The sequence below is a fragment of the Pseudomonas sp. CFII68 genome (assembly GCF_000416195.1).
Taxonomy (GTDB): Bacteria; Pseudomonadota; Gammaproteobacteria; order Pseudomonadales; family Pseudomonadaceae; genus Aquipseudomonas; species Aquipseudomonas kilonensis.
On the sequence record NZ_ATLN01000069.1, the window covers coordinates 1 to 43,058 of the forward strand.

The 43,058-nt window shown below is 61.9% G+C and carries 38 protein-coding genes; 25 read left to right on the forward strand and 13 right to left on the reverse strand.

Features of this window, described 5'->3' with window-relative positions; all coding sequences use genetic code 11:
* Nucleotides 1-33: 33 nt before the first annotated feature.
* The gene (metR, locus tag CFII68_RS16805; protein ID WP_003205167.1) at nt 34-951 is read right to left on the reverse strand and encodes a transcriptional regulator MetR; all 918 of its coding nucleotides are present in this window, start codon (nt 949-951) and stop codon (nt 34-36) included.
* Nucleotides 952-1,060: 109 nt separating this feature from the next.
* Here metR and metE point away from each other — a divergent pair, with 109 nt between their 5' ends.
* Nucleotides 1,061-3,373: a 5-methyltetrahydropteroyltriglutamate--homocysteine S-methyltransferase gene (gene metE / locus CFII68_RS16800; protein WP_018605592.1), complete on the forward strand. Its 2,313-nt coding sequence runs from the start codon at nt 1,061-1,063 to the stop codon at nt 3,371-3,373.
* Nucleotides 3,374-3,628: 255 nt separating this feature from the next.
* Nucleotides 3,629-4,648 carry an alpha/beta fold hydrolase gene (locus CFII68_RS16795; RefSeq protein ID WP_018605594.1) on the forward strand — a complete coding sequence of 340 codons (1,020 nt, stop codon included), beginning with the start codon at nt 3,629-3,631 and terminating at the stop codon, nt 4,646-4,648.
* A gap of 107 nt (nt 4,649-4,755) precedes the next feature.
* Here the strand turns inward: CFII68_RS16795 and CFII68_RS16790 are convergent, their stop codons facing one another.
* Nucleotides 4,756-5,664 (reverse strand): LysR substrate-binding domain-containing protein, encoded by a 909-nt coding sequence (locus CFII68_RS16790; RefSeq protein ID WP_018605596.1) that lies wholly within the window; start codon nt 5,662-5,664, stop codon nt 4,756-4,758.
* A 166-nt stretch (nt 5,665-5,830) separates the two neighbouring features.
* Between CFII68_RS16790 and CFII68_RS16785 the strand changes: the two genes are divergently transcribed.
* The 6 genes from CFII68_RS16785 (at nt 5,831) to CFII68_RS16760 (ending at nt 13,340) form a co-directional block, all read left to right on the forward strand.
* On the forward strand, nt 5,831-7,468 hold the full coding sequence (locus CFII68_RS16785; protein WP_018605598.1) for a 5-guanidino-2-oxopentanoate decarboxylase: 1,638 nt from the start codon (nt 5,831-5,833) through the stop codon (nt 7,466-7,468).
* Nucleotides 7,465-8,913: an aldehyde dehydrogenase family protein gene (locus CFII68_RS16780; protein WP_018605600.1), complete on the forward strand. Its 1,449-nt coding sequence runs from the start codon at nt 7,465-7,467 to the stop codon at nt 8,911-8,913. Before CFII68_RS16785 ends, CFII68_RS16780 begins: the two co-directional genes overlap by 4 nt.
* A gap of 216 nt (nt 8,914-9,129) precedes the next feature.
* Complete coding sequence (locus CFII68_RS16775) at nt 9,130-10,233, forward strand: ABC transporter substrate-binding protein (RefSeq protein ID WP_018605602.1); 1,104 nt, start codon at nt 9,130-9,132, stop codon at nt 10,231-10,233.
* Between the two features lie 282 nt (nt 10,234-10,515).
* Nucleotides 10,516-11,424, forward strand: a complete 909-nt coding sequence (locus CFII68_RS16770) for an ABC transporter permease (protein ID WP_003205151.1) — start codon at nt 10,516-10,518, stop codon at nt 11,422-11,424.
* Complete coding sequence (locus CFII68_RS16765; RefSeq protein WP_018605605.1) at nt 11,421-12,269, forward strand: ABC transporter permease; 849 nt, start codon at nt 11,421-11,423, stop codon at nt 12,267-12,269. Before CFII68_RS16770 ends, CFII68_RS16765 begins: the two co-directional genes overlap by 4 nt.
* A 15-nt stretch (nt 12,270-12,284) precedes the next feature.
* On the forward strand, nt 12,285-13,340 hold the full coding sequence (locus CFII68_RS16760) for an ABC transporter ATP-binding protein (protein WP_018605606.1): 1,056 nt from the start codon (nt 12,285-12,287) through the stop codon (nt 13,338-13,340).
* A gap of 162 nt (nt 13,341-13,502) precedes the next feature.
* On the opposite strand, the gene CFII68_RS16755 is transcribed toward CFII68_RS16760, so the two are convergent.
* Complete coding sequence (locus tag CFII68_RS16755) at nt 13,503-14,432, reverse strand: AraC family transcriptional regulator (RefSeq protein ID WP_018605609.1); 930 nt, start codon at nt 14,430-14,432, stop codon at nt 13,503-13,505.
* A gap of 328 nt (nt 14,433-14,760) precedes the next feature.
* Between CFII68_RS16755 and CFII68_RS16750 the strand changes: the two genes are divergently transcribed.
* Nucleotides 14,761-15,114: a putative quinol monooxygenase gene (locus CFII68_RS16750; RefSeq protein ID WP_018605611.1), complete on the forward strand. Its 354-nt coding sequence runs from the start codon at nt 14,761-14,763 to the stop codon at nt 15,112-15,114.
* Nucleotides 15,115-15,157: 43 nt separating this feature from the next.
* Nucleotides 15,158-15,397, forward strand: a complete 240-nt coding sequence (locus tag CFII68_RS16745; protein ID WP_018605612.1) for a hypothetical protein — start codon at nt 15,158-15,160, stop codon at nt 15,395-15,397.
* Between the two features lie 135 nt (nt 15,398-15,532).
* Here the strand turns inward: CFII68_RS16745 and CFII68_RS16740 are convergent, their stop codons facing one another.
* From CFII68_RS16740 to CFII68_RS16715, 6 genes are all read right to left on the reverse strand, one after another.
* Nucleotides 15,533-16,153 (reverse strand): flavin reductase family protein, encoded by a 621-nt coding sequence (locus tag CFII68_RS16740; RefSeq protein ID WP_018605614.1) that lies wholly within the window; start codon nt 16,151-16,153, stop codon nt 15,533-15,535.
* Nucleotides 16,154-16,431: 278 nt separating this feature from the next.
* Entirely contained in the window at nt 16,432-16,686 is a 255-nt protein-coding gene (locus CFII68_RS16735) for a hypothetical protein (RefSeq protein WP_018605616.1), read from the reverse strand.
* Nucleotides 16,687-16,987: 301 nt separating this feature from the next.
* Nucleotides 16,988-18,307, reverse strand: coding sequence for an MFS transporter (locus tag CFII68_RS16730; RefSeq protein ID WP_018605618.1), 1,320 nt, complete (start codon nt 18,305-18,307; stop codon nt 16,988-16,990).
* 305 nt (nt 18,308-18,612) lie between these two features.
* A complete protein-coding gene (locus CFII68_RS16725; protein ID WP_018605620.1) occupies nt 18,613-19,938 on the reverse strand; it encodes a sigma-54 dependent transcriptional regulator in 1,326 nt (441 codons plus the stop codon).
* Nucleotides 19,931-21,697 (reverse strand): ATP-binding protein, encoded by a 1,767-nt coding sequence (locus CFII68_RS16720; RefSeq protein WP_033062592.1) that lies wholly within the window; start codon nt 21,695-21,697, stop codon nt 19,931-19,933. Before CFII68_RS16720 ends, CFII68_RS16725 begins: the two co-directional genes overlap by 8 nt.
* Before the next feature lie 447 nt (nt 21,698-22,144).
* Nucleotides 22,145-23,668, reverse strand: coding sequence for a fumarate hydratase (locus CFII68_RS16715; RefSeq protein ID WP_018605625.1), 1,524 nt, complete (start codon nt 23,666-23,668; stop codon nt 22,145-22,147).
* Nucleotides 23,669-24,187: 519 nt separating this feature from the next.
* Between CFII68_RS16715 and CFII68_RS16710 the strand changes: the two genes are divergently transcribed.
* The gene (locus CFII68_RS16710; RefSeq protein ID WP_018605627.1) at nt 24,188-25,294 is read left to right on the forward strand and encodes a diguanylate cyclase; all 1,107 of its coding nucleotides are present in this window, start codon (nt 24,188-24,190) and stop codon (nt 25,292-25,294) included.
* On the forward strand, nt 25,287-26,222 hold the full coding sequence (locus CFII68_RS16705; protein ID WP_018605629.1) for an iron-sulfur-binding ferredoxin reductase: 936 nt from the start codon (nt 25,287-25,289) through the stop codon (nt 26,220-26,222). Before CFII68_RS16710 ends, CFII68_RS16705 begins: the two co-directional genes overlap by 8 nt.
* Before the next feature lie 418 nt (nt 26,223-26,640).
* Here CFII68_RS16705 and pyk read toward each other — a convergent pair whose 3' ends face one another.
* Nucleotides 26,641-28,092 (reverse strand): pyruvate kinase, encoded by a 1,452-nt coding sequence (gene pyk, locus CFII68_RS16700; protein WP_018605630.1) that lies wholly within the window; start codon nt 28,090-28,092, stop codon nt 26,641-26,643.
* A gap of 55 nt (nt 28,093-28,147) precedes the next feature.
* Nucleotides 28,148-28,375: a hypothetical protein gene (locus CFII68_RS27445; protein WP_139213011.1), complete on the reverse strand. Its 228-nt coding sequence runs from the start codon at nt 28,373-28,375 to the stop codon at nt 28,148-28,150.
* A 142-nt stretch (nt 28,376-28,517) separates the two neighbouring features.
* Here CFII68_RS27445 and CFII68_RS16695 point away from each other — a divergent pair, with 142 nt between their 5' ends.
* The 4 genes from CFII68_RS16695 to CFII68_RS16680 all read left to right on the forward strand — a co-directional run bounded on the left by CFII68_RS16695 (nt 28,518) and on the right by CFII68_RS16680 (nt 31,566).
* Complete coding sequence (locus tag CFII68_RS16695) at nt 28,518-28,892, forward strand: tol-pal system YbgF family protein (RefSeq protein WP_018605632.1); 375 nt, start codon at nt 28,518-28,520, stop codon at nt 28,890-28,892.
* 291 nt (nt 28,893-29,183) lie between these two features.
* A complete protein-coding gene (locus tag CFII68_RS16690; protein ID WP_018605633.1) occupies nt 29,184-29,543 on the forward strand; it encodes a PilZ domain-containing protein in 360 nt (119 codons plus the stop codon).
* A 298-nt stretch (nt 29,544-29,841) separates the two neighbouring features.
* On the forward strand, nt 29,842-31,254 hold the full coding sequence (locus CFII68_RS16685) for an aspartate aminotransferase family protein (RefSeq protein WP_018605635.1): 1,413 nt from the start codon (nt 29,842-29,844) through the stop codon (nt 31,252-31,254).
* A gap of 84 nt (nt 31,255-31,338) precedes the next feature.
* Nucleotides 31,339-31,566 (forward strand): MbtH family protein, encoded by a 228-nt coding sequence (locus tag CFII68_RS16680; protein WP_018605637.1) that lies wholly within the window; start codon nt 31,339-31,341, stop codon nt 31,564-31,566.
* A gap of 121 nt (nt 31,567-31,687) precedes the next feature.
* On the opposite strand, the gene CFII68_RS16675 is transcribed toward CFII68_RS16680, so the two are convergent.
* Complete coding sequence (locus CFII68_RS16675; RefSeq protein ID WP_018605638.1) at nt 31,688-32,587, reverse strand: LysR family transcriptional regulator; 900 nt, start codon at nt 32,585-32,587, stop codon at nt 31,688-31,690.
* A 102-nt stretch (nt 32,588-32,689) separates the two neighbouring features.
* Between CFII68_RS16675 and CFII68_RS16670 the strand changes: the two genes are divergently transcribed.
* Complete coding sequence (locus CFII68_RS16670; protein WP_018605640.1) at nt 32,690-33,535, forward strand: type 1 glutamine amidotransferase domain-containing protein; 846 nt, start codon at nt 32,690-32,692, stop codon at nt 33,533-33,535.
* Between the two features lie 133 nt (nt 33,536-33,668).
* Here CFII68_RS16670 and CFII68_RS16665 read toward each other — a convergent pair whose 3' ends face one another.
* The gene (locus CFII68_RS16665; protein ID WP_014337326.1) at nt 33,669-34,487 is read right to left on the reverse strand and encodes a pyruvate, water dikinase regulatory protein; all 819 of its coding nucleotides are present in this window, start codon (nt 34,485-34,487) and stop codon (nt 33,669-33,671) included.
* Between the two features lie 184 nt (nt 34,488-34,671).
* On the opposite strand from CFII68_RS16665, the gene ppsA reads away from it, so the two are divergent.
* The 8 genes from ppsA (at nt 34,672) to CFII68_RS16620 (ending at nt 42,872) form a co-directional block, all read left to right on the forward strand.
* The gene (ppsA, locus tag CFII68_RS16655; protein ID WP_018605647.1) at nt 34,672-37,047 is read left to right on the forward strand and encodes a phosphoenolpyruvate synthase; all 2,376 of its coding nucleotides are present in this window, start codon (nt 34,672-34,674) and stop codon (nt 37,045-37,047) included.
* A 236-nt stretch (nt 37,048-37,283) separates the two neighbouring features.
* Nucleotides 37,284-38,273, forward strand: coding sequence for an alpha/beta fold hydrolase (locus tag CFII68_RS16650; RefSeq protein ID WP_033062593.1), 990 nt, complete (start codon nt 37,284-37,286; stop codon nt 38,271-38,273).
* Between the two features lie 126 nt (nt 38,274-38,399).
* Nucleotides 38,400-38,891, forward strand: a complete 492-nt coding sequence (gene rraA, locus CFII68_RS16645; protein ID WP_003199517.1) for a ribonuclease E activity regulator RraA — start codon at nt 38,400-38,402, stop codon at nt 38,889-38,891.
* Between the two features lie 25 nt (nt 38,892-38,916).
* Nucleotides 38,917-39,912 (forward strand): zinc transporter ZntB, encoded by a 996-nt coding sequence (locus CFII68_RS16640; RefSeq protein ID WP_018605650.1) that lies wholly within the window; start codon nt 38,917-38,919, stop codon nt 39,910-39,912.
* 63 nt (nt 39,913-39,975) lie between these two features.
* Nucleotides 39,976-40,221 carry a hypothetical protein gene (locus CFII68_RS16635; RefSeq protein WP_014337331.1) on the forward strand — a complete coding sequence of 82 codons (246 nt, stop codon included), beginning with the start codon at nt 39,976-39,978 and terminating at the stop codon, nt 40,219-40,221.
* Nucleotides 40,222-40,223: 2 nt separating this feature from the next.
* Nucleotides 40,224-41,048: a mechanosensitive ion channel domain-containing protein gene (locus CFII68_RS16630; protein ID WP_003199523.1), complete on the forward strand. Its 825-nt coding sequence runs from the start codon at nt 40,224-40,226 to the stop codon at nt 41,046-41,048.
* 91 nt (nt 41,049-41,139) lie between these two features.
* Nucleotides 41,140-41,730: an RNA polymerase sigma factor SigX gene (sigX, locus tag CFII68_RS16625; protein WP_018605654.1), complete on the forward strand. Its 591-nt coding sequence runs from the start codon at nt 41,140-41,142 to the stop codon at nt 41,728-41,730.
* Nucleotides 41,731-41,837: 107 nt separating this feature from the next.
* Entirely contained in the window at nt 41,838-42,872 is a 1,035-nt protein-coding gene (locus CFII68_RS16620) for an OmpA family protein (protein ID WP_018605656.1), read from the forward strand.
* Nucleotides 42,873-43,058 lie beyond the last annotated feature (186 nt).

The following is a 43,058-nucleotide window of genomic DNA, read 5'->3' on the forward strand; positions in this document are numbered from 1 at the left end:
CATCGCGGGCAAGCCTTGCTCCCACAGAAGCTATCAGCGCACGGCACTGACGCCATCGAGTGTGGAAAACGACGTGTCCTTGGCCGTCAGCAAAAAATCGCGCATGTACGGCGCGTCGAGCATGTCGGTGCGCACCGCCGCGTACAGCGTGGCAAACAAGCCTTTCTCTCCCAGCCGCTTGGCCTTCACGTAGCCCCGCGAGCTGTATTCATGCAGGGCCCAGTGCGGCATGCCGCAGACGCCGCGGCCGCTGGCCACCAGTTGCATCATCATCACCGTCAGTTCAGAGGTACGCACCTGGGCCGGTTCAATGTCGGCCGGTTCCAGGAAACGGGTGAAGATATCCAGTCGGTCGCGCTCCACCGGGTAGGTGATCAGGGTTTCGCTGATCAGGTCCTCGGGGACGATGTACGCCTTGCCCGCCAGTCGATGCTGGTTGGCCACGGCGAGCATCGCCTCGTAGGTGAACAATGGCACGTAGGTGATGCCGGCCAGCTCCAGCGGGTCGGAGGTCACCACCAGGTCGAGGTCGCCCCGGGCCAAGGCTGGCAACGGCGCGAAGGCGAAGCCCGAGGCCAGGTCCAGTTCGACTTCCGGCCAGGCATCGCGGAACTGGTCGATGGTCGGCATCAACCATTGGAAGCAGCTATGGCACTCGATGGCCATGTGCAGCCGTCCGGCGGTGCCGCCAGCCAGGCGGGCGATGTCCCGTTCGGCACCGCGCAGCAAGGGCAGGGCGGCATCGGCCAGTTGCAACAGGCGCAGGCCGGCACTGGTGAACCGTACCGGCTTGGTCTTGCGCACGAACAACTGCATGCCCAGGCGCTCTTCCAGTTCCTTGAACTGGTGGGAGAGGGCGGACTGGGTCAGGTGCAGGCGTTCGGCGGCTTCGACCAGGCTGTCGGCTTCGCGCAGGGCGTGCAGGGTCTTGAGGTGACGGAGTTCAAGCACCGGAGTTGCTCCATGAGTAAAACTTGTGATCAACACGAAAAGGTTGAGTTTGTCTCATGTAGGGTCAACTGTCGACAATGGCGCCATCTTTTATAGGAGGACGCACACCATGGCCCTGGCCCACACCCTCGGTTTTCCCCGCATCGGCGCCGACCGCGAACTGAAGAAAGCCCTCGAAGCCTACTGGAAGGGCGACCTGGCCCCGGCCGCGCTGCAAGCGGTGGGGCGCGAACTGCGGGCCCGGCACTGGCAACTGCAGAAAGACGCCGGCATCGACCTGCTGCCCGTCGGCGACTTTGCCTGGTACGACCAGGTGCTCAGTCACTCCTTGACCCTGGGCGCCGTTCCTCAGCGTTTCCACAGCACCTTGAATGCCCAGGGCCGGCCCACCCTCGACACCCTGTTCGCCATGGCCCGTGGCGCCACGACCAGTTGCTGCGGTGCCGACCACGGCCAGGCGCAATACGCCCAGGAGCTGACCAAGTGGTTCGACACCAACTACCACTACCTGGTCCCGGAGTTTTCCGCCGACCAGACCTTCGCCCTGAGCTGGGAACAGTTGTTCGACGAAGTGGACGAAGCCCATGCCTTGGGCCACCAGATCAAGCCGGTGATCATCGGTCCGTTGACCTACTTGTGGCTGGGCAAGGCCAAGGGCGCGGCGTTCGACAAGCTCGACCTGTTGGAGCGCCTGCTGCCGGTCTACGGGGAAATCCTCAACCGCCTCAAGGCCCAGGGCGTGGAATGGGTGCAGATCGACGAACCGATCCTCACACTCGACTTGCCTCAAGCCTGGAGGAACGCTTTCGAGCGGGCTTATCACATTCTCCAGTACTCGCCGTTGAAAAAACTCGTGGCCACCTATTTCAGTGGCCTGCAAGACAACCTCGGCCTGGCGGTGAGCCTGCCGGTGGACGGCTTGCACATCGACGCGGTACGTGACCCGGAACAACTGGGCCAGGTGCTGGACCGCCTGCCGACCTACAAGATTCTCTCGGTGGGCCTGGTCAACGGTCGCAACGTCTGGCGCTGCGAACTGGAACAGGCGCTGGCGCAATTGCAACCGGCCCAGGAGCGCTTTGGCGACAACCTCTGGGTCAGCACCTCGTGCTCGCTGCTGCACAGCCCGGTGGACCTGGAGCGCGAAGACCGCCTCGATCCGGAACTCAAAAGCTGGCTCGCCTTTGCCGTGCAGAAGTGTGGTGAAGTCGCGGTGCTGCGCGATGCCCTGAACGATCCACAGGCCCCTGCTGTGCAACAGGCCTTGGCCGCCAGCCGCGAGGTGCAGGCCAGTCGCGCGAGCTCGGCGCGCATTCACAAACCCGCGGTCCAGGCGCGCCTGGCGGCAATCGGGCCACAGGACAGCCAGCGGCGTTCGCCGTTTGCCAAACGCATCGAACGCCAGCGCGCCCGTCTGAAACTGCCGGCCTTTCCCACCACCACCATCGGCTCCTTCCCACAGACCCCGGCCATTCGCCTGGCCCGTCAGGCCTACAAACAGGGCAAATTGTCGGCCAACGACTATCAGGATGCCATGCACACCGAGATCCGCCATGCCGTGCAGATCCAGGAGCGCCTGGGCCTGGATGTGCTGGTGCACGGTGAAGCCGAACGCAACGACATGGTCGAATACTTCGCCGAGCAACTGGACGGCTATGTCTTCACCCGTTTCGGTTGGGTGCAGAGCTACGGTTCGCGCTGCGTGAAACCGGCGATTATCTATGGCGACATCAGTCGGCCGAACGCCATGACCGTCGACTGGATCCGCTACGCGCAAAGCCTGACCGACAAAGTCATGAAAGGCATGCTCACCGGCCCCGTGACCATGCTGATGTGGTCGTTCCCCCGCGAAGACGTGTCGCGCCAGGTCCAGGCGCAACAACTGGCCCTGGCCCTGCGCGACGAAGTGCTGGACCTGGAAAAAGCCGGGATCAAGATTGTGCAGATCGACGAGGCGGCGTTCCGCGAAGGGTTGCCGTTGCGTCGCGGACAATGGCAGGCCTACCTGGACTGGGCCGTGGACGCTTTCCGCTTGTGCGCGTCGGGGGTGGCGGATGAAACCCAGATCCATACCCACATGTGCTACAGCGAATTCAATGACGTGATCAAGGCCATTGCCGACATGGACGCCGATGTCATCACCATCGAGACTTCGCGTTCGGACATGGAGTTGCTGGAGGCTTTCGAGGCGTTCGACTACCCGAACGACATCGGCCCGGGCGTCTACGACATCCACTCGCCACGGGTGCCGGACACCGCCGAGATGGTTGCGCTGATGAGCAAGGCGGTAAAACGGATCGCCGCCGAGCGGCTGTGGATCAACCCCGACTGCGGGCTGAAAACCCGAGGCTGGCCGGAAACGGAAGCGGCACTGGTGAACATGGTGGCGGCGGCGCGGCAGTTGCGTAGCCAACTGGCCTGAAGCTGACGCCTTGAGCGGGGATCTGTGGGAGCAAAGCTTGCTCGCGATGAAGCCAACGCGATTTCTCTGGAATCGAGGTGCCTGTATCGCGAGCAAGCTTTGCTCCCACAGATACATCCTTTCCCACAGATACATCCTTCGCGCAGGAGACCACTCGGCAATCTTCATCAAACTGTCACGCAACTGTGGCAGCGCGCTTGAACAAACTTCATCAGACTCGCGCTCTACTGGGGTTCTGCGTTTCGGTGTTTCTTCATGCGTGTATTCATTTTCCTGGCCGCGTTGTTTTTCGGCCTGCCGTCGATGGCGGCTTCTCGGTGTGACATCAATGTTGCGACCCAGCGGGTCGATCTGGATCAGGTGAGCCTGGCCTACCAGAGCGTTGGCCGTGCCTCGGATCCGGCGCTGTTGCTGGTGATGGGCCTGGGTGGGCAGTTGATCCATTGGCCGGACGAAGTGGTGGTCGCCCTGTGCGAGCAGGGTTTCCGGGTGATCCGCTACGACAACCGCGACGTCGGCCTGTCCACGTGGCGCCAGGCCCCCGGCAGCGCCAACCTGACCTTCGAAGCCCTGCGCTATAAACTCGGCTTGCCCGTGGTTGCGCCGTATACCTTGACCGACATGGCCGACGACGGGTTGGGGTTGATGGATGCCTTGCAGGTGCACAGCTTTCACGTATTGGGCGTGAGCATGGGCGGGATGATCGCCCAGCACATGGCCGCCATGGCGCCGCAGCGGGTCGAAAGCCTGACCCTGATCATGAGCAGTTCCGGTGCCGAAGGCTTGCCCGCACCCAGCGCCGCACTGGTGCAGTTGCTGTCGCGGCGCAGTGCACCGAATCGCGAAGCGGCCTTGCAGCAACAGGCCGATCTGCTGGCTGCGTTGGGCAGCCCGATGGTGGCGGATGATCGCCAGGTATTGCTGCATCAGGCCGCCGTGGCCTACGACCGGGCCTTCAACCCTGAAGGCGTGAAGCGCCAGATCATGGCGATCATGGCCGAGCCGAGTCGGGTGGCACTGCTCAATCAACTGCGGGTGCCGACCCTGGTGGTCCACGGCACCGCCGACCCTTTGCTGCCGGTGATGCACGGCGTGCATCTGGCGGCGCACATCCAAGGCAGCCAGTTGAAGCTGATCCCGGGCCTGGCCCATCGTTTCCAGGAGGCGTTCAAGGCGCCGTTGCTGGGGGCCGTGTTGCCGTATCTGCAGCAGCACCGCGAGGACACGTCGCACTGGGCGCAGATCGAACCGGTGCAGGCGCCTAATCTGCTCTGATAATCCTGATGGCTTGAGGCCTGCCCGGCTTTTGTGGCGAGGGGATTTGTGGGAGCAAAGCATGCTCGCGAAACAGCCACCTCGATCTCTGAGAGACCGCGTCGCCTTCATCGCGGGCAAGCCTTGCTCCCACAGGACCGCGCCCGTGCCTGCTCCACCAACCACCCCATCAATTCCTGCAACGGCCCTGACACCTGGGGTTTGTGCGGGTGCACCAGGTGATAACCCAGCCCGGTCTTGACCTTCAGTTCGAACGGCATCACCAGCCGGCCGGCGCTCAAGTCGTCGCCGATCAGCGACCAGTCGCCAATCGCCACGCCCGTGCCTTGGGAAGCCATGGACATCGCCAGGTCCAGGGTTTCGAAATGCTGGCCTTTGCTGACATTGCTCAAGTGCACATCGGCTGCCTTCAGCCAGGTGTTCCAGTCGCGCTCGTCAAGGGCCGGGTGCAACAGCAGGTGGTGTTGCAGGTCGGCGGGTTCACGCAGTGGCACGGGACCTTCCAGGACCGGGCGGGAGCAGACGGGCGTCAGTTGTTCATCGAACAGAGGCAGGCACGCCAGCGAGGCGTCGGGTGGTGGGCCATAGACCACCGCAGCGTCGAAGGCTTCGCGCTGGAAATCCACACCGTGCCTGACCGTGGTGGTCAACTCCACCGGCACGTCCGGTCGCTCCTTCTGCCACTGCAACAGGCGCGGCAGCAGCCAGCGCATCACACAGGTCGGGGCCTTGAGTTGCAGGGTCTGGCGTTTTTCGCCGACCTGCTCGACCGCGTCCCCGATCAGGCTGAACACCTGCTGCACCCGTGGCAGCCACGCCTGGCCTTCGGCAGTCAGGCTCAGGCCGCGTGCCTGGCGCTGGAACAGCGCATAACCCAGATGATCTTCCAGCCCGGCGATCTGCCGGCTCACCGCGCCCTGGGTGATGTGCAGTTGTTCGGCGGCCCGGGTGAAGTTGCAGCATTGGGCCGTGATCAGAAACGTGTGCAGCGCCGGCAGCGGAGGAAGTCGTTTCATTTCGGATCCAAGCCATGACGTGAGGACATGGCGAGTATGACTTTTTATCCATTGTTGCCGCTATGGTCGGACCGTTCCAATAACGCCATTCCCAAGACAAAAAAGGGTCCCGCCGCAGGCTGTGCGAGGCCCTTTACACGACAAGAAAAAGGCAATGGCAATGGCAATGGCGACGTGCGGCGAAGTATTGGTCAAGTTACTCCAAGCGTATGGCGTGGAGCAGGTGTTCGGCATTCCTGGCGTGCACACCGTCGAGTTGTACCGCGGGCTGGCCCGTTCCAGCATCCGCCATGTGACCCCGCGTCATGAACAAGGCGCAGGTTTCATGGCCGACGGTTATGCCCGGGTCAGCGGCAAACCCGGCGTGTGTTTCATCATCACCGGCCCCGGCATGACCAACATCACCACCGCCATGGGCCAGGCCTACGCCGATTCGATCCCGATGCTGGTGATCTCCAGCGTGCAGTCGCGCAGCCAGTTGGGTGGCGGACGCGGCAAGCTGCATGAACTGCCGAACCAGAGCGCGCTGGTGGGTGGGGTGGCGGCGTTTTCCCACACGCTGATGTCCGCCGCTGAATTGCCCGGCGTGCTGGCCCGGGCGTTTGCCGTGTTCCAGGCCGGGCGCCCGCGGCCGGTGCACATTGAAATTCCGCTGGACGTTCTGGTCGAAGACGCCGATGCCTTGCTCGCCAGCATGCCGGTGAACATCAACCGCGCCGGTGCCGCGCCGGGTGCGGTCAAACAAATGGCCGGCTTGCTGGCGACGGCTCGGCGGCCTTTGATCCTGGCCGGTGGCGGGGCCATCGACGCAGCGGTTGAATTGACCGAACTGGCCGAACGTCTCGGCGCGCCCGTGGCGTTGACCATCAATGCCAAAGGCCTGTTGCCGTCCCAGCATCCGTTGCTGATCGGTTCCACCCAGAGCCTGGTCGCCACCCGCGCCTTGGTGGCCGAGGCGGATGTGGTGCTGGCCATCGGCACCGAACTGGCCGAGACCGATTACGACATTACTTTCGCTGGCGGCTTCGAGATTCCCGGCACGTTGTTGCGCATCGACATCGACCCGGACCAGACCGTGCGCAACTACCCGCCGCACCTGGCGCTGGTGGCCGACGCCCGTGTCGCCGCCCAGGCCGTGCTCGACGCCTTGAGCCAGCACCCCTTGGCCGAGCGCCGTGACGATTGGGGCACGACGCGTGCCGCCCGGTTGCGCGCGGATCTTCAAGGCAGTTGGGATGCCGCGACCCGCGCCCAGACTCTGTTTCTCGACACCGTCTTGCAAGCGCTGCCAGAGGCGGTGTTCGTTGGCGATTCCACCCAACCGGTGTACACCGGCAACCTGACCTTCAACCTGGAGCAACCGCGCCGCTGGTTCAATTCATCCACCGGCTACGGCACCCTCGGCTACGCCCTGCCGGCGGCCATCGGTGCCTGGCTCGGCGGCAAGGACCAGGGCCATGGTCGCCCGGCGGTGGTGTGTTTGATTGGCGACGGCGGGTTGCAGTTCACCCTGCCGGAACTGGCCAGCGCCGTGGAAGCGCGCACGCCGGTGATCGTGCTGCTGTGGAATAACCAGGGCTACGAAGAGATCAAGAAATACATGGTCAACCGCGCCATCGAACCGGTGGGCGTGGACATCTACACCCCGGATTTCATCGGTGTTGCCAAGGCCTTGGGCTGCGCTGCCGAAGCCATCGACGGCGTGGCGCAACTGCACGATGCGTTGCTCGCCGCTTGCGACCGGCAGGGCCCGACGCTGATCGAAATCGACCAGGCAACCTGGATGGCGCAGGTGTCGAAATGAATTTCCCTACGACGCAAGACGGGCTGTACATCAATGGTGAGTGGTTGGCCGGTGACCAACCGCTGCGGGTGATCAACCCGGCGACCGAAGCGCTGTTGACCACCGTTTATGGCGGCGATGAACGCGCCGTCGATCAGGCGTTGAACGCCGCGACCCAGGCTTTCACGCACTGGTCGAGCACCAGCGGCGCCGAGCGTGGCGCGATCCTGCGCCGGATTGCCACCGGGGTGCAGGCCGGCCGCGAGCGGTTGATGCAATTGCAATCGAGCAACAACGGCAAACCGTTGTTCGAAGCGACCATCGATGTCGACGATGTGGTCGCCACCTTCGAGTATTACGCCGAGTTGGCCGAAGGCCTGGACGCCCGGCAAGACAGTCCGTTGGCATTGCCCAGCGCTGATTTCAGCGCACGCCTGCGTCGCGAACCCTGCGGCGTGGTCGGCTTGATCGTGCCGTGGAATTTCCCGATGGTCACCACGGCCTGGAAACTCGCCCCGGCATTGGCTGCCGGCTGCTGCGTGGTGCTCAAACCCTCGGAGGTCACGCCGTTGCCGGAGCTGGAACTGGCCTCGATCATCGCCGGATGCGGTTTGCCCCACGGGGTATTCAACCTGGTCTGCGGCACGGGCCTGGCCGTTGGGGCGCCATTGGCGGCGGACCCGCGCGTGGCAAAGATTTCTTTCACCGGCAGCAATGCGGTGGGCGTGCAAGTGATGCAGCGGGCGGCGGAAACGGTGAAGGGCGTGAGCCTGGAACTGGGCGGCAAATCGTCTTTGCTGGTGCTGGCCGATGCCGACCTGGACCTGGCAGTGGAGCTGGCCTGTGGCGGCGGTTTCTTCAATGCCGGGCAGATGTGTTCGGCCACCAGTCGTGTGCTGGTCGCCGATGAACTGGCCGATGAGTTCCTGCAACGGCTCAAGACTCGCGCCGAGGCGATCCGCGTGGCCGACCCGTTTGACCCGGATGTGGAGATGGGCGCGCTGGTCAACCAGGCGCAATACCAGCGGGTACTGGGGCACATCGACCAAGGCTTGAGCGCCGGAGCGACGCTGGTGTGCGGTGGGCAGCGGCCCGCGCATCTGCCGCGCGGCTTTTTTTTACAGCCGACAATCTTCACCGACGTGCCCCTGGACAGTGCGTTGTGGTGCGAAGAGATCTTCGGGCCGGTGCTGTGTGTACGCCGTTTCAGCTCCCAGGCGCAGGCGATCGCCTTGGCTAACGACAGTCGTTTCGGCCTGGTGGCCAGCGTGGTCAGCCGTGATACGACGGCTGCCGAAGAGGTGGCCAACGCTTTGCAGGCAGGGCTGGTGTGGATCAACGCGCCCCAGGTGATTTTTCCCCAGGCGGCGTGGGGAGGTTACAAGCAGAGCAGTCTGGGTCGCGAATTGGGGCCTTGGGGACTGGCCGCGTTTCAGGAAATCAAGCATGTGATCCGGGCGGTCTGACGGCACGTTATCAGGTCACGCATGCCTCGAAAAAAGGCATGCGCCAGGAACATGGCTCCAATGAGTTTTTTTCGATAGTCAGGGATTTTGCACAACCTCAGGATGGCCGCAGGCGGCGGTCAAGCCCTTGTGGTACGGGGCTTTGCTCGACGTCGAACGGTGCGGGCGCAACGGTTTTTACCCACCTCATACTTAAAAGAATAAAGGGAGTCCTCCATGGGCGAGCATGATCTGAACAGACGTCAATTCATCAAGACTGCAAGTGTGGTTTCGGTAGCGGCGGCCGCCATGAGCGTGCCCTTCATCAGCGCCCGGGCCAGCGATACGCGGTTCGTCGGCAAGACCCTGCGCCTGCTCACCTGGTCCGATGACACCGGGCTGGCGGCGTTGCGCAACATCGCGGCCACCTTCGAGGCCAAGACCGGGGCCAAGGTCATTGCCGACCGCACCGGCAGTACCTCGGAGATGGTGGCCAAGCTCAAGGCCGGTGGTGACCGGCCGCAGTACGACATCATCACCCTGGCCGGCGTCGGCGCCGAGGGCCTGGCCGCCGCCGGGCTGTTGGAAAAACCCGACCTCAACCGCATTCCCAACCTGGCCGACGTGCCGGCGCAATACCGCACCGGCGCCGGCGGCCATGGCATCGGTTACCTGCTGTGGTGCAACAGCCTGGTCTACAGCACCCGGACCTTGAATCAGGCGCCGGACAGTTACGCCGCGCTTTGGGATGCGGAGCTGGCGCCGAACATCTTCCTGCCGCCGCCGAACTGGACCGAGGCCATGGACCTGATCATCATCGCCGCCAAGCTGGCCGGTGGTGATGAACACAACATCGAGCCCGGCTTCAAGAAACTCGCCGAGCTCAAGGACCGGGTGATAACCCTGGGGGAGAACCCGAACCAGATCGCCGAGTTGTTTCGCACCGGCTCCCTGGACATGGGCGGCTTGTACGCACCGGCGTTTTTCCCCAAGCAGATCCGCGACCCGGCCTACAGCCTGGGGGCGACGTTCGGCATGAAGGAAGGTTTCTACACCGACCTGATGCTCTCGGTCATGCCGAAAAACCGCCCGGGCGACACCGACCTGGCCTACGCCTTCATCGACCACTCTCTTGACCCGCTGGTGCAGGGCAAGATGGCCGAAGACATCTTCAACGGCCCGGTCAACGCCAAGGCCATCATCTCCAGCGAGGCGCGCAAGAGCCCCTACATCCTCACCCCGGAGCAAATCGCCGACAAAGCGATCATGCACGACAACGCCTTCCTGGCGACGGTGCATGACCAATGGATTCGCCGGTACACGGAAATCTTCTCTTCCTGAAACAACTGCTGGACACCGCCTGCCCGGCATAAGGAATTGAGGGGTACGCGGCCTCTGTGACCACCCGAGACCCAGTGTGGGAGCGAGCTTGCTCGCGGGGTGTGCATGGGTCTTTCGGCCCACCCGAGACCCAGTGTGGGAGCGAGCTTGCTCGCGATAGCGGTGGTTCAGTTGCTGGAGATGCTGACTGTGCCGCCTTCGCGAGCAGGCTCGCTCCCACAGGGAATTGGGTTGTTTTGAGATTGTGTTTGTTCTGTCGTTTTCCACTGACGAGATCTTGCCATGGAACACCTACCGTTAACCCATCACCAGAGTGTCGCGCCTATGCGTCCACCCCGGGAGATTTCCCCTACCCGCCGAGCCTGGCTGTTCCTGTCGCCATCGATGTTGTTTCTCGGTGTGCTGATCGCTGCCAGCCTGTTGGTGCTGCGCATGAGCGTCGGCACCAAGGGTGCGGAGTGGAGTGGGTTCAGCCTCGCCAGCTACGGGCAGTTGCTGGAGCCTTATTACCTCAAGTCCCTGCTGCTGACCTTGCGCCTTGCATTGATCAGCGCGGTGATCGCCGTGCTGCTGGCGATCCCCGTGGCCTACACCATGTCGCGCCTGGCCTCGCCGTTGTTGCGGCGGGTGTTCCTGGCGGCGGTGCTGTTGCCGCTGTTGGTCAACCTGCTGTTGCAAAGCTATGGCTGGCTGGTGATCCTCGGCCCTGCCGGAATGCTCAATCAGGCACTCATGGGCCTGGGTCTGATCAAGCGGCCGATCATGCTGCTGTACAACCAGAATGGTGTGTTGATGGGCCTGGTCCAGACGGCCTTCCCGCTGGCCGTGCTGCCTATCGCCAGCGCCATGCGTGGCGTGGCTCGCAGTTATGAAGAGGCCGCCGCCACCCTCGGCGCCAGCCGCTTCCAGGTGTTTCGCCAAGTGGTGCTGCCCATGAGCCTGCCGGGCATTATCACTGGCGCGACGCTGGTGTTTGCCTACAACGCCAGCAGCTTTGTCGTGCCGCTGCTGTTGGGCGGTCGGCGGGTGCCGATGCTGGCGGTGATGGTCCACGACCAGATTGCCCCGTTGATGAACTGGCCCGCCGCGTCCGCCGCCGGGGTGGTGCTGATTGTCACCACGCTGATGATCATGACCCTGTCCGAATATTTCACTGGCCGTCGTCGGCGGATGCTGGAGGCTTCTCAATGAGTGCGTTGAGCAAAAAACGCCAGGCGCTGTTGCCCGGTGAAACCGGACGCACAGTGGGGCTGCTGTCGGGCTTCATCCTGTTGCTGGCGGTGCTGCCGATCCTGACCATGATCGTCATGTCCTTCAGCGGCGCGGCGAACCTGGACTTTCCGCCGAGCAGTTACAGCCTGCAATGGTATCGGGCGGCCTGGCACACCTTCGTATCGCCGGATGCCAGCGACGTGCTGAGCCTGGGCCAGGCCATGGGCACCAGTTTGTGGGTGGCGTGCCTGACGATGATATTCGCCACGCTGATCGCGGTGCCGGCGGCCTACGCGCTGACCCGTTGCGAGTTCCGTGGCAAGGCCGTCGCGTTGCAACTGATGTCGCTGCCGCTGGTGTTTCCCATGGTGGTGTTGGGGTTGGCGCTGCTGCTGGTGTTCGACAGCCTGCCGTTCCAGATAACCACCTCGCGGCTGGTCATTGCCCACGTGATCCTCGCCTTGCCGTTCGTGGTGAAGAACTGCACCGCCGCCATGCTCGGCATCGGTAGCGAAGTCGAAGAAGCCGCGCGAATGCTCGGGGCGACACCACGGCGGGCCATCGTCGATGTGGTCGTGCCGTTGATGAAGTCGGGGATCCTTGCCGGGATGCTGCTGGCGTTCATTGTCTCGTTCAACGAATTCACCGTGACCTATTTCCTCTACACCATCGATGTCATGACCGTGCCGATCTGGATGTACAGCCGCACCGTGTCATCGCTGGACCCCACTGTTTTTTCGTTTGCCGTGCTCATCGTGCTGATCGACTTCGTGCTGATCTGGGCGTTGGAGAAACTGGTGGGCGAGGGCGGCGTTTCCTTTTGATTTCGAGGTGAAGACATGACTGGACTGATATTGGAAAACGTCGAGAAACATTACGGCTCGGCCTGCGCGGTCACGGACGTGAACCTGCATTTGCCCGAGGGCAAACTGGTGTGTTTTCTCGGGCCTTCGGGCTGTGGCAAGACCACCTTGCTGCGCATGATCGCCGGCCTGGAAAGCCTCAGCGGCGGCGAAATCCGCCTGGATGGCCAAGACATCGGCCACACCCCGGCGCACCTGCGCAACTTCGGCATGGTGTTTCAATCGTTGGCCTTGTTTCCCCACATGACCGTCGGCGAGAACATCGCCTATCCGCTGAAGCTGCGGGGCGTGGGCAAGGCCGAGCAACAGGCGCGGGTGGTGGAGTTGCTGGAACTGATCCAGCTCCAGGCGATGATCGACCGGCCCGTGGCGAAACTGTCCGGCGGCCAGCGCCAGCGCGTGGCGATTGCCCGTGCCATTGCCGCCCGACCGAAGATCCTCTTGCTGGACGAACCGCTGTCGGCCCTGGACGCCAAGTTGCGCGAGTCGATGCAAGTGGAAATCCGCCAACTGCAACAGCGGTTGAACATCACCACCATTTTGGTGACCCATGATCAGCGCGAAGCCATGACCATGGCCGACATCGTCGTGGTGCTGGGGGAACATCGGGTGCAACAGGTCGGTACGCCGATCGAGATCTACCGGCACCCAGCCAATGAATTCGTCGCCGACTTCATCGGCTCAGGCAACATTTTTCCGGCGACCACCCTGGGCAACGGACGGGTCGGGCTGCCGGGCGGGGACACGCTGGACGTGCCGGCCAGCCATAGCGTCATCGCTGGCGAGAAGATCAAGTTGCTGGTGCGCCCCGAAGACCTGCAACTGTCCTCGCCCCAGGCCACGGCGGGTAACCGGTTGCAGGGTAAGGTGACGTTCGTGCGGGACATCGGCGCGACCGTCGAGACCACGGTGGAATGTTCTGGGATCTCGTTCACGGCGCTGAGCACGCCTTGCCAGGGCATGGACCTGGGGATTGGGCATACGGTGTCGGTGACCATACCGGCGCAGGCGTGTCGGTTGCTCGGTGCCTGAGTTCATCATCTTGAGAGATAAGTTGTCTTGACTGGCGCTTTCGCGAGCAAGCCCGCTCCCACAGGGGATCTTCAGTGAACACAGATTCTTTGTTCACAACCGATCAAATGTGGGAGCGGGCTTGCTCGCGAAGAGGCCGGAAAAAGCTACACACACTTCAGGTCAAACGGTCATCCGCAACCGCGCCAGATCCCGCAACGGCGGTGCGCCGAACAACCGGCTGTACTCGCGGCTGAACTGCGAAGGGCTTTCATAACCCACCCGATACCCCGCCGCCGAGGCCTCCAGCCCTTCGGCGAGCATCAGCCGGCGGGCTTCCTGCAGGCGCAGTTGTTTCTGGTATTGCAGCGGGCTCATGGCGGTCATGGCCTTGAAGCGGTGATGCAGGGTCGAGACGCTGAGGTTCACTTCCCGGGCCAGGTCATCGATGCGCAGTGGCTGTTCGAAATGGCCGTTGAGCCATTTGATCGCCTGGCTGATGCGATGGCTCTGGCTGTTGGCGATGGCGATTTCGTACAGCCGATAGCCCTGGGGACTGCGCAACAGGCGATAGAGGATTTCCCGGCGCACCAGCGGGGCGAGCATGGCGATGTCTTTCGGCGTATCGAGCAGCCGCGCCAGGCGCAGTACGGCGTCGAGCATCGGCGTGTCCAGGCGTTCGACGTACAGCCCGCGCCCAGCGGGGCGGGTCGGCACGCCCAAGGGGCCGGCATCGGCGATCAACGCGGTGATTTCCGCCGGGTCGATGTCCAGGCGCAGGGCCAGGATCGGCTGCTCGGGCGAAACGTCGGCAATGCAACCACTCAACGGCATCGACACCGAGACCACCAGGTAATGGAGCGGGTCATAGTTGAAGAACTCATCCGCCAGGCGCACCTGTTTGCTGCCCTGGGCCATGATGCACAGCGCCGGTTGCGCCAACACCGGGGCGAACTTATGCGGCTGGCTGTGCCGTGACAGGTTCAGCGAGCCGATGGCCGTGGCGTAGCTGCCGTCTTCGCTGGTGTTGCGGTCGATGATCGACGCCAGTTCGGCGCGCTGTTGTTCCAGGTACGTGTCCAGCGGGACGTGGGCGTGGTCGAGTGGCGACATGCCGGGATCCTCAGGCGATAGGGAGCGATGAACAAAAGCTTATGTTTGTGCAAGGCGCAGCGGTAGCAACATCCTGTTGAAAGCTTGCCTGATCCTGCACGGCGCAAGGGGCCATGACGCTGCAATGCTGTGGAAACTTGCTTGAAACCTTTTGTTTCAACTTCCTCGGTTCCAGCCCTGTTCGTGTCGAATTTTGTGACGTCGATGCGCAGGATTGTGCAATGGGTCGGCAGGATCCGACTAACGAAGCTGGCGTCGTGGCGCTTAACCTTTGATCCTGTCGCAGCCTGTCCCCGGCTGCACCACGGATTACCTGGGAGGGTTGAACATGACTACACAGATCCCCGTCAGCCACATGGCTTTCGTCCGGGCCCGTGCCGGTTGCTCCAGGCAACTGGGGGCGCGCCTGAGTACGCTGATCGCGCCCTCGCGCCTGGCTCCCGGTTGCTTGCACTTTGCCTTGCAGCAATCGCAATGCGACGCTGATTTGTGGCTGGTGTCCGGGCTGTGGGTCAATCAGCCGTCGATGGACGCCTACTTCAATTCACCGGCCATGGCGATTTTCGCCGAGCTGGTGCAGGACCTGGTGGTGAGCAGCCTGGATTTCCACACCTTCTGGGAAGTCTCCGCCGCCCAGGCGACCGAAGGGTGTCGGGCGCAGGTACACAAACGGGTTGGTTGAAGGTTTAATGAGCGTCATTTTCCACCGCCAGGATGCACAACACATGGCACGTAAAGCCTTTGAAACCTTTGAAGCCGTTTCCGCAGTCGTTCCCAAGGAAGGCGGCGGCTACCATGCCGCCATTGCCACCAAGGCCATCGGCGGCTCAGGTGCGCCGCGCTTCAACAAGATCCTTGAAGAGCAGACCTTCGAGACCGCCGTCAAAGCCGATGAAGCGGCAGCCCTGCAGCTGACCCACCTCAAGGGTGTCGACGACGAGGGCGGGTTGGTCTGGAACCCATGAGACTAACGCTGTGGGAGCAAGGCTTGCCCGCGATGCAGGCAACGCGGTCTGTCTTGGGAACCGTGGTGTCTGCATCGCGGGCAAGCCTTGCTCCCACAGATAAGTGCTTTGCCACAAGGTGCAGTGTGCAACCTTCTATCGAGGGCGATGCATCTTGAACAACGCCTCAGGCCCCAACTGGAAATAATCCGCCGGCCCGCCACCGCGCAAGATCGGCTCGGCGGCGGCAGTGTCGTATACCCCATCCTTCAACAGCCACTGGGCGATATGCACGGCGACCACTTCGCCGAGGATCAGCCAGCTCGGCACCAGTCCTTTGTCCGCCCGTTGCAATTGAATGATCTGCGTGACCTTGCATTCGAAGGACACCGGGCTTTCGGCGACGCGCGGCACCTGGATCACCCGTGACGGGGCGGTCGTCAAACCCGCCAGTTCGAACTCATTGACCTCTGGCGCGACCATCGCGCAGCTCTGGTTCATCTGCTCGGCCAGCGGGCGGGTGGCCAGGTTCCAGGCGAATTCGCCGGTCTGTTCGATGTTGTTCAGGCTGTCTTTGCGCCCGACGCTGGAGAACCCAATGATCGGCGGAATGTAGTTGAACGCATTGAAGAAACTGTAGGGCGCCAGGTTCAGGCGGCCTTCGGCATCCTGGGACGAAATCCAGCCGATGGGGCGCGGGCCAACAATGGCGTTGAACGGGTCATGGGGCAGGCCGTGGCCGTTGGCGGGTTCGTAGAAATGGATGTCATCGGGCATGGCTGAAGAAGGTCCTGCAGTGGAGTTTCGAGGGATTTTGAGATAGTGCAGGGCCTCACTGTTTTTGTCAGCACCTTGGGGCCCTGTGGGAGCGGGCTTGCTCGCGAATGCGGTGGTACAGATACATAGATGTCGACTGACACACTGTCTTCGCGAGCAAGCCCGCTCCCACAATCTGATGAGTGGCGACAACAGAACCAGCGGCGGTCTTCCTTTTTCCATGTTCCATAAATAACTAAGCCCGGCCGAAGCCGGGCTGTAAGGGTGTCGTTATCGGATTAGCTGATGGCAGCAGTGTTAGTGCGATCGAAACCATCTTCAGCAACGGTAGCGCCGCCAGTGCGATCGAAGCCATCTTCAGCGACGGTGGCGCCGTTAGTGCGGTCGAAGCCATCAGCCGCAACAGTGGCAGCGCTAGTACGGTCATAACCGTCGGCGGCGATGGCCGAGCTGGTGCGGTCGAAACCGTCGGCAGCGAAGGTGTTGGCGGCCAGTACGGACAGGGTCAGGGCGATGATAAGTTTGGTTTTCATGGTCGTGCTCCAGAATGTTTGGCGTTAGGCGCCTTGGGTGTGGAGTTCATATTACGCTCGTTAATTTGATTAAAAAGCGCAAATAAATGCTTAAAGCTATCGATTAAATCGATCTATGTCGCGTTGCCGCAGAACGGTCAATGAGGCCCATTACCGGCGTATCGAATGGCGTTCTGTTGAGCGTGAGGATGGAAGACGGGCATTAACCAGAGATTAATGTCGGATAAATCTTTAGACCGGGAGCGAAAAAAAGGGGCGAACCTGTTCAGGTGCGCCCCTTTCTGTTTGTCCGACGTGGCTGTCAGTCGGTAACGATCCGCGAGTGTTTGCGGGTGTCTTTCATGGTGATGTACACCAGCAGCGACACGGCGATGCACGCCGTTACGTACCAGTAGTAGCCAGTTTCCATGCCGATGCTCTTGAACCACAGGGCGATGTATTCAGCGGTGCCGCCGAAGATCGACACAGTCAGTGCGTAGGGCAGGCCGACGCCCAGGGCGCGGATTTCGGTGGGGAACAGCTCGGCTTTCACCACGGCGTTGATCGAGGTGTAGCCGCTGACGATGATCAGCGCGGCCATGATCAGGAAGAACGCGCCCCACCAGGTCTGGATGGTGTGCAGGGTGGTGAGGATCGGCACGGTGAACAGGGTGCCGAGGATGCCGAAGGCAATCAGGATCGGCCGGCGGCCAATCTTGTCCGACAGCCCGCCGATCACCGGTTGCAGGCACATGAACAGGAACAGCGTGGCGGCGGAAATAGTGGTGGAGTCGGAGATGCTCATGCCGACCGTGTTCACCAGGTATTTCTGCATGTAGGTGGTGTAGGTGTAGAAGGCCAGGGTGCCGCCCATGGTCAGGCCGACCACAGTCATCAGCTCTTTTGGATGGCGCATCAAGGTGCGCATCGCGCTTTCCTTGGCTTTTTCCTTCTTGGTGAACGACTCGGTTTCTTCCATGCCGCGTCGCAGGTACAGCGCCACCACCGCACACAGCGCGCCGATGGCGAACGGGATGCGCCAGCCCCAGGCATACAGTTGTTCGGTGGTGAGGGTCTGTTGCAGCACGATCAACACGCCCAGGGCGATGAGCTGGCCGGAGATCAGGGTCACGTACTGGAAGCTGGAGAAGAAGCCGCGACGTTCCTTGGTCGCCATCTCGCTCAGGTAGGTCGCCGAGGTGCCGTACTCGCCACCCACCGACAGGCCTTGGAGCAGGCGGGCAAACACCAGCAGGATCGGTGCGCCGACGCCGATGGTTTCGTAGCTCGGGCTCAAGGCGATGATCAGCGAGCCGAAGCACATCAGGTACACCGAGGCCATCAACGCACGTTTGCGACCGGCACGGTCGGCGTACAGGCCCATCAACCACCCGCCGATCGGGCGCATCAGGAAGCCTACGGCGAAGATCGCGGCGGTGTTGAGCAATTGGGCGGTGGTGTCGCCCTTGGGGAAGAAGGCTTTGGCGAAGTACAACGAGAACGCGGCGTAGACGTACCAGTCATACCACTCGACCATGTTGCCGACCGAGCCGCTGAAGATCGACTTGATGCGGCTGGCGGTGGTTCTTTCACGGGCGGGCACGGCAGCCGACCCAAGGGGCAGGGCGTTGGAGTTGTCCATTGAAGGATCCTTCGTTTAATTGTTTTTGTGGAGCGCGTGTGGACGCAGCCTGACAGGGCTATAGCAGGAGCTGTGCCAGGTGGCAGAAGGCTGGTTTAGAGGGGGTTGTGGTGTTGCGTGAGCGGAACTCCGCTCATTGTGGCTGGGGGTGTGGGCGGGAATCCGCTTATGCAAGAGGATCGTTCCCACGCTCTGCGTGGGAATGCAGCCTGGGACGCTCCGCGTCCCTAGAAGCCGAACGCGGAGCGTCCGTAGCGGCGTTCCCACGCAGAGCGTGGGAACGATCGGCCGCAAAATTCGCGGCCCTACAAAAACATCTCCCGACTCAACCCATGCCGCTGCATCTTTTCATTGAAGGTGCGGCGCGGCAGTTGCAGTTCTTCGAGCACGGCTTTCACATCACCTTTGTGCCGAGTCAGGGCGGCGCGCAGGCATTGGGCTTCGAAGGCTTCCTGCTGGGCCGCGAGGGACTGGCCCGGCTCCGTCTCCAGGGCGGGCAGTTGGTCGAGCCCCAACACCTGGCGTTCGGCGACATTGGCCAGTTCCCGCACGTTGCCCGGCCAGTCGTGGCTGAGCAGGTGGCTCAACTGCGGGCCGCTCAGGGGCGCGGCGGAGCGGCCCAAGCGTTCGGCCGCACTGTGGGTGAAGTGTTCGAACAGCAAGGGAATGTCCTCGCGCCGTTCTCGCAGCGGCGGCAGGCGCAGCTCGGCGATGTTCAGGCGATAGGCCAGGTCTTCACGGAAACGCCCGGCCCGGGCTTCGTCCAACAGGTCGGGCTTGGTGGCGGCGATGATGCGCAGGTCCACCTGGATGCTCTGGTTGGAGCCCAGGCGTTCGAGCTTCTGTTCCTGCAACACCCGCAACAACTTGACCTGCTGGGCCAGGGGCATGCTCTCGATTTCGTCGAGAAACAGCGTGCCGCCGTCGGCGTATTCGAGCTTGCCGATGCGCTTGCCCTGGGCGCCGGTGAAGGCGCCGCTTTCATGGCCGAACAGCTCCGCCTCGAACAGCGCTTCGGGAATGGCTGCGCAGTTCAGCGCGACGAAGGGTTTGCTCGCCCTCGGGCCGAAGTCGTGCAGGCAACGGGCGACCAGTTCCTTGCCGCTGCCGGTTTCGCCGCGGATCAACACGTTGACTGGCAGTGCGGCGAGGTCCAGCACTTGGCGCCGCAGGTTTTGCAACGCACGGGAAACCCCCAGCAGCGTCCCATCGAGACGGGTCCGGGCGTCGGCCTGTTCATGCAGGCGACGGTTTTCCAGGACCAGGGTGCGCTTGTCCAGGGCCCGGCGCAGGCTGCCGAGCAGGGCTTCGGGGCTGAAGGGTTTTTCCAGGAAGTCGTAGGCACCGTCGCGCATGGCTTCCACGGCCATCGGCACGTCGCCGTGGCCGGTCAACAGAATCACCGGCAGGTCGGGATCGCGGCGGCGCACTTCGGCCAACAACTCCAGGCCGCTGAGGCCGGGCATGCGCACATCGCTGAGGATTACCCCGGGGAAATGCTCCGGCAACCGGGCCAGGCATTCATCGGCGCGGCTGAACAGCTGCACCTGGAACCCCGACAGGCTCAACCACTGCTCGACGGCACTGCGAATGCTGCCTTCGTCATCCACAACCATGACTGAATCAAGCATGCAGTTGCGGCTCCTGATCAATGGGCAAGGTCACGCAGAATACCGCGCCGTGCTCATGGTTGTCCGCCGTCAGCCGTCCACCGGATTCATGGATGATTGCAAACGAAACCGCCAGCCCCAGGCCCAGGCCGTCGCCCACCGCCTTGGTGGTGAAAAACGGATCGAACACCTGGGCCAGGTGTTCCTCGGCGATACCGGTGCCGCTGTCACTGACGGTCAGGCGCCACAATTGCTCATCGGCTTCCAGGCGCACTTCCAGGCGCTTGAGGGGTTGGTCGGCCATGGCGTCGAGGGCGTTGCGCAGCAGGTTGATCAACACCTGTTCGAGGCGGATCGCATCGCCGCGCACCCAGGCCGGTCGAGTCACGTGCAGCACGGTGCTGATCTGTTCGTCGCGCAGGCGTGTGTCCAGCAATTGCAGCGCCTGGTCGACCACCGCCGCCAGGTCGAGGCGTTCGCGCAGGCCGCTGGGGCTTTTGCGGGCAAAGGTCTTCAGGTGGCCGGTGAGGGCGGCCATGCGCGTCAGCATGTCGTCCACCGGCTTGAGGGCCTTGTAGGCGTCATCGACCCGCCCGTGATCGAGCAGCAAGCGCAGGGTCGCCAATTGCATGCGCTGGGCGGTCAAGGGCTGGTTGATTTCATGGGCCAGTGCCGCCGACATCTGCCCCAGTGCTGCCAGCTTGGCCGATTGCACCAGGCCGTCCTGGGCCGTGCGCAGATCCCGGGTACGTTCTTCGACCAACCGTTCAAGCTCTTCGCGGCTGCGCTGGCGCAATTTTGCCAGGCGCCAGCGCTGGTTGAGAAACAGCAGCAGGAACACCAGCGCCAGCCACGACCCGGCAGCCGCGAGCCCGGCATTACGTCGGTCTTCGAAGGCAATCTGCGGACGGCGCAGCAAGTGCAGCGTCCAGCCTTCGGCGGTCAGCGGCAAGGATTTCCACAGGTAGTCCGCCGAGCCATCGGGGGTCTCGACCCGGGCCAGATGGCTATTGTCGTCGAAGCGTCGCAGCGCTTCATAGGCCAGCGGTTGCAACGGTTGTTTGTCGTACTGACGGGTGGCCTTGAGCTCGGCGCGGTCGCTGTCGCTCAGCGGCTGCAAGTGGCGATAACGCCAGCCCGGGCGGTTGGCGATGAAGATGATGCCCCGGGCGTCGCTGACCAACAGCGTGTCGCTGCCCTGGCGCCATTCGCGCTCAAGCTCCGGAAATTCCAGCTTGACCACCATCGCGCCGAGGAACTCGCCGTTGTCGCCCGTCACGGCGCTGGAGAGAAAGTACCCCGGGATGCCGCTGGTCACGCCCACCGCATAAAAACGCCCGGTGCCCTGGGTGCGGGTCTGGAGGAAATACGGACGAAAGCCATAGTTGTGCCCGACATAGCTGCTGGGCAGGCGCCAGTTGCTGGCCGCGACGGCCAGGCCGGTGTGGTCGAGCAATTCCAGGGTGGATGACTGGGCGGCGCCGTTGATCTGTTCCAGCTTGCGGTTCAACGCGTCCTGCTGCGCCGCGCTGACCGGCCCCTTGAGGGCCGAGCGCAACTCCGGGTCCAGCGCCAGCACGACGGGCAGGGCGCGGTAGCGTTCGATCAGGGTGTGCAGCGAAGTGGCGTACAGCGCCAACTGCTGGTTGGCACGACCGGCGTCTTCCTCCAGGGCCGCACGTTCGGCATGGCGCACGGCGAGGGTGGCGGCAACGGCCGCGCCGATGAGGATCAGCAAGGTGTACAACGACAGACGCAAGGTACGGGGAGTCGGCAGCATGCTGGCGTAAACCAGTGGAAAGTCGGGCGGGCACGATAGCATGGCGGTTGCGTCAAGCGATCATGTACTTCGAGCCTGCCGCAGATCCTGTGGGAGCGGGCTTGCTCGCGAAGAAGCCGGCACATTCAACATTGATGTCGGCTGGCCCACCGCTTTCGCGAGCAAGCCCGCTCCCACAGGGAATTGGCGGTGGGGCAGTTACTTGAATGCTGGATATAAACCATCGTGGCGAGGGAGCTTGCTCCCGCTCGGCTGCGCAGCAGTCGTAAAACCAGTCGGCCGATTTTTCCTGGAGTACTGGGTTGACTGGTTTGGGGCTGCTACGCAGCCCAGCGGGAGCAAGCTCCCTCGCCACAGGGTTGTGTAGGTATGGCTTTGGTGCCTGCATAAAAAAAGGCCGGTGGGCTTGTCGCCCCACCGGCCTTTTTCACCGCGCCAAAATGCCTGTTACTGCACTTCGACCGCCAGGCTGTCACTGATCTTCTTCTGCCAGATGGCAGGACCGGTGATGTGTACCGACTCGCCTTTGCTATCGACCGCAACGGTCACCGGCATGTCCTTGACCTCGAACTCGTAGATCGCTTCCATCCCCAGTTCGGCGAACGCCAGGACCTTGGATTTCTTGATCGCCTGGGCCACCAGGTAAGCGGCGCCGCCGACGGCCATCAGGTAGACAGCCTTGTTGTCCTTGATCGCTTCGATGGCGGTTGGGCCGCGCTCGGATTTGCCGATCATGCCCAACAGGCCGGTCTGCTCGAGGATCTGGCGGGTGAACTTGTCCATCCGCGTGGCGGTGGTCGGGCCGGCTGGGCCGACGACTTCTTCGCCTACCGGGTCGACCGGGCCGACGTAGTAGATGAAGCGGCCCTTGAGGTCCACCGGCAAGGTTTCACCCTTGTTCAGCATCTCGACCATGCGCTTGTGCGCGGCATCGCGGCCGGTGAGCATCTTGCCGTTGAGCAGCACGGTTTCGCCCGGTTTCCAGCTCTGCACGTCTTCCGGGGTCAGGGTGTCGAGGTTGACGCGACGGGCCGACGGGCCGGCTTCCCAGACGATTTCCGGGTAGGCGTCCAACGGTGGCGCTTCCAGCGACGCCGGGCCAGTGCCGTCCAGCACGAAGTGGGCGTGACGGGTGGCGGCGCAGTTGGGGATCATGCACACCGGCAGGGAGGCGGCGTGGGTCGGGTAGTCCATGATCTTCACGTCGAGCACGGTGGTCAGGCCACCCAGGCCCTGGGCGCCGATGCCCAGTTGGTTGACCTTCTCGAACAGCTCCAGGCGCATCTCTTCGATACGGTTCTGCGGGCCGCGAGCCTTGAGCTCGTGGATGTCGATGGATTCCATCAACACTTCCTTGGCCATGACCGCGGCTTTCTCGGCGGTGCCGCCGATGCCGATGCCGAGCATGCCCGGTGGGCACCAGCCGGCGCCCATGGTCGGAACGGTTTTCAACACCCAGTCAACGATGGAGTCGGACGGGTTGAGCATCGCCATCTTCGACTTGTTCTCGGAGCCGCCGCCCTTGGCCGCCACGTCCACTTCCACGGTGTTGCCCGGGACGATGGAGTAGTGGATGACCGCCGGGGTGTTGTCCTTGGTGTTTTTGCGTGCGCCTGCCGGGTCGGCGAGGATGGAGGCACGCAGGACGTTTTCCGGCAGGTTGTAGGCGCGACGCACGCCCTCGTTGATCATGTCGTCCAGGCTCATGGTCGCGCCATCCCAACGCACGTCCATGCCCACGCGCACGAACACGGTCACGATGCCGGTGTCCTGGCAGATCGGCCGATGGCCGGTGGCGCACATGCGCGAGTTGATCAGGATCTGCGCCATGGAGTCACGGGCTGCCGGCGATTCTTCGCGCAGATAGGCCTCGTGCATCGCCTGGATGAAATCCACGGGGTGGTAGTAGGAAATGAACTGCAAAGCGTCAGCAACGCTCTGTATCAGGTCATCTTGCTTGATCACGGTCATGAGTCGCGCTCCTCTCTAAAGACGGGAACATTCAATAAGGTGCCGGCCGCTTGGGTGCATCGGTCGACGGACGGCACCTCTATAAGGCACGCCGGGCATGCTGGCGCGACGCTAAAAAGGCGCGGCAGTATATCGCAGGCCGGCCCCCTGTGGGAGCGAGCTGTGAGAGCAAGGCTGTGGGAGCAAAGCTTCTGTGGGGGCAAGGCTTCTGTGGGAGCAAGGCTTGCCCGCGATGAAGACAACGCGGTCTCCCGGGGAATCGAGGCGCCTGCATCGCGAGCAAGCTTTGCTCCCACAGAAGCTTTGTTCCCACAGAAACCTTGCTCCCACAGCCCAACAGGGCGATGTGCAGGCTATGTGTCAGGCCTCAAACCACTGCGTCAATCTAGGCCATTGCTTTGACGCCATTTTTCTGCTCCAGAATTGAATGGTCATTTGTCCTACACGCCACTAAAGTGGCGTCTGGCCTGTAGCGTAGGACGCCTCCTGTCAGTTTCCTTTCCCATGGTGAGTCAACGATTGACCCATAACGCCATTCAACGTCTTTTGCTGAAACGCTTCGCTTTGGCGGCCGCGACGTACGCGCTGGCACTGGTTTTGTTGTGGCTGGCATTTTTCAGTGGTCATTACCTCGATTCGTTGCGCGATGTCATCATCGGCAGCGTGTTGGTGGTGCTGTGCCAGGCCGGACTGTTCGCGCTGTTTATCACCGACCGTAACCTGCGCTTCGCCGACCCCAGCCTTACCGAAGCGCAGGTGTTGATCGGCCTGGGCTGGCAAACCTGGATGATGGCGCATCTGGACCAGGCTCGGGGCGTGTTCCTGGTGTTTTATGTATTGATCCTGCTGTTCGGGCTGTTTCACCTGTCACGCCGGGCCTTTGTGCGCTGCGCGACGCTGGTGTTTATCAGCTTCACCGCTATTACCCTGTGGGACGGTTACTTCTTCCGACTTCCCGATCCCACCTTGGCCGGGTTGCAGGTGGCCGTGCTGTTTCTCGTGCTGGTGTGGCTGGTGTTCTACGCCCGCTACGTCCAGACCTCACGCCAGCGCATGCGCCAGCGGCGGTTTGCCCTGCAGGCGCACCAGGACACCTTGCGCGGGATGATGCGCCAGCTCGAAGACCTGGTGGCCACCGATGAGCTGACCGGGCTGTTCAATCGCCGGCACTTCCTGCGCCTCGCTTCGCGCGAACTCAACACCCTCAGGCCCGGCATCGCCCATGGCCTGGCCCTGATCGATCTCGACCATTTCAAGCGCATCAACGACCTGCACGGCCACGCTGCTGGCGACCAGGTGCTGCAGGCATTTGCCGCGGTCGCCACGGCGTGTCTGCGCGAGGGCGATGTATTGGCCCGTTATGGCGGCGAGGAATTCGTCATGCTGCTGCCTGCTTGTGACCCCCAGCGCCTGACTGCCTGCTGCGAGCGGCTGCGGCTGGCGTTCACTGAAGTCGAGCTGATCGGCCTGCAGGTCGGCGCCCTCAGCTTGTCGGCGGGCATGACGATGCTGGAAATGGGCGATGACCTGGACAACGCGTTGCAGCGTGCCGACCAGGCCCTGTACCGTGCCAAGCGAGACGGCCGCAATCGGTGCGCCGCCGCCTGGGAGAACGTCGATGCCTGAACTGACAGTCGCCGGTCGGCAATGGACGGTGGCGGCGGGCAGTAACCTGCTGGACGTGTTGAACGGCGCCGGTGTGGCGGTGCCCTACAGTTGTCGCGCCGGCAGCTGCCACGCGTGCCTGGTGCAGTGTGTGGGCGGTGATGTGCGCGACAGTCGTCCCGACGCCTTGAACCCGGTGCAACGCGACCAGGGCTGGCGGCTGGCCTGCCAATGCCAGGTGGTCGAGGATGTGCAGATCCACACCTTCGACCCCCAACGCGACGGCCAGGCTGCTCACGTAGCCGCGGTGGATTGGCTCGGTGGCGAGGTGCTGCGCTTGCGCATCACCCCCGAGCGGTTGCTGCGTTATCAGGCCGGGCAGCACCTGGTGCTGTGGGCTGGTGACGTGGCCCGGCCGTATTCCCTGGCGAGCCTGCCCGAGGAAGACCGGTTCCTGGAGTTCCACCTCGATTGCCGCGAGCCCGGCCAATTCATTGATGCGGCCCGGCAGATGAAGGCCGGTGATCCGATCCGCCTGGGCGAGTTGCGCGGCGGTGCCCTGCATTACGACCCCGACTGGCACGACAGGCCGCTGTGGCTGCTCGCCGCCGGCACCGGCCTGGCGCCGTTGTTTGGCTTGCTGCGCGAAGCGTTGCGCCAGCAGCATCAAGGCGCGATTCGCCTTATTCACGTGGCCCATGATGCGACCGGGCATTACCTGGCCAAACCCCTGGCGGCGCTGGCGGCCAAGCATCAAAACCTCACCGTGGAGCTGCTGAGCGCAGCCGAGGCGCCGTCCGCCTTGGCGCAACTGCGGCTTGTTTCGCGGCAAACCCAAGCCTTGCTCTGCGGCCATCCCGACCGGGTCGAGGCCTTTGCCAAGCGCTTGTACCTGGCCGGCTTGCCGCGCAATCAACTGCTGGCCGACGTCTTCCTGCCCCGTGGTTGAGCGTTTCCAGACCGGGAACAGTTGCGCAAGGTGATTGAAGAAGAGGGCAGGCAGGTAGCCGCGTTGTCGGGGTTTATCAACAGGCATTGGGTTTTGCAGCGCCTGGACTGGCCCCATCGCGAGCAAGCTTTGCTCCCACAGTAGGTCTGTGGTGTTCACGAATAATGTGTTCAACACAAAACCCCTGTGGGAGCGGGCTTGCTCGCGAAAGCGGTGGGTCAGCTTGCATCCATTTTGAATGGGCCGACGCCTTCGCGAGCAAGCCCGCTCCCACAGGTGAGATGTGTACGCCGGCCGAACTGTGGGAGCAAAGCTTGCTCGCGATGGGGCCAGTCCAAGTGCCACATTTCTTGCAGGCAAAAACCAAAAAGCCCCGCCATTCACATGGCAGGGCTTTTGTTTTTCAGCGCTCGGTCACTCAGACCATCGGGTCGCCAACGTGCAGGATTTTCATCCCGTTGGTGCCGCCGATGGTGTGGTAGCTGTCGCCCTTGGTCAGGATGACCCAGTCGCCGGTCTGCACCACGCCGCGCTTGACCAGTTCATCCACCGCCGCCTGGCTGACTTCGCCCGGTTGCAGGGCGGCCGGGTCGAACGGCACGGTGTAGACACCACGGAACATCGACGCGCGCGCCTGGGTTTCGCGGTGCGGGGAGAACGCGTAGATCGGCACCGAGGAACGGATGCGCGACATGATCAGCGGCGTGTAGCCACTTTCGGTCAGGGCGATGATCGCCTTCACGCCCGGGAAGTGGTTGGCGGTGTACATCGTCGCCAGGGCGATGCTCTCGTCGCAACGCTCGAAGGTCTTGCCGATGCGGTGGCTGGAGGTCTTGCTGGTCGGGTGCTTTTCAGCGCCGATGCAGATGCGTGCCATGGCCTGCACCGCTTCGAGCGGGTAGAGGCCGGCGGCGCTTTCGGCCGAGAGCATCACGGCGTCGGTGTAGTCGAGTACGGCGTTGGCTACGTCGGACACTTCGGCGCGGGTCGGCATCGGGTTCTGGATCATCGACTCCATCATCTGGGTCGCGACGATCACCGCTTTGTTGTGGCGGCGTGCGTGCAGGATGATCTTCTTCTGGATGCCCACCAGCTCGGCGTCGCCGATTTCCACGCCCAGGTCACCACGGGCCACCATCACGGCGTCGGATGCCTTGATCAGGCCATCGAGGGTTTCGTCGTCGGCCACCGCTTCGGCGCGTTCGATCTTGGCCACCAGCCAGGCAGTACCGCCGGCTTCGTCGCGCAGTTGACGGGCGTATTCCATATCGGCGGCGTCACGTGGGAAGGACACGGCCAGGTAGTCGACTTCCATTTCCGCGGCCAGCTTGATGTCGGCCTTGTCTTTTTCGGTCAGGGCCGGTGCGGTCAGGCCACCGCCGCGACGGTTGATGCCTTTGTGGTCCGACAGCGGGCCGCCGATGGTCACGACGCAGTGCAGTTCAGTGGCGGTGGCGGTTTCGACGCGCATCACCACGCGACCGTCGTCGAGCAGCAGCTCGTCGCCCACGCCGCAGTCCTTGACCAGGTCCGGGTAGTCGATGCCGACCACTTGCTGGTTGCCTTCGGTCAGCGGATGGCTGGTGGAGAAGGTGAAGGCGTCACCGATCTTCAGCTCGATGCGCTTGTTGGCGAATTTGGCGATACGGATCTTCGGGCCTTGCAGGTCACCCAGCAGGGCAACGAAGCGGCCGTGCTTGGCGGCGAGGTCGCGCACCAGCTTGGCACGAGCCTTGTGCTCGTCGGGGGTACCGTGGGAGAAATTCAGGCGGGCAACGTCCAGGCCAGCCAGAATCAGCTGTTCGAGAACTTCCGGCGAATTACTGGCCGGGCCAAGGGTAGCGACGATTTTGGTGCGACGGACGGACATGCAAGACTCCTCAAGTTCAAGCGCCAGCGAAGGCTACTATGCTCTTTGGGTGTAGTCATTGTTCATATGCACTACTTTTTCGTTTGTTTTTCGAAATGAACATTCCTGAAAATTTTTGCGCCTTGGATGAGCTTTCAAGTACAGCTTGGTGGTGAGCTGGAATGATCTGTGGGAGCAAGGCTTGCTGGTGTGGTGGATGATCTGTGGGAGCATAGCTTGCTCGCGATGGCGATCTCGAGTGTGCCATCGCGGGCAAGCCTTGCTCCCACAGGTCTTCATTCACATCTCTGCTCCCCAGGCCATCATTCCCATCCAGTTCCCATAGCTCATCATTCCCCTTGCCAGAGGGACAGCGTCCGGTCCATTTTCAGGCTGAAGATTTTCCCAGCCAGGTCGATACAGAGCTCAAGACAGGAGAACCTCCCATGCGATTCGTGCTTTTTGTTGCCCTGGCCCTGAGCGTCACGGGCTGCACCCGTTGGTCGATGAACCATCACATGAACCTGGCCTACAAGGCCTATGAACGCGGCAATTGCGAGCAGGTCATGCTCGAACTGTCCCAGGTCGACCGCGCCAGCCGTGCCCGCCGCTATATGCAGCCGGAAGTCTCGATGCTGCGCGGCCAGTGCCTGGAACGGCAGAAGCTGTTTGTCGATGCGGCGCAGACCTACCAGTTCATCATCGTGCAATACCCTAACAGTGAATACGCCTTCCGCGCCCGCGCTCGGCTCGAGACCCTGCAGAGCCTGGGCCATTACCCGACCCGCAGCGCGTCGGCGATCCGCCCGTCGGCGTCCTGACAGGCTCACCAAGCCATTGGCCGGGGCGATCCCCGGCCACAAGCGCCTGGCGTGTTTTTGTTTATGAAAGGTTTGCGCAAGGACTGGCCGCCACACCACCTTGAGCTATATTTGTACAAATCGTCATTAGAGCTAAATCTCTAACTTCAAGCGGCACCTGTGACCGGCAGCACTAGGGCCTGAACGCTTGCGAGCGTCTGGCACCGGGATCGGGGAGAGCGAGCTGACGTGTGCTCGTTCCGAAGTATTAGGTTGCCCCGATTCGGGGTCGTTCAAAAAGCGATACAGGACATGTACAAAAAACGGCGAATCGAACGGCATCAGCTGCCGTGTTTCCTGAGAGTGTTCAATGGCGTCAACGGCAAGCCCATCGGTTTTTTGGGCAACGTTTCTGCAGATGGCCTGATGCTGATCAGCCATTTACCGTTGATGGTCGGCGCGGACTTTGACCTGCTCCTGAAAATCCCTGCCGATGAGGGACCGCAGCAGAACATTGTGCTCAGGGCCAATTGCCTGTGGTGCCGCGAAGACGTGACGCCGCAGCATTTCGACGCCGGTTTCAGCCTGAAATGGGCGCCGCCGGAGTACGGGCAACTGATCAGCGCATTGCAGCAATATTTCAGTTTTTATCCGTTGCCGGAATCGGCCTGAGATCGGGCTATGGAATAACCAGCCTGGTTGATACCTCTGTGGGAGCAAAGCTTGCTCGCGATGGCATCACCTTGGCCGCTAGTCAGACCGAGGTGCCTGCATCGCGAGCAAGCTTTGCTCCCACAGGCTTCAAGGACAAACCACTGATCGCGCTGACGGAGAAAGTTCTGCCCGAGAGTAAATCCCTGCATTGCTGATGCGTTTCCACAACAGGAAACCTGCATGTGCGCTCCGACCGGAGATGCACCTGTGCGGTGTGTCGTTGGGTCATTACTTCAGTGTATTGCGGGGTCGAGGGATGTCAGTCGCCAACAGTCTTATCGAAGCACAGCCGGCCCGGGTCAGTCCTGCGCCGGCCGAGACGCTCTACCAGTTCAATGAGTCGCCGCTGCTGGCCCGCCAGAGTCGGCAGGAGTCCAATGCCCGCAGCTACCCACGGCGGATTCCCCTGGCCCTCAAGCGTGCCAAGGGGCTGTATGTCGAGGACGTCGAGGGGCGCACCTTCATCGATTGCCTGGCCGGCGCTGGCACACTGGCGCTGGGGCATAACCATCCGGTGGTGATCGAAGCGATCCAGCGGGTGCTGGCCGATGAGCTGCCCTTGCATACCCTGGACCTGACCACGCCGGTCAAGGACCGCTTCGTCCAGGACCTGTTCGGCTTGTTGCCGGCAGAGCTGGCCGCCCAGGCGAAGATCCAGTTCTGCGGCCCCACCGGTACCGATGCGGTGGAAGCGGCCCTCAAGCTGGTGCGCACCGCCACCGGCCGCAGCACCGTGCTGTCGTTCCAGGGCGGTTATCACGGCATGAGCCAAGGGGCGTTGAGCCTGATGGGCAGCCTGGGGCCGAAGAAACCCTTGGGCGCCTTGCTCAGCAGCGGCGTGCAGTTCATGCCATACCCCTACGATTACCGCTGCCCGTTCGGGCTGGGCGGTGTGGCGGGCGTGAAGGCCAATCTGCATTACCTGGAAAACCTGTTGAATGACCCCGAGGCCGGTGTGCAATTGCCGGCAGCCGTCATCGTCGAAGTGGTGCAGGGCGAGGGTGGGGTCATTCCTGCCGACCTGGACTGGCTGCGCGGTTTGCGGCGGATCACCGAGCAGGCGGGGGTGGCGTTGATCGTCGACGAAATCCAGAGCGGCTTCGGCCGGACCGGCAAGATGTTTGCGTTCGAGCACGCCGGGATCATCCCGGACGTGGTCGTGCTGTCCAAGGCCATCGGTGGCAGCCTGCCGCTGGCGGTGGTGGTTTATCGCGATTGGCTCGACACCTGGCTGCCGGGTGCTCACGCCGGGACCTTCCGTGGCAATCAGATGGCCATGGCCGCCGGTTCCGCAGTGATGCGCTATCTGCAGGAGCACGACTTGCCGGCCCACGCCGCCGCCATGGGCGAACGCTTGAGCGAGCACTTGCGCATCCTGCAGCGAGACTTCCCACAACTGGGCGATATCCGCGGTCGCGGGTTGATGCTCGGCGTCGAACTGGTGGACCCAGCGGGTAAACCCGACGCCCTGGGCCATCCGCCGGTGCACGCATGGCTGGCGCCACGGCTGCAACGTGAATGCCTCAAGCGCGGGCTGATCCTTGAGCTGGGTGGCCGGCAGGGCGGCGTGGTGCGGTTCCTGCCGCCGCTGATTATCACAAGGGCGGAAATCGACCGGGTCGCCGAAATTTTCGGGCGAGCCCTGCAGGCGGCGGTTGCCGCGGCCTAATTTTCACCCGGCCCCGTACGTTCCTTTCATATCCTGGCTGCGCATGCGCCGCAGCGAACCTCGAGCAAAGATGGAGAGACACCCATGACTTCAGTATTCGACCGCGAGGACATCGTCTTTCAGGTCGTGGTCAACCACGAAGAACAGTATTCGATCTGGCCGGACTACAAGGCCGTGCCCGAAGGCTGGCGTACCGTCGGCAAAAGCGGGTTCAAGAAGGAGTGCCTGGCCTATATCGAAGAAGTCTGGACCGACATGCGCCCGCTGAGCCTGCGCAAGAAGATGGAAGAGCAGGCGGCAGTGCTTAACTAAAGCCGATATGGGATGCTTTTTGTGGGAGCGGGCTTGCTCGCGAAGGCGGTCTGTCAGTTAGCCAGTTATTGCCTGACACGCCGCTTTCGCGAGCAAGCCCGCTCCCACATGTTGCGTGTGTTCAAGATTCACCCATCAAAAAATCAATCAACGCCCGTGCCGCCGCCGGCAGTTGTCGGTGCGGCGGGTAGATCACTGAAAACGGCCGGCTGCGTCCGCCGAAGTCTTCCAGCAAAGCCACCAGTTCCCCGCGCTCGATTCGCTCCCGGACAATGAATTCATAGGTCTGGCAGATCCCCATCCCGGCCTGGGCCAGGGACACGATGCCCAATACATCGTCGGACACCTGCACATTGCCCACCGGCAGCCATTCCCGATCTTGATGATTTTCGCGAAACAGCCAGGGGGCGATGCGTCCGCTGCTGGGCATCACGAAGGGCAGGCAGGCGTGTGCAGCCAGTTCATCGACGTGCCGGGGCATTCCGGCGCGTGCCAGGTAGTGCGGCGCGGCCACCAGGCAAAGGCGGGCGTCTTCGAGCTTGCGGCCGACCAGCCCGCTGTCCGGCAATGGCCCGAGGCGGATCGCCAGGTCATACCCCTCGGCCACCAGGTCGACATTGCGGTTGGTGATGCTCAGCTCGACCCGCACTTGCGGGCACGCCTGGGCGAAACGCGACAGCAGCGACGGCAGGCGGTAATGACCGTAGGTAGTCGGCACGCTCAGGCGTACGCGACCGGTCAGGACACCGTCCTGGCCCTGGATCCGCCGCTCGGCATCGTCAATCAGGGCAAAGGCCGAGCGCGACTGTTCCAGGTACAACGTGCCGGCATCGGTCAGGTTCAGCCGCCGGGTCGTGCGTCGCAACAATTGCACCCCAAGCCGGGCTTCGAGGCGGGAGATGGCGCGGCTCAGGACCGAAGGCGTGGTCCCCAGCGCCACGGCGCCGGCGCTGAGGGTGCCTTTTTCCACGACCGTGACGAAGGCTTCCACGTCCGCCAGATGATCGAAACGACGGGCCATTGTTGCCTCCAGAGGCCAGGTGATGTTCCGGGCGGCCAGTTTATCGCCGGTAAGCGCATCAATACAGTGAGCCATCTTTTATCGAAGCGTTCTGGAGTCATCATGAAAAAGCTCACTACCCTGGCAACGTCTGTCGTTCTGGCAGGCATCAGCGTCGCGGCCCATGCCGATAACGTGCTGGTGGTCCTGTCGGACGCCGATCATCTGGATCTGAAAAATGGCCAGGTCTTCTCCACCGGTTTTTACCTCAACGAATTGCTGCAACCGGTGAAACTGTTGCTGGAGGCGGGTCACCAGGTGACGTTCGCAACGCCCGAGGGCAAGGCGCCGACGCTGGACCGTTCCTCGGTGGACAAGATGTACTTCAACAATGACTCGGCGGAGCTGGAGCGCTACCAGGCGTTGCTGGCGCAGTTGAACATCACCTCGGCCAAGGACTCACCGGTGATCAGCCTGGCCCGTGTCGAGCAGATCGGCCTGGGGCGGTTCGACGCCCTGTACATCCCCGGCGGGCACGCGCCGATGCAGGATTTGCTGACCAGCGCACCGCTGGGACGGGTGCTGACGCATTTTCATGACAAGGGCAAGACCACCGCGCTGGTCTGCCACGGGCCGATAGCGCTGCTGTCGACCCTGCCCGATGCCAGGGGCTTCGTCGACCAGTTGGCCGCCAAAGGCCAGGCCTCGGCCAAGGCCGACTGGATCTACGCCGGGTACAAGATGACGGTGATCAGCAATCAGGAAGAAGAACTGGCCAAGGGGCTTCTGGGCGGCGGGAGCATGAAGTTCTATCCACAAACCGCGTTGGAGCAGGCCGGTGGGCACTACAGCAGCAACACATCGCCATGGATGCCCCATGTGGTCATGGACCGGGAGTTGATCACCGGCCAGAACCCGGCGTCGGCGCTGGAGGTGGGGCAGGTGTTGGTCAAGCGGTTGAAGCTCTGATCCACCAAACACCGCAACCCCTGTGGGAGCGGGCTTGCTCGCGAAGACGGCGGAGCAGTCAACATTGATGTTGTCTGACACACCGCTTTCGCGAGCAAGCCCGCTCCCACAGGTTTCAAGATGTGCCTGGGATTTATTTGAACCGCCGCTCCACCCCTTTCTCCACCAGGATCTTCGCCGAAATCTCTTCCACGGAAAAATGCGTGGAATTGATGTGCGGAATATTCTCCCGCCGGAACAGGTTTTCCACCTCGCGCACTTCGAACTCGCACTGGGCATAGCTCGAATAGCGGCTGTTGGGCTTGCGCTCGTTGCGGATCGCGGTCAGGCGGTCCGGGTCGATGGTCAGGCCGAACAGCTTGTGCTGGTGGGCGCGCAGGGCGCTGGGCAGTTGCAGGCGCTCCATGTCGTCTTCGGTCAGCGGATAGTTGGCCGCACGGATGCCGAACTGCATCGCCATGTACAGGCACGTCGGTGTCTTGCCACAGCGCGACACCCCCACCAGGATCAGGTCGGCCTTGTCGTAATAATGCGTGCGGGCCCCGTCATCGTTGTCCAGCGCGAAGTTGACCGCCTCGATCCGCTCCATGTAGTTGGAGTTGTGGCCAATGGAATGGGACTTGCCGACCGAGTAGGACGAGTGCTCGCTCAGTTCCTGTTCCAGGGGCGCCAGGAACGTGGAAAAAATGTCGATCATGAAACCATTGGACGTTGCGAGAATCTCACGGATGTCTTGATTGACGATGGTATCGAAGATAATCGGGCGGAAACCGTCGGTTTCGGCGGCTTTATTGATTTGCTGTACCATGGCCCGCGCCTTGTCGACGTTGTCGATGTACGGACGTATGAACTTGGCGAAGGTAATGTTTTCGAATTGTGCCAACAGGCTTTGGCCTAGCGTTTCGGCCGTGATGCCGGTGCCGTCGGAGATAAAGAAAGCAGATCGTTTCATTTGCGCCTTGGGCCTTAAGCTAGTGAGCTAGTGACGATTCTTGGATATGATAGGCGCGATTTGCCGGCCGCCAGTGGTCCGCATTCTCACTTATTTTCCAGGTCCAGGCCATATCGCCGGTCATCGCTCCCCTGGAGCCGCCGGTGCCTTGAGCTTTTCCAACACAGTTAGTGGAGAGATCACCTTGGTAGAGTACGTAGTTTCCCTCGATAAGCTCGGCGTCCATGATGTGGAGCATGTGGGGGGCAAGAACGCATCCCTGGGCGAGATGATCAGCAACCTCGCCGGTGCCGGTGTATCGGTGCCAGGTGGCTTCGCCACGACCGCCCAGGCTTATCGTGATTTCCTGGAACTGAGCGGCCTGAACAAGCAGATCCACGATGCGCTCGATGCCCTGGACGTCGATGACGTCAATGCCCTGGCCAAGACCGGTGCCCAGATCCGCCAATGGATCATGGACGCCGAGTTCCCCGAGAAACTGAACGCCGAGATCCGCACCGCGTTCGCCAAGTTGTCCGAAGGCAATCCGGACATCGCCGTCGCCGTGCGTTCCTCGGCCACCGCCGAAGACCTGCCGGATGCCTCCTTCGCCGGCCAGCAGGAAACCTTCCTGAACATCCGTGGCGTGGAAAACGTCATCCGTGCCGCCAAGGAAGTCTTCGCCTCCCTTTTCAATGACCGTGCCATTTCCTACCGCGTGCACCAGGGCTTCGACCACAAGCTGGTCGCCCTGTCCGCCGGTGTGCAGCGCATGGTCCGCTCCGAAACCGGCACTGCCGGCGTGATGTTCACCCTCGACACCGAGTCGGGCTTCCGTGACGTGGTGTTCATCACCGGCGCCTACGGCCTGGGTGAAACCGTCGTGCAGGGCGCGGTGAACCCGGATGAGTTCTACGTCCACAAAGGCACGCTGCAAGCCGGTCGTCCAGCCATCCTGCGCCGCAACCTGGGCAGCAAGGCCATCAAGATGATCTACGGCGACGAAGCCAAGGCCGGCCGTTCGGTGAAGACCGTCGATGTGGACAAGGCCGAGCGCGCGCGTTTTTGCCTCAGCGATGCCGAAGTCAGCGAGCTGGCCAAGCAGGCGATGATCATCGAGCAGCACTACAAGTGCCCGATGGACATCGAGTGGGCCAAGGACGGTGACGACGGCAAGCTGTACATCGTGCAGGCCCGTCCGGAAACCGTGAAGAGCCGCACCCAGGCCAACGTCATGGAGCGCTACCTGCTCAAGGAAACCGGCACTGTGCTGGTGGAAGGCCGTGCCATCGGCCAGCGCATCGGCGCGGGCAAGGTGCGGATCATCAAGGACGTCTCGGAGATGGACAAGGTCCAGGCCGGCGACGTACTGGTCTCCGACATGACCGACCCGGACTGGGAACCGGTGATGAAGCGCGCCAGCGCCATCGTCACCAACCGCGGCGGGCGTACCTGCCACGCGGCGATCATCGCCCGTGAACTGGGGATCCCGGCCGTGGTGGGTTGCGGCAACGCCACCCAACTGCTCAAGGACGGCCAGGGCGTGACCGTTTCCTGCGCCGAAGGCGATACCGGCTACATCTTCGAGGGCGAACTGGGCTTCGACATCAAGAAGAACTCCGTGGACGCCATGCCGGACCTGCCGTTCAAGATCATGATGAACGTCGGCAACCCGGATCGCGCCTTCGACTTCGCGCAGTTGCCCAATGCCGGTGTGGGCCTGGCCCGCCTGGAATTCATCATCAACCGCATGATCGGCGTACACCCCAAGGCATTGCTGAACTACGACGGCCTGCCGCAGGAAATCAAGGACAGCGTCGACAAGCGCATTGCCGGTTACAACGATCCGGTCGGTTTCTACGTCGAGAAGCTGGTGGAAGGCATCAGCACCCTGGCGGCGGCGTTCTGGCCGAAAAAGGTCATCGTGCGCCTGTCGGACTTCAAGTCCAATGAATACGCCAACCTGATCGGCGGCAAGCTCTACGAGCCGGAAGAAGAAAACCCGATGCTGGGCTTCCGTGGTGCTTCGCGCTACATCAGCGAATCGTTCCGCGACTGCTTCGAGCTCGAATGCCGCGCCCTCAAGCGCGTGCGTAACGAGATGGGCCTGACCAACGTCGAGATCATGGTGCCGTTCGTGCGGACCCTGGGCGAAGCGAGCCAGGTCGTCGACCTGCTGGCGGAAAACGGCCTGGCCCGTGGCGACAATGGCCTGCGCGTGATCATGATGTGCGAGTTGCCGTCCAACGCGATCCTGGCTGAAGAATTCCTCGAGTTCTTCGACGGTTTCTCCATCGGTTCCAACGACCTGACCCAGCTGACCCTGGGCCTGGACCGTGACTCCGGGATCATCGCGCACCTGTTCGACGAGCGGAACCCGGCGGTCAAGAAGCTGCTGGCCAACGCCATCGCTGCCTGCAACAAGGCTGGCAAGTACATCGGCATCTGCGGCCAGGGCCCTTCGGACCACCCGGACCTGGCCAAGTGGCTGATGGAGCAGGGCATCGAAAGCGTTTCGTTGAACCCGGACTCCGTGTTGGAAACCTGGTTCTTCCTGGCTGAGGGTCAGGCGGCGGTCTGATCGAGTGAAGGGATCTGATCGACTAAAGCCCGCCAGTTAAACGCAGAACCTGTGGGAGCGGGCTTGCTCGCGAAAGCGGTGTGTCAGACAACATCAATGTTGACTGTTCCGCCGTCTTCGCGAGCAAGCCCGCTCCCACAGGGGGTGCGCTTAACCGACTGGCATTAGCCGGGCCCCTTTTGATTGAAGTAGGGCGGGCTCCACAAGGATGCCGCCCTTTTTTGTGCAAGAAGATCATGCAAAGCAGCAGCAACCTCTTTCCTGTCGCCCTGATCAGCGCCGAGCGGCGCGGTGATCTGAGCGAAGACGTCTATCGCTTGAAACCCGGCAACAGCCCGGACGCCAGCGTCGAACTGGCCGTCACCCGGCTGGGTATGGCCGACGCCTGCGAAAACCGTGGGGTCCCGGTGATCCTGTTGCACGGCAGTTTTTCCAATCGGCGTTTCTGGTATTCGCCCAAGGGCCTGGGCCTGGGGGCGTACCTGGCACGCCTGGGGTTCGATGTCTGGATCCCCGAGATGCGCGGCCATGGGTTGTCCCAGCGCAACCAGGGTTATCGCCACAATCGCGTGGCCGACTACGCCCGCTACGACTTGCCGGCCATTGGCGCCTTCGTGCGTGAACAGAGCGGGCAAGTGCCCCACTGGATCGGTCATTCCCTGGGTGGCATCACCCTGGCGGCCGCCTTGGGCGGCCATTACCTGGGCGAGCCGGCGGTGGCTTCGGCGGCGTTTTTTGGCACCCAGGTCAGCCGCACCTACTGGCCGCTGAAGATTCCGCCAGTGGAATGGAGCGGCCGCTTCATCCTCAAGCGTTTTGCCCAATTGTCCGGCTCAAGGCTCAAGCGCGGTCCCGAGGATGAGCCCATCGGCCTGGCCCTGGAAAGCATGCGCTGGTACGGCCTGTTCGGGCGTTTCGGCGATGCCGAGAAGAACTGGTGGGCCGGGTTGGCCGATGTCCGGTTGCCGGTGCTGGCGGTGAGCGCCGCGGGCGATCATCAGGACCCCACCTGGGCGTGCCGCAAGCTCTTTGACCAGATCGGTTCCGAGCACAAACAGTTTGTCTGCCTGGGCCGGGAACAAGGTTTCAAAGGCGATTTCGGTCACGTCGAGATGCTGGTCAGCAAGGCGGCACAGGCTGAGGTCTGGCCTCTGGTGGCGCGTTGGCTGCAAGATCAGCAGGCACCGTTGCTGGAAAACCTGCCCGCCCTGGCCGAGGCGGTTTAAGCGAAAGGCTCTGACGTGGGCATTTCGCTCTGGTCGGCTTGCGGCTAAGATATGACGCTTCAAGCGGTTCCAGTCACAAACGGTTGCTCATTCAGTCTGACGTTCCAGCCTTTCAGGAGTTGTTCGATGAACCATTACCTCACGCCCGACCTGTGCGACGCCTACCCGGAACTGGTGCAGGTGTTGGAGCCGATGTTCAGCAATTTCGGTGGCCGCGATTCCTTCGGCGGTGAAATCGTGACCATCAAGTGCTTCGAGGACAACTCCCGGGTCAAGGAGCAGGTTGAACTCAAGGGCAACGGCAAGGTGCTGGTGGTCGATGGCGGCGGTTCCCTGCGTCGGGCGCTGCTGGGGGACATGCTGGCGGAAAAAGCCGCGAAAAACGGCTGGGAAGGGCTGGTGGTCTACGGTTGCATCCGCGACGTCGACATCATTGCCCAGACCGACCTCGGGGTCCAGGCCCTGGCCAGTCACCCGATGAAGACTGACCGGCGCGGCGTCGGCGAACTCAATGTGCCGGTGACCTTTGCCGGCGTGACGTTTCGCCCGGGCGAGTATGTCTATGCGGACAATAACGGCGTGATTGTCTCGCCAAGCCCGCTGAAAATGCCTGAATGAAGCAGTACAGCCATAAGGGATGAGGATGTTCGAGGAAGAAAACGCGCAATGGGGGCTGGTGCATGCCCTGGTGCTGGACGGTAAAGGCGGCGCGCGTTCCATAGCCCGGACCGAACTCGACGATTTGCAGTTGCAGGCCCATGAAAGCCTGTGGCTGCACTGGGATCGCAGTCATCCGCAAACCCACACCTGGCTGCGCAAATCCAGCGGCCTGAGCGAATTCAACTGCGACCTGCTGCTCGAAGAGAACACCCGGCCGCGCTTGTTGCCGTTGCCCAACGCCGAATTGCTGCTGTTCCTGCGGGGGATCAACCTCAACCCGGGTGCCGAGCCTGAAGACATGGTCTCGGTACGGATCTTTGCGTCCGCCCAGCGGGTCATCTCCCTGCGCCTGCGTCCGTTGCGCGCCACCGATGAGCTGTTGGCACAACTGGCCGAGGGCAAGGGCCCGAAGACGGCATCCGAACTCATCCTCTACATGGCGCAATACCTCACCAATAAGGTGCAGGACCTGGTCACCTGCCTCTCCGAAATCGTCGATGGCGAGGAAGAAAAACTCGATACCGACGAACGGTATACCCCCGAGCACGACGCCATTTTGCACATCCGTCGAAGGGCTGCCGGGCTCAAGCGATTCCTGGCGCCACAGCGGGACATCTTCGGCCAGATGACGCGGCTCAAGCTGCCGTGGTTTTTCGACGATGACGGCGACTACTGGAACGAATTGAACAACAGCCTGACCCGTTACCTCGAGGAGCTGGAATTGACCCGAGAGCGCGTGGGGCTTGTGCTGGAGGCCGAAGACCGGCGCCTGTCGGTGCGCATGAACCGCACCATGTACCGCTTCGGCATCATCACCGGGATTTTCCTGCCGATGAGTTTTCTCACCGGCCTTTTGGGTATCAATGTCGGTGGCATTCCGTTTTCCGAAAGCCCCTACGGTTTCATGGTCGCCTGCCTGCTGATGATCTGCGTCGCGACGGGGCAGTGGTTGTTGTTCCGCCGTTTGCGCTGGGTGTGATGGGGTTTCATGTGACCCGACGAAATGTGATCGCGTCTTCCACAGACATCACGAGAGGTGCGTATGCACGATCCGTTTGAACAGTCTTTGCGCGACATGCTCAAGGCTTCGCCGTCCAGCCGGGACGACGATGCATGCCTGGGGCGTGTACTGAAAACCGCCAACCGCCAGGTCGGCGCCGGCGATCTCTTCAGCCTGCTGGGCCGCTGGTTGCCCGCGCTGATGATCGCCCTGAATAATGGATCGGCCCATGTCTCGCCGGTTTCCCGCCGTAAACCTGTTACTCGCACCGCTGATAAGGCTGATTGAATATGGAACTTGATCTCTGGACCCAGAGCCTCGTCACGGCAATGACTGCGTTGTGGACCAAGGTGGCTAACTTCATCCCAAACCTCTTCGGCGCCCTGGTGGTGTTGTTGCTGGGCTTTGTCGTGGCCAAGCTGCTGGACACGCTGCTGTCCAAGTTGCTCGCCAAATTGGGCCTCGATCGCCTGATGGGTGGCACCGGCCTGACCAAACTGTTGTCTCGAGGCGGCATCCAGGTACCGATCTCGACCCTGGTCGGCAAGATTGTGTATTGGTTCGTGCTGCTTATTTTCCTGGTTTCCGCAGCAGAATCCCTTGGCCTTGAGCGAGTTTCGGCTACGCTTGACATGCTTGCGCTGTATTTGCCGAAGGTTTTTGGTGCTGCGCTGGTGTTGCTGGTCGGCGTTCTGCTGGCGCAACTGGCCAACGGGCTGGTGCGCGGTGCGGCCGAGGGCGTTGGGCTGGACTACGCCGCTGGCGTGGGGCGAATTGCCCAGGGCCTGGTGATCATCATCAGTATTTCGGTGGCGATCAGCCAGTTGGAGGTCAAGACTGACCTGCTCAACCACGTGATCGTGATCGTATTGATTACCGTTGGTCTGGCGGTTGCGCTGGCAATGGGGTTGGGAAGTCGGGAAATCGCCGGTCAGATCCTGGCGGGAATCTATGTGCGTGAATTGTATGAGGTTGGGCAACAAGTGCGTGTTGGCGAGGTCGAAGGCCAGATCGAAGAGATCGGCACGGTGAAGACCACATTGCTGACCGAGGAGGGCGAGTTGGTGTCGCTTTCCAATCGGATCCTGCTGGAACAGCATGTGAGTAGCCGCTAACCCGGCAAACCCTGCTAATGTATGCCGCCGCAAAATGCCCGATATCGCAGGCTGCGGCGCACATTGACCTAGACTGTCGGCCCGACTTGTTTTGAACAAACCCCAATCGCTATCCACGCGCTACGAACCCCGTGATCTCTCCGATGAGGAGTTGGTCGCGCGCGCGCATACGGAGCTGTTTCACGTAACGCGCGCCTATGAAGAGTTGATGCGTCGTTACCAGAGAACTTTATTTAACGTTTGTGCACGTTATCTCGGGAACGATCGTGATGCTGACGATGTCTGTCAGGAGGTGATGTTGAAGGTGCTGTATGGCCTGAAGAACTTCGAGGGGAAATCGAAGTTCAAGACATGGCTTTATAGCATCACGTACAACGAATGCATCACACAGTACCGCAAGGAACGGCGAAAGCGTCGCTTGATGGACGCGTTGAGCCTGGACCCTCTCGAGGAAGCGTCGGAAGATAAGGCGCCCAAGCCCGAGGAAAAGGGTGGACTCGATCGCTGGCTGGTCTATGTGAACCCGATCGATCGGGAAATTCTGGTGCTACGATTTGTCGCAGAGCTGGAATTCCAGGAGATCGCAGACATAATGCATATGGGTTTGAGCGCGACAAAAATGCGTTACAAGCGTGCTCTTGACAAATTGCGTGAGAAATTTGCAGGCATTGCTGAAACTTAGTTCGGCGCAAATATCTCTTACGTGTAGGCAAGTTCTGATAGACTTGCCGCCGAGTTGTCCCCCGGTTTGCGGGACTGCTTCACAATCACCAGATGGGGATTTAACGGATGAAACTGAAAAACACCTTGGGCTTTGCCATTGGTTCTTTGATTGCTGCCACTTCGTTCGGCGCTCTGGCACAAGGCCAAGGCGCAGTTGAAATCGAAGGCTTCGCCAAGAAAGAAATGTTCGACAGCGCTCGTGATTTCAAGAACAACGGCAACCTGTTCGGCGGTTCGGTTGGTTACTTCCTGACCGACGACGTTGAACTGCGTCTGGCCTACGACGAAGTGCACAACGCACGTACCGAAGACGGCACTAACGTCAAGGGCGCCAACACCGCTCTGGACGCTCTGTACCACTTCAACAACCCAGGCGACATGCTGCGTCCTTATGTTTCTGCCGGTTTCTCCGACCAGAGCATCGACCAGAATGGCAGCAACGGTCGTAACCGTTCTACCTTCGCCAACGTTGGTGGCGGCGCCAAGCTGTATTTCACCGACAACTTCTACGCCCGTGCCGGCGTTGAAGCTCAGTACAACATCGACCAGGGCGACACCGAGTGGGCTCCTAGCGTTGGTATCGGTGTGAACTTCGGTGGCGGCTCCAAGCCTGCTGCTGCTCCAGTTCCAGCACCAGCTGAAGTCTGCTCCGACAGCGACAACGATGGCGTGTGCGACAACGTCGACAAGTGCCCTGACACCCCAGCCAACGTAACCGTTGACGCTGATGGCTGCCCAGCTGTTGCTGAAGTCGTACGTGTTGAGCTGGACGTCAAGTTCGACTTCGACAAGTCGGTCGTTAAAGAAAACAGCTACGGCGACATCAAGAACCTGGCTGATTTCATGAAGCAGTACCCATCGACCAGCACCACTGTTGAAGGTCACACTGACTCCGTCGGTCCTGACGCTTACAACCAGAAACTGTCTGAGCGTCGTGCAAACGCCGTTAAGCAAGTTCTGACCAACCAGTACGGTGTTGAATCGACTCGCGTTCAGTCTGTTGGCTACGGCGAATCCCGCCCAGTTGCTGACAACGCCACTGAAGCTGGTCGTGCAGTTAACCGTCGCGTAGAAGCGCAGGTTGAAGCTCAAGCTAAGTAATTAGCCCACAGCTTTGGAAAAGCCCGGCCTAGGCCGGGCTTTTCTTTGCCTGGGATTTATCAGTCAGTCTGTGCCGGACGAAGCAAAACCTGTGGGAGCGAGCTTGCTCGCGATGGCGGCCTTGCAGCCGGCCAGGCTTTTGTTGACTGAGTACATATCCATTTTTTGCGTAACGGCCACTTAGGG

Bases quoted from the DNA above. Each gene is read 5' to 3' on its own strand.
- metE (WP_018605592.1), top strand. From the start codon at position 1,061: ATGGCCCTGGCCCACACCCTCGGTTTTCCCCGCATCGGCGCCGACCGC.
- CFII68_RS16795 (WP_018605594.1), top strand. From the start codon at position 3,629: ATGCGTGTATTCATTTTCCTGGCCGCGTTGTTTTTCGGCCTGCCGTCG.
- CFII68_RS16790 (WP_018605596.1), bottom strand. From the start codon at position 5,664: ATGAAACGACTTCCTCCGCTGCCGGCGCTGCACACGTTTCTGATCACG.
- CFII68_RS16785 (WP_018605598.1), top strand. From the start codon at position 5,831: ATGGCGACGTGCGGCGAAGTATTGGTCAAGTTACTCCAAGCGTATGGC.
- CFII68_RS16780 (WP_018605600.1), top strand. From the start codon at position 7,465: ATGAATTTCCCTACGACGCAAGACGGGCTGTACATCAATGGTGAGTGG.
- CFII68_RS16775 (WP_018605602.1), top strand. From the start codon at position 9,130: ATGGGCGAGCATGATCTGAACAGACGTCAATTCATCAAGACTGCAAGT.
- CFII68_RS16770 (WP_003205151.1), top strand. From the start codon at position 10,516: ATGGAACACCTACCGTTAACCCATCACCAGAGTGTCGCGCCTATGCGT.
- CFII68_RS16765 (WP_018605605.1), top strand. From the start codon at position 11,421: ATGAGTGCGTTGAGCAAAAAACGCCAGGCGCTGTTGCCCGGTGAAACC.
- CFII68_RS16760 (WP_018605606.1), top strand. From the start codon at position 12,285: ATGACTGGACTGATATTGGAAAACGTCGAGAAACATTACGGCTCGGCC.
- CFII68_RS16755 (WP_018605609.1), bottom strand. From the start codon at position 14,432: ATGTCGCCACTCGACCACGCCCACGTCCCGCTGGACACGTACCTGGAA.
- CFII68_RS16750 (WP_018605611.1), top strand. From the start codon at position 14,761: ATGACTACACAGATCCCCGTCAGCCACATGGCTTTCGTCCGGGCCCGT.
- CFII68_RS16745 (WP_018605612.1), top strand. From the start codon at position 15,158: ATGGCACGTAAAGCCTTTGAAACCTTTGAAGCCGTTTCCGCAGTCGTT.
- CFII68_RS16740 (WP_018605614.1), bottom strand. From the start codon at position 16,153: ATGCCCGATGACATCCATTTCTACGAACCCGCCAACGGCCACGGCCTG.
- CFII68_RS16735 (WP_018605616.1), bottom strand. From the start codon at position 16,686: ATGAAAACCAAACTTATCATCGCCCTGACCCTGTCCGTACTGGCCGCC.
- CFII68_RS16730 (WP_018605618.1), bottom strand. From the start codon at position 18,307: ATGGACAACTCCAACGCCCTGCCCCTTGGGTCGGCTGCCGTGCCCGCC.
- CFII68_RS16725 (WP_018605620.1), bottom strand. From the start codon at position 19,938: ATGCTTGATTCAGTCATGGTTGTGGATGACGAAGGCAGCATTCGCAGT.
- CFII68_RS16720 (WP_033062592.1), bottom strand. From the start codon at position 21,697: ATGCTGCCGACTCCCCGTACCTTGCGTCTGTCGTTGTACACCTTGCTG.
- CFII68_RS16715 (WP_018605625.1), bottom strand. From the start codon at position 23,668: ATGACCGTGATCAAGCAAGATGACCTGATACAGAGCGTTGCTGACGCT.
- CFII68_RS16705 (WP_018605629.1), top strand. From the start codon at position 25,287: ATGCCTGAACTGACAGTCGCCGGTCGGCAATGGACGGTGGCGGCGGGC.
- pyk (WP_018605630.1), bottom strand. From the start codon at position 28,092: ATGTCCGTCCGTCGCACCAAAATCGTCGCTACCCTTGGCCCGGCCAGT.
- CFII68_RS16695 (WP_018605632.1), top strand. From the start codon at position 28,518: ATGCGATTCGTGCTTTTTGTTGCCCTGGCCCTGAGCGTCACGGGCTGC.
- CFII68_RS16690 (WP_018605633.1), top strand. From the start codon at position 29,184: ATGTACAAAAAACGGCGAATCGAACGGCATCAGCTGCCGTGTTTCCTG.
- CFII68_RS16685 (WP_018605635.1), top strand. From the start codon at position 29,842: ATGTCAGTCGCCAACAGTCTTATCGAAGCACAGCCGGCCCGGGTCAGT.
- CFII68_RS16680 (WP_018605637.1), top strand. From the start codon at position 31,339: ATGACTTCAGTATTCGACCGCGAGGACATCGTCTTTCAGGTCGTGGTC.
- CFII68_RS16675 (WP_018605638.1), bottom strand. From the start codon at position 32,587: ATGGCCCGTCGTTTCGATCATCTGGCGGACGTGGAAGCCTTCGTCACG.
- CFII68_RS16670 (WP_018605640.1), top strand. From the start codon at position 32,690: ATGAAAAAGCTCACTACCCTGGCAACGTCTGTCGTTCTGGCAGGCATC.
- CFII68_RS16665 (WP_014337326.1), bottom strand. From the start codon at position 34,487: ATGAAACGATCTGCTTTCTTTATCTCCGACGGCACCGGCATCACGGCC.
- CFII68_RS16650 (WP_033062593.1), top strand. From the start codon at position 37,284: ATGCAAAGCAGCAGCAACCTCTTTCCTGTCGCCCTGATCAGCGCCGAG.
- rraA (WP_003199517.1), top strand. From the start codon at position 38,400: ATGAACCATTACCTCACGCCCGACCTGTGCGACGCCTACCCGGAACTG.
- CFII68_RS16640 (WP_018605650.1), top strand. From the start codon at position 38,917: ATGTTCGAGGAAGAAAACGCGCAATGGGGGCTGGTGCATGCCCTGGTG.
- CFII68_RS16635 (WP_014337331.1), top strand. From the start codon at position 39,976: ATGCACGATCCGTTTGAACAGTCTTTGCGCGACATGCTCAAGGCTTCG.
- CFII68_RS16630 (WP_003199523.1), top strand. From the start codon at position 40,224: ATGGAACTTGATCTCTGGACCCAGAGCCTCGTCACGGCAATGACTGCG.
- CFII68_RS16620 (WP_018605656.1), top strand. From the start codon at position 41,838: ATGAAACTGAAAAACACCTTGGGCTTTGCCATTGGTTCTTTGATTGCT.